The 51,444-nt window shown below is 63.2% G+C and carries 43 protein-coding genes (1 of these 43 running past the window's edge); 25 read left to right on the top strand and 18 right to left on the bottom strand.

Annotation, left to right across the window (positions count from 1 at the left end; genetic code table 11):
- The 6 genes from K3178_RS14255 to K3178_RS14055 all read left to right on the top strand — a co-directional run.
- Positions 1 to 2,606: DUF5801 repeats-in-toxin domain-containing protein (locus K3178_RS14255; RefSeq protein ID WP_247713820.1), on the top strand; the 2,606-nt coding region annotated here is incomplete at its 5' end.
- Positions 2,607 to 2,640: 34 nt separating this feature from the next.
- Positions 2,641 to 3,348 carry an OmpA family protein gene (locus K3178_RS14075; RefSeq protein WP_247713819.1) on the top strand — a complete coding sequence of 236 codons (708 nt, stop codon included), beginning with the start codon at positions 2,641 to 2,643 and terminating at the stop codon, positions 3,346 to 3,348.
- A gap of 15 nt (positions 3,349 to 3,363) precedes the next feature.
- The gene (locus K3178_RS14070; protein WP_221572045.1) at positions 3,364 to 4,767 is read left to right on the top strand and encodes a TolC family protein; all 1,404 of its coding nucleotides are present in this window, start codon (positions 3,364 to 3,366) and stop codon (positions 4,765 to 4,767) included.
- A 30-nt stretch (positions 4,768 to 4,797) separates the two neighbouring features.
- Positions 4,798 to 6,942 (top strand): type I secretion system permease/ATPase, encoded by a 2,145-nt coding sequence (locus tag K3178_RS14065; RefSeq protein WP_247713818.1) that lies wholly within the window; start codon positions 4,798 to 4,800, stop codon positions 6,940 to 6,942.
- A complete protein-coding gene (locus tag K3178_RS14060) occupies positions 6,939 to 7,955 on the top strand; it encodes a cell wall hydrolase (RefSeq protein WP_345719904.1) in 1,017 nt (338 codons plus the stop codon). The genes K3178_RS14065 and K3178_RS14060 overlap by 4 nt, the downstream gene beginning before the upstream one ends.
- A complete protein-coding gene (locus K3178_RS14055) occupies positions 7,952 to 9,217 on the top strand; it encodes an HlyD family type I secretion periplasmic adaptor subunit (protein ID WP_221572044.1) in 1,266 nt (421 codons plus the stop codon). The genes K3178_RS14060 and K3178_RS14055 overlap by 4 nt, the downstream gene beginning before the upstream one ends.
- 62 nt (positions 9,218 to 9,279) lie before the next feature.
- Here K3178_RS14055 and K3178_RS14050 read toward each other — a convergent pair whose 3' ends face one another.
- Positions 9,280 to 10,245 carry a transglutaminase-like cysteine peptidase gene (locus K3178_RS14050; RefSeq protein ID WP_221572043.1) on the bottom strand — a complete coding sequence of 322 codons (966 nt, stop codon included), beginning with the start codon at positions 10,243 to 10,245 and terminating at the stop codon, positions 9,280 to 9,282.
- Between the two features lie 140 nt (positions 10,246 to 10,385).
- Between K3178_RS14050 and K3178_RS14045 the strand changes: the two genes are divergently transcribed.
- A complete protein-coding gene (locus K3178_RS14045; protein ID WP_221572042.1) occupies positions 10,386 to 10,919 on the top strand; it encodes an acyloxyacyl hydrolase in 534 nt (177 codons plus the stop codon).
- A gap of 113 nt (positions 10,920 to 11,032) precedes the next feature.
- Here the strand turns inward: K3178_RS14045 and rplL are convergent, their stop codons facing one another.
- The 6 genes from rplL to K3178_RS14340 all read right to left on the bottom strand — a co-directional run bounded on the left by rplL (position 11,033) and on the right by K3178_RS14340 (position 13,661).
- Positions 11,033 to 11,407, bottom strand: a complete 375-nt coding sequence (gene rplL, locus K3178_RS14040; protein WP_221572041.1) for a 50S ribosomal protein L7/L12 — start codon at positions 11,405 to 11,407, stop codon at positions 11,033 to 11,035.
- An 81-nt stretch (positions 11,408 to 11,488) separates the two neighbouring features.
- Positions 11,489 to 12,004: a 50S ribosomal protein L10 gene (gene rplJ, locus K3178_RS14035; protein ID WP_221572040.1), complete on the bottom strand. Its 516-nt coding sequence runs from the start codon at positions 12,002 to 12,004 to the stop codon at positions 11,489 to 11,491.
- Positions 12,005 to 12,394: 390 nt separating this feature from the next.
- Positions 12,395 to 12,622, bottom strand: a complete 228-nt coding sequence (locus K3178_RS14030) for a hypothetical protein (RefSeq protein WP_221572039.1) — start codon at positions 12,620 to 12,622, stop codon at positions 12,395 to 12,397.
- Positions 12,623 to 12,747: 125 nt separating this feature from the next.
- Positions 12,748 to 12,978 (bottom strand): helix-turn-helix domain-containing protein, encoded by a 231-nt coding sequence (locus K3178_RS14025; RefSeq protein ID WP_221572038.1) that lies wholly within the window; start codon positions 12,976 to 12,978, stop codon positions 12,748 to 12,750.
- Entirely contained in the window at positions 12,978 to 13,514 is a 537-nt protein-coding gene (locus K3178_RS14020) for a DUF2975 domain-containing protein (protein ID WP_221572037.1), read from the bottom strand. The genes K3178_RS14025 and K3178_RS14020 overlap by 1 nt, the downstream gene beginning before the upstream one ends.
- Before the next feature lie 18 nt (positions 13,515 to 13,532).
- Positions 13,533 to 13,661, bottom strand: coding sequence for a hypothetical protein (locus K3178_RS14340; RefSeq protein ID WP_282098881.1), 129 nt, complete (start codon positions 13,659 to 13,661; stop codon positions 13,533 to 13,535).
- Between the two features lie 404 nt (positions 13,662 to 14,065).
- On the opposite strand from K3178_RS14340, the gene rpoB reads away from it, so the two are divergent.
- The 6 genes from rpoB to K3178_RS13990 all read left to right on the top strand — a co-directional run bounded on the left by rpoB (position 14,066) and on the right by K3178_RS13990 (position 28,777).
- Positions 14,066 to 18,247: a DNA-directed RNA polymerase subunit beta gene (gene rpoB / locus K3178_RS14015; protein ID WP_221572036.1), complete on the top strand. Its 4,182-nt coding sequence runs from the start codon at positions 14,066 to 14,068 to the stop codon at positions 18,245 to 18,247.
- 60 nt (positions 18,248 to 18,307) lie between these two features.
- Positions 18,308 to 22,633: a DNA-directed RNA polymerase subunit beta' gene (rpoC, locus tag K3178_RS14010; RefSeq protein ID WP_221572035.1), complete on the top strand. Its 4,326-nt coding sequence runs from the start codon at positions 18,308 to 18,310 to the stop codon at positions 22,631 to 22,633.
- 187 nt (positions 22,634 to 22,820) lie between these two features.
- Positions 22,821 to 25,208, top strand: a complete 2,388-nt coding sequence (locus K3178_RS14005; RefSeq protein WP_221572034.1) for a putative bifunctional diguanylate cyclase/phosphodiesterase — start codon at positions 22,821 to 22,823, stop codon at positions 25,206 to 25,208.
- A complete protein-coding gene (locus tag K3178_RS14000) occupies positions 25,205 to 25,645 on the top strand; it encodes a hypothetical protein (RefSeq protein WP_221572033.1) in 441 nt (146 codons plus the stop codon). Before K3178_RS14005 ends, K3178_RS14000 begins: the two co-directional genes overlap by 4 nt.
- 28 nt (positions 25,646 to 25,673) lie before the next feature.
- Positions 25,674 to 27,023, top strand: coding sequence for a glutamate--tRNA ligase (gene gltX, locus K3178_RS13995; protein ID WP_221572032.1), 1,350 nt, complete (start codon positions 25,674 to 25,676; stop codon positions 27,021 to 27,023).
- A gap of 44 nt (positions 27,024 to 27,067) precedes the next feature.
- Positions 27,068 to 28,777 (top strand): SulP family inorganic anion transporter, encoded by a 1,710-nt coding sequence (locus tag K3178_RS13990; protein WP_221572031.1) that lies wholly within the window; start codon positions 27,068 to 27,070, stop codon positions 28,775 to 28,777.
- Between the two features lie 3 nt (positions 28,778 to 28,780).
- Here K3178_RS13990 and pyk read toward each other — a convergent pair whose 3' ends face one another.
- Positions 28,781 to 30,235, bottom strand: coding sequence for a pyruvate kinase (gene pyk, locus K3178_RS13985; protein ID WP_221572030.1), 1,455 nt, complete (start codon positions 30,233 to 30,235; stop codon positions 28,781 to 28,783).
- Positions 30,236 to 30,284: 49 nt separating this feature from the next.
- On the opposite strand from pyk, the gene K3178_RS13980 reads away from it, so the two are divergent.
- From K3178_RS13980 to K3178_RS13970, 3 genes are all read left to right on the top strand, one after another.
- Complete coding sequence (locus tag K3178_RS13980) at positions 30,285 to 30,596, top strand: DUF1244 domain-containing protein (RefSeq protein WP_221572052.1); 312 nt, start codon at positions 30,285 to 30,287, stop codon at positions 30,594 to 30,596.
- 81 nt (positions 30,597 to 30,677) lie between these two features.
- Positions 30,678 to 30,914, top strand: a complete 237-nt coding sequence (locus K3178_RS13975; RefSeq protein ID WP_221572029.1) for a DUF2312 domain-containing protein — start codon at positions 30,678 to 30,680, stop codon at positions 30,912 to 30,914.
- Between the two features lie 58 nt (positions 30,915 to 30,972).
- Entirely contained in the window at positions 30,973 to 31,320 is a 348-nt protein-coding gene (locus K3178_RS13970) for a heavy metal-binding domain-containing protein (RefSeq protein ID WP_221572028.1), read from the top strand.
- Here the strand turns inward: K3178_RS13970 and trpS are convergent.
- Genes trpS through secB form a run of 3 tightly spaced genes read right to left on the bottom strand, consistent with a single transcriptional unit; the run spans position 31,317 to position 34,504 of the window.
- Positions 31,317 to 32,333, bottom strand: a complete 1,017-nt coding sequence (gene trpS, locus K3178_RS13965; RefSeq protein WP_221572027.1) for a tryptophan--tRNA ligase — start codon at positions 32,331 to 32,333, stop codon at positions 31,317 to 31,319. The genes K3178_RS13970 and trpS overlap by 4 nt on opposite strands.
- Before the next feature lie 6 nt (positions 32,334 to 32,339).
- Positions 32,340 to 33,944, bottom strand: a complete 1,605-nt coding sequence (gene murJ / locus K3178_RS13960) for a murein biosynthesis integral membrane protein MurJ (RefSeq protein ID WP_221572026.1) — start codon at positions 33,942 to 33,944, stop codon at positions 32,340 to 32,342.
- 23 nt (positions 33,945 to 33,967) lie between these two features.
- On the bottom strand, positions 33,968 to 34,504 hold the full coding sequence (secB, locus tag K3178_RS13955) for a protein-export chaperone SecB (RefSeq protein WP_221572025.1): 537 nt from the start codon (positions 34,502 to 34,504) through the stop codon (positions 33,968 to 33,970).
- A gap of 257 nt (positions 34,505 to 34,761) precedes the next feature.
- Here secB and K3178_RS13950 point away from each other — a divergent pair, with 257 nt between their 5' ends.
- Genes K3178_RS13950 through K3178_RS13940 form a run of 3 tightly spaced genes read left to right on the top strand, consistent with a single transcriptional unit; the run spans position 34,762 to position 37,202 of the window.
- A complete protein-coding gene (locus K3178_RS13950; protein ID WP_221572024.1) occupies positions 34,762 to 35,421 on the top strand; it encodes a Tim44/TimA family putative adaptor protein in 660 nt (219 codons plus the stop codon).
- Between the two features lie 25 nt (positions 35,422 to 35,446).
- A complete protein-coding gene (gene mltA / locus K3178_RS13945; protein ID WP_221572023.1) occupies positions 35,447 to 36,631 on the top strand; it encodes a murein transglycosylase A in 1,185 nt (394 codons plus the stop codon).
- Between the two features lie 22 nt (positions 36,632 to 36,653).
- Positions 36,654 to 37,202 (top strand): Smr/MutS family protein, encoded by a 549-nt coding sequence (locus tag K3178_RS13940; RefSeq protein ID WP_221572022.1) that lies wholly within the window; start codon positions 36,654 to 36,656, stop codon positions 37,200 to 37,202.
- On the opposite strand, the gene K3178_RS13935 is transcribed toward K3178_RS13940, so the two are convergent.
- Together K3178_RS13935 and K3178_RS13930 are read right to left on the bottom strand one after the other, a co-directional pair.
- Positions 37,186 to 37,800, bottom strand: a complete 615-nt coding sequence (locus tag K3178_RS13935; RefSeq protein ID WP_221572021.1) for a Pr6Pr family membrane protein — start codon at positions 37,798 to 37,800, stop codon at positions 37,186 to 37,188. The genes K3178_RS13940 and K3178_RS13935 overlap by 17 nt on opposite strands.
- 41 nt (positions 37,801 to 37,841) lie before the next feature.
- A complete protein-coding gene (locus K3178_RS13930) occupies positions 37,842 to 38,303 on the bottom strand; it encodes an Lrp/AsnC family transcriptional regulator (RefSeq protein ID WP_221572020.1) in 462 nt (153 codons plus the stop codon).
- A gap of 113 nt (positions 38,304 to 38,416) precedes the next feature.
- Here K3178_RS13930 and K3178_RS13925 point away from each other — a divergent pair, with 113 nt between their 5' ends.
- Complete coding sequence (locus K3178_RS13925) at positions 38,417 to 39,754, top strand: S41 family peptidase (RefSeq protein ID WP_221572019.1); 1,338 nt, start codon at positions 38,417 to 38,419, stop codon at positions 39,752 to 39,754.
- 71 nt (positions 39,755 to 39,825) lie between these two features.
- Here the strand turns inward: K3178_RS13925 and katG are convergent, their stop codons facing one another.
- The 5 genes from katG to aroC all read right to left on the bottom strand — a co-directional run bounded on the left by katG (position 39,826) and on the right by aroC (position 48,405).
- Positions 39,826 to 42,042: a catalase/peroxidase HPI gene (gene katG, locus K3178_RS13920; protein WP_221572018.1), complete on the bottom strand. Its 2,217-nt coding sequence runs from the start codon at positions 42,040 to 42,042 to the stop codon at positions 39,826 to 39,828.
- Between the two features lie 201 nt (positions 42,043 to 42,243).
- Complete coding sequence (gene ahpF, locus K3178_RS13915) at positions 42,244 to 43,833, bottom strand: alkyl hydroperoxide reductase subunit F (protein ID WP_221572017.1); 1,590 nt, start codon at positions 43,831 to 43,833, stop codon at positions 42,244 to 42,246.
- Between the two features lie 168 nt (positions 43,834 to 44,001).
- Positions 44,002 to 44,568: an alkyl hydroperoxide reductase subunit C gene (gene ahpC / locus K3178_RS13910; protein ID WP_221572016.1), complete on the bottom strand. Its 567-nt coding sequence runs from the start codon at positions 44,566 to 44,568 to the stop codon at positions 44,002 to 44,004.
- Positions 44,569 to 44,803: 235 nt separating this feature from the next.
- Positions 44,804 to 47,101: a calcium-binding protein gene (locus tag K3178_RS13905; protein WP_221572015.1), complete on the bottom strand. Its 2,298-nt coding sequence runs from the start codon at positions 47,099 to 47,101 to the stop codon at positions 44,804 to 44,806.
- Positions 47,102 to 47,331: 230 nt separating this feature from the next.
- Positions 47,332 to 48,405: a chorismate synthase gene (gene aroC, locus K3178_RS13900; RefSeq protein WP_221572014.1), complete on the bottom strand. Its 1,074-nt coding sequence runs from the start codon at positions 48,403 to 48,405 to the stop codon at positions 47,332 to 47,334.
- A gap of 321 nt (positions 48,406 to 48,726) precedes the next feature.
- On the opposite strand from aroC, the gene ruvA reads away from it, so the two are divergent.
- The 5 genes in view from ruvA to ruvB are tightly spaced (at most 23 nt apart) and all read left to right on the top strand, a layout consistent with a single transcriptional unit that may run on beyond the window.
- Positions 48,727 to 49,326, top strand: a complete 600-nt coding sequence (gene ruvA, locus K3178_RS13895) for a Holliday junction branch migration protein RuvA (protein ID WP_221572013.1) — start codon at positions 48,727 to 48,729, stop codon at positions 49,324 to 49,326.
- A complete protein-coding gene (locus K3178_RS13890) occupies positions 49,326 to 49,691 on the top strand; it encodes a hypothetical protein (protein WP_221572012.1) in 366 nt (121 codons plus the stop codon). The genes ruvA and K3178_RS13890 overlap by 1 nt, the downstream gene beginning before the upstream one ends.
- Complete coding sequence (locus K3178_RS13885; RefSeq protein ID WP_221572011.1) at positions 49,688 to 50,230, top strand: DsrE family protein; 543 nt, start codon at positions 49,688 to 49,690, stop codon at positions 50,228 to 50,230. The genes K3178_RS13890 and K3178_RS13885 overlap by 4 nt, the downstream gene beginning before the upstream one ends.
- A 23-nt stretch (positions 50,231 to 50,253) precedes the next feature.
- On the top strand, positions 50,254 to 50,796 hold the full coding sequence (locus K3178_RS13880) for a DsrE family protein (RefSeq protein ID WP_221572010.1): 543 nt from the start codon (positions 50,254 to 50,256) through the stop codon (positions 50,794 to 50,796).
- Positions 50,793 to 51,444, top strand: the 5' portion of a protein-coding gene (ruvB, locus tag K3178_RS13875) for a Holliday junction branch migration DNA helicase RuvB (protein ID WP_221572009.1). 374 nt of this gene lie beyond the right edge of the window; the window shows 652 of its 1,026 coding nt (coding positions 1-652); it begins with the start codon at positions 50,793 to 50,795; its stop codon lies beyond the right edge, outside the window. Before K3178_RS13880 ends, ruvB begins: the two co-directional genes overlap by 4 nt.

Here is a 51,444-nt window from a genome sequence, read left to right as displayed (position 1 = left end):
CCAGCAATGCGGTCGATATCTCGGGCAACATCAGCTTCGAGGACGATGGTCCTGCAGTCGCGATCGTGCTCGATGCCAATGCCGATGTGACGCTCGACGAGAGCGGCGATGGTGCCGGAGCGGTCACGCTCACGGCGGGTTCGTCCTACACGGCGGGCAATGATCCGGATGTGGCGGGTTCGAACGCGCTGTCGATTGCGACCAGCGGTACGGCGATCGTGGACTTTGCGGCCAACAATCCTGCGTATGGTGCTGACGGGCAGGGCGGCGATCCGACCTATGCGCTGCAGCTCGACGCGGTCGGCCCGCTGAGCAACCTGACGCTGACCGACGGCTCGACCATCACGCTGGTGGAAGAGAACGGCGTGATCTACGGCGTGGTCGACAACGGCACCTTCGCCGGCCAGGCGGCCTTCGCGATCGGTATCGATACCGATACGGGCGTGGTGACGGTCGAGCAGTATCTCTCGCTCGAACATCCCAACCCGAACAGCGACGATGAAGCCGTCACTCTCGATACCGGTGCGATCAGCGTGGTCGTGACGGTCGAGGACGGCGACGACGATACCGCGACCAGCAATGCGGTCGATATCTCGGGCAACATCAGCTTCGAGGACGATGGTCCTGCAGCAGTTGCCGCTGATGCACTGACCGGAACGAACGAGGCCGGCTTCTACATCGAGGCCCTCAACGGCGGCTTCGATGTCGATGCCAATTACGGTGCCGACGGCGGACGCGTAATTTTCACACAGGCGTCGATCGATGCTCTTGAAGCGCAGAACCTGACTTCGGGACTGGCCCCGCTTGAATACTCGATCTCCAGCGATGGCACCGTGCTCACGGCTGCGAAGGCCGGTGGCGGATCGACCGTCTTCACGATCACGCTCGACCCCGAGAACTTCGACGATCTGTATGTCTTGCAGATGTACCAGCCGCTCGATGCGGTGACGAATGTCGACTTCAACGACGGCGGGTACAACTTCGTGGGCGGTAACGGTGCGTGGGCCGGCTTCAACCAGCCCGGCACGAACGACAGCTTCGACCTGCTGCTGACGCCGGAAATCGGCGGTGTGAACAACGGCACCGTCAATACCTCCGACATCGCCGGCGGTGTGGGCTCGGGTAACTCGCTCGGCCTGAGCAGCGGCACCAACCTGCCCGAAACGCTCCAGGTCAACTACGTCCAGGATCTCGGCGGCGATCCCGGCGGTTCGGGCGGCTATGGCCAGCCGGGCAACCGCGACCACACCTTCGAGGAAAACCTGACCACCAATGGTGCCAGCGCGCTGTTCACCTCTTCGGCTGGTACGGAAATCAAGATCACCGCCTGGGACGACACCGACAATGACAACGATCTCGACGATGGCGTCCAGGACGACATCACCGGTATCGTGATCAGCAATGGCGGTGAAAGTTCCGAGCTTATTGCCGATCCGGGCAACACGAACCCCATCCCCGTGACTGTTGGCGGCGATAACTACACGGTCACCTTCAACAATGACGGTACCGTCAACGTAACGGGTGTGAACGGTTCGTCGGGTGCGCAGGCCGAAGGCACGCGCATCGCGGTCTTCACCGACCAGCAGGGCGTCGACCAAGGTGAGAATCCGGAAGCTGGATACACCACGCTAGAGTTCACCTATGTCTCGGGTGACACAATCAAGGTCGGCGATTTCGGTGCAACGATCCAGTCGGACGACCCGGTCGGGTTCACGGTGCCGATCTCGGTCATCGACAATGACGACGATGTCGTCAGCTCGGGCGAACTCGACATCACGCTCAACCCGGCAATGAACAATGCCGCGGTTCCGTCGGCCAAGGCGGCGTCGCTCGACATGGCGGTGAACGACAATGACGGTCTCGTCAGCCTGTCGACCGTGTCGACCGACCAGCAGGCGACCCGCATCGACATGCGGCCGCTCGAGATGGCCACGGTCGCTGCCATGGCAGCCGGCTTCTTCATGCCGGAAGTCCGTGCAGACCTGAATCAGACCTTCGGCGATCCCCGTTCGGCGGGTCACGATATGGTTAATTTCGAGTTTGCAGGCGGCTTCGACATGGCGGCGGTGCAGCTGCCGGAAGCTTACGCCATGAACTTCGAAGGCTTCGTCCAGTCCGAGCCCGGCTTTGCCGGCGGTGACATGATGGCGAGCATCCTCGGCACCCAGGTCGATTTCGGCGGCCGCATTGCCGACATGGCGATGCAAGTCCAGTCGGAAGGACCCGACTTCGCGGCGATGGCAATGCAGGCTCCGGAATTCTCCGGCGGTCCGAGCGCCTTCGAAGGCTTCGCCAACATGGATGCCGGCAGCGCGATGGAAGCGCTCCTCATGCTCGAAGCACCGGGCAAGATGGTGGACGTGGCCGCGATGCAGGAACCCGGGTTCGGAGTGGGCGAGGCTGTGGCCGAACTCGCAGCCGCAGCCCAGGTCGATGCGATCGTCGATTACTTCGCCGATGCCCATGACGGCGTGGCGATGGCGATCTCACCGGCTGAAGGATTGCTCGACAGCATGGTGGCCAACGATATGGCGCAGTTCGCCATGGGAATGGCCGCACAAGAACAAAACGACGATGTTGCCGCCCTGGCAGCGGCATCGGCCTAATCGCAGAGAGAAGTTTGCAACAAGGGGCTTTGCAATGAATAAAAAAGCAGCGATTTTCGCGCTTGCCGGAGCCGCGGCGGGATTAACTCCCACCGCGGCCTTCGCGCAGGATGACCTGATGGCTCTGGACGGGGACGAACTGCGCAGCGCGGTTCAGATGCGCTACGATGCCGGGCTTGCCATGACCAACGATCCCGCGATCGTGGCCGCCAACGACCCGCGTTACCTGTGGGCGAGCGAGGCCAAGGCCCAGTGCGGCATCGCGCTCGGCTATCTCAAGTCGAACACCAAGGATCCGGTCAGCCTCGGCCGCTGCGCCCTGGCATACGACATGATGAACCGGGCCCCGCAGCCGCGCGTTGCAGCACCCGAGCCGCAGCCCGCGCCGCGCCCCGAAGTCTGCACAGCGCAGGCACCCGGCCTGATCTTCTTCGAATTCGACAGCGCCACGCCGCAGCAGGATGCGGTCGAAACGGTCGAATACGTCGTCGAGAACGCGCCGGTCTGCAACTGGACCAGCTTCAAGGTCGTCGGCCACACCGACCGTGCAGGCAGCAATGCCTACAACATCGGCCTGTCCGAACGCCGCGCCGATGCCATCGAGAGCCTGATGGTCGCTCGCGGCATTTCCGGTGCGAGCATCACCACGGAGGCGGAGGGCGAGGAAAGCCCACGCGTGCCGACCGCCGACGGCGTGCGCGAGTTGCAGAACCGCCGCGTCGAAATCCTGGTCAACCAGTAAGGGAGGGGACGAGACATGCGTAAGACAACTCTCGCAACCGCCGCAGCGCTCCTGCTTGCAGGTTCGGCTCCGGCAGTCATTGCCCAAGACAACACCGGACAGACGGTAACGATGCAGGAAGCGATCTCGATCGCGATGCAGTCGAACCCCGACATCCTGCAGGCGCAGTACAACAAGGAAGCGATCGAGTTCGAACGTCGCCAGGCGCAGGGGCTGTTCCAGCCGCGCGTCGGCATCGAACTGGGCGCCGGCGTCCGCCACCTTGAAAACAACACGCGCCGCACGCTCGGCATTTCGGATGACGAGCTCTACCCGCGCGAAGCGGCTATCCGCGGCGAGTGGACCCTGCTCGACTTCGGTCGCCGTCGGGGCGAACTGCTGCGCCAGGCCTCGCGCGTGGACGGTGCGTCCAACCGCGTTGCCGAACGTTCGGAATTCATCGCCCTGCAGATCGCACGCCAGTATCTCGACGTGCTGCTGCAGGAACGCGTGGCAGCAGCCGCACGTGACAATGCGATGTTCCACCAGACGCTGGTGGGCGACCTCCAGCGCGGCGTGACCGAAGGTTCGATCTCGATCGCCGACCAGCAGCAGGCGGAAGAGCGCTACCAGTCGGCCCTCGTGCGTAACGAGGAAGCCGATCTGGACCTGCGCAACGCCTATATCTCGCTTCGCCGCCTGACCGGGCTCGACATCAACGTCGGTGCCCTGCCGCCGGATCTTTCGGCTGCCATGCCGGCCGACCTGCCGACGGCAGTGGGCCTCGCACGCATCAGCAACCCGCTGGTGCGCGAAGCGCAGGCGGACGTCGATGCGGCCAATGCCCTGGTGGATTCGGCAGAGGGCGACCTCTACCCGACCATCGGGATCGAGGCGAGCGGCCGTACCGGCAAGGACATCGATGGTTTCAAGGGCGAAACCAACGACATCCAGGCCCGCGTCGTGCTGCGCTGGGACGTGTTCGACGGCGGCATCAATCGCGCCAAGCTGCAGGAAACCATCCGTCAGGCCAGCCTTGCACGCTATGCCCTGCACGATCGCCAGCGCGAAGCGGAAGAAGATGTCCGGATTGCATGGCAGCAGCTGGACACGCAGCGTCGCATCACCCAGCAGCTCGATCGCCAGAGCCAGGTCAGCGACGACTTGCTGCTGAGCTATCGCAGCCAGTTCAACATCGGCCGCCGGTCGCTCTTGGACGTGCTCGATGCACAGAACACGCGCTTCAATACTCAGGTGCGTCTCGAAACGGCACGCTTCTCGCAATTGTTCGCGCAGTACCAGACGCTTGCTGCTACCAACCGCTTCCTCGACGCGCTGAGCATCGCACCGGGAGCCGGCTCCGGCCAGACCGAACGCGATCGCTTCGATTACGGTCCGCCGGTTGAAGCCGAACTGCAAAGGCGCGTCGACGGAGATTGAAGCAACGGAAAGGGGGTTTCCATCTAGGCAATGGAACACGCCAAGGCAGATATGATTGACGGGCGGGTCCTCGACCCGCTCGTCGACTGCATCGCGGAAGCGGCGAGCCGGTATGGCTTGCCGTTTTCGCGCACTACGCTCGTACAATTGCCGCGTAATCCGGATGGCCTCCTGCCGCAGCACCAGGCTCCGGCAGCGCTGGATCTTGCCGGGCTTAATCACGATTTGCTCCGGCAGAAGCGCCTCCCCACAAGCGGTAAGACCCTGCCAGCCATCGCTGCGCTCGAAGAGGGCGGCTTCGTCCTCCTGCTCGAATCGCAGGAAGACGAATTGCTCGTCTGGCGCCCCGAAACGGGGACAGAGACCTGGGAGAAGCGGCTCGACCTGGCCGAAACCTATTGGGGAATCCTCTTTCCCGTTTACGGCGATCCCGACCGGATGCGCGCCGACGAAGCGCCCTGGCATGCCAGGGCGCGCGGTCACTGGTTCTGGGGCGAGTTGCGCCGCGAGCGCAGCGCCTTCATGCCGGTCGTCCTTGCCTCGCTGCTGGTAAACCTGCTGGCGGTCGCGCTGCCGATCTTCACCATGAATGTCTATGACCGCGTCATCCCGAACCAGGCGCAGGAAACGCTGTGGGTCCTGGGTCTTGGCGTCGTGCTTGCCTTTGCGCTCGAATTCGCGCTGCGCCGCGCGCGCACCTCGATCGTCGACGAGATCGCGCAAAGGCTCGACCTCAAGCTGAGCCAGAAGATTTTCTCGCGCCTGCTCGCCATGCCGCTTTCGGAGCGCAAGGGGCACACCGGTTCGATGGCGGCGCGCGTTGCCGAATATGCCATCGTGCGCGACTTCTTCGCCTCGACTTCGGTCGTGCTGGTGGTGGACGTGGCGTTCCTCGTCATCTTCGTGGCCGTCATCGCGATCATCGCAGGCTGGCTCGCGCTGGTCCCGCTGACCATCATCGCCGCCATGGCGATTGCAGGCTTCATCCTGCAGAAGAAGGTCGTGGAGGCATCGCAGGACGCGCAGGCCGATTACGGTCTCCAGCAGACGCTGCTGGTGGAATCGCTGACCGGCGCGGAAACGCTCAAGGCCATGGGCGGGGAGGGCGGCATGCTCTCGCGCTGGCATCGCCTTGCCGATATCGGTGGCCATTCGCAGCTTCGCCTCAGGAACATAAGCTCGGTTGCAGTCAGCCTTGCGCAAGTCTTCCAGCAGATTTCGACCGTCGCGCTGATCATCGGCGGCTATTACCTCTTTGCTGCGGGCGAGATCACCATGGGCGCGATCATCGCGATCGTGATGCTGGCTTCGCGTTCGCTGGCCCCGGCAGGACAGATTGCATTCCTCCTTACCCGCGGCCGTCAGGCCAAGGAAACGCTGGAAAGCATCGAGCGCATGTTCGATGGCGGGGACGAGCGCAAGCAGGGTGCCAGTGTCGCACCTGCAGCGATCAAGCGCCCGACCATCCGCTTCGAGGATGCCGAATTCCGTTATGCTCCCGAAGCGCCCGCCGCGCTTTCGGGCCTCAACCTGGCCATCGAGCCGGGCGAGCGGATCGCGCTCGTCGGACGTGTTGCCTCGGGCAAATCCACTTTCGGGCGCCTGCTCTGCGGCCTTTATGCGCCGAGCGAAGGCGCGATGATGGTCAATGGCATCGACAGCCGCCAATACCGCCCGCAGCAGCTGCGAGAGGCCCTTGGCTTCGTGGGGCAGGATGCGGCGCTGTTCTCCGGTTCGGTGCGCGACAACCTCACGCTGGGTCGCCTCGGCCTGTCCGAAGAGGCCCTGCTGGAAGCCATGCGGGCAACGGGTGCAGACCAGTTCCTCAGCCGCGATGCGGGCGGGTTTGACCGCTCGGTTGGCGAAGACGGTCGCCAGCTTTCGGGCGGCCAGCGCAGCTTCCTTTCGCTTGCCCGCGCCATGGTCGAACCGCGCGAGCTCCTCTTCCTCGACGAGCCGACCGGCGCGATGGACAGCGAGACCGAGAAAATGTTCGTCGAACGCCTTTCGGCCTCGATCAGCCCCGAGCAGACGCTGGTGATTTCCACCCATCGCCCGGCGCTTTTCTCCGTCTGCAACCGTCTCATCGTACTCGACCGCGGCCGCGTGGCTGCGGACGGACCGATCAAGGAAGTGCTGGCCAAGGCCGGTGCGGCGCAGGGAGGCACGCTGTGAGCAAGGCGGGCATCGCACGCGCCAAGCGCGCCTGGGCTTTCTCGGTCCTTGCCGTGGCAAGCGCGCTGATCGGGACATCCGCTATGCTGGTGCCGCAGGAAAAGGCCGAGGCCATGGCACGGCTGGCGCCTCAAATGCAGGCCGACCTCGCCGACATGACGACGTCCGCCGAAGCGGAATCCACTCTCGTGGAAATCGACGAGGGCGATGCGCTGGCGAAGAACCTCGCCATCCCGACACTGGGCGGACGGATCGAGCGGGTGGGCCGCTTTGCGGGCATTCCCATGTCCTCCAACTACTACGGCACCGCGACCGATTGCCTTGCGCAGGCGGTCTATTACGAAGCCGCACTAGAGCCCGAACAGGGCCAGCGCGCGGTGGCGCAGGTCGTGCTCAACCGCGTGCGCCATCCCGCCTATCCCAACACCGTGTGCGGCGTGGTCTATCAGGGCTGGAACCAGCCGGTCTGCCAGTTCAGCTTTACATGCGACGGTGCGCTTATGCGCAAGCCGCAGGCAAATCTGTGGCGCAAGTCGCTCGCCATCGCCCGCGATGCGCTGGGCGGACGCGAGGTCTCCGAAGTCGGCACGGCGACGCATTACCATGCCGATTACGTCGTGCCCTACTGGGCCTTCCGTATGGGCAAGCTTGCGACCATCGGGCGCCATATCTTCTATCGCTTCCCCGGTTCGCCGGGCCGCGCCGCCAGCTTCTACGGCAATTGGGCGGGCCGCGAATTCAAGCCGCAAGTCGATTTTGCGCGTTTTCTCGCCAAGGATGACGAGCGGATCGCGCTTGCCGCCGAAGCCCAGTTTACACCCGGGCTGACAGTAGTGCCCGACGTCACCGACCGCCATGCCAAGGCCGATGTCGGCGGACGTATCGACACCACCAAGACCTGGCGGCTGACCATACCGGATCCGGTCCAGGCAAGCGCCGGCTATCGCGAAACGCTCAGCTCGCAGGGCGCCATCATCGCCGCCCCGGCACCTTCATCGGAGCAAGTGCAATGACTGTCTTCCAGCGTTGGAACACGATGAGCGCGGCGCAGCGCCTGATCGTCACCGCTGCAGTGGGAATGCTGCTGCTGTTCGCCTGGGCTGCTTTTGCGCAGGTCGACCAGATTACCCGCGGCGTCGGCAAGGTGATCCCCTCGAGCAAGGCGCAGCTGGTTCAGCCGGCCGAGCCCTCCGTCGTGTCCGAAATCCTCGTGCGCAGCGGGCAAAGCGTCAAGAAGGGCGACCTGCTGGTCCGCCTCGACGATTCGCAGAGCGCCTCGCAACTGGGCGAGCTCCAGGCCGAAACCGATCGGTTGGCCGCGCGCGCCCAGCGTCTCGATTCGGAAGCTTCCGGCGGGACGATCGGCTGCGAACCCGGCACGGCATGTGCCGAGGAAGCGCGCCTTGCGCAGGCACGCCGCGATACTGCGCGGGCCCGCGAAGCGTCGCTGGCCTCCGCGGTCGAGCAGCGCCGCCGTGACTTGTCCGAGGCGCAGGCAACGGCCTCCAGCCTCCAGAGCAGCCTTCAGCTCGCGCGCGAGCAGGTCGACATGCTGCGGCCGCTGGCGGCCAAGAATATCGTTCCGCAAACCGACCTTCTCCAAGCGCAGCGCGAAGTGGTCGACCTTCAGGGCCGCCTTTCGGCCGCCCGCCAGGCTGCCGGCCGCGCTTCGGCTGCAATCAACCAGGCGCAGGCCGATCTCAGCCAGGCGCGTGCCGACTTTCGCCAGCAAGCGCTTGCGGAGCGCAGCGAGATCACCACGCGTATCGCGGTGAACGAGGAAAGCATTCGCGGGGCCTCGGCCCGCCGCGACCGCAATGAACTGCGCGCGCCTTCCGACGGCATCGTCAACGACGTGCAGGTCACGACCGAAGGCGGCTTCGTGAATGCGGGCGAGAAGATCATGCAGATCGTGCCCGTGGGCGACAAGCTTCTGGTCGAGGCGCGCATTTCACCCAGCGACCGCGCCTTCGTGAAGGTCGGGGACAACGCCAACATCAAGATCACCGCCTATGATTTCTCGATCTACGGCGGGCTGAAGGGTAAGGTCGCGCAGGTCAGCGCAGACAGCATCTTCGACGAGGTCGAACGCGAGGCCTATTATTCGGTGGTTATCGAAACCGACCGGTCTTTCATCGAAAAGGGCGGCGTGCGCCTGCCGATCGTGCCGGGCATGGTCGCCGATGTCGCCATCCTGACCGCACGGCGCAGTGTGCTGTCCTATCTCTTCAAGCCGGTAAACCGCGCCTTCGATCGCGCGCTTACCGAGCGATAAAGGCTTCCCTTAGGGGGGAGAGAGGGGCGCGGGTGGCCTAGCACCTGCGTCCCTCATTTGTTTCAGTAACCGTGAAGCCAGCTCTGCTTTGCGCCGAGGCTCATCACCGGGCGATAGCCATGCGCGAGGCTCGCATCGAGCGGCGCGCTGCCGACATTGTCGAGCATCAGCCAGCCATCCCCTTCCTTCACCAGCAGAACCGCATGGTCGCGGCGGCGGATGAGGTCGCGGGCGAGCGTGAGGATCATGTCTTCGCGCGCCACGCCTGCAGCGGCGAGAAGTTCCATCTTGAGCAGGGCGAAATCTTCGCAGTCGCCCTTGCCGAGGCGCAGCGTGGTTGCGGCATCGGCCCAGTAATCGCTCTTGCCGTAAAGCTCGATGTCTTCGGCATGGCGGATTTCACGGTTCACCCAGCGGTTGACCGACGCGACGATGTCCGCGCGGCCGCGGCCATCGCTGCCGACGCGGCGAAGGGTGGCCGACAGATTGGTGCGGCCCGCACTCACGCGGTTCCACTGCGCATCGAAGCTTGTGCGCGCGATCGGCACCATCCGGCTTCCGAGGACGAGATCGCGCCGCGGCGTTGCGGCTGCGTAAAGAGGTTGCACGCTGCGCGGCACGGCAAAGCCCACCGGTCCCGCAACGGCGAACGGGCTGGCGGAGATCGCGCAGGCCTCGCTGCGACCGGCGAGCGGCGCGGCGGCAGGTTCGAAAGGCTTGGCAGGCGCACTCGAAAGCAGCGGATGCGACGAGGGAGCGCTTGCCTGGCGTGCGCGGATCGCGTCGAGCGCGCTCGCGCCCCCGATGATCTGGGCCGACTTGCTTGGGGCTGGGACGGCGATCGATATCGGGGAGTTGGCTGCCAGCGGTGCCGCTACCGGCGATCCGCAATCTCCGGCCAGCATCTCGGCAGTCTGGACCGCCACCAGCGGGGTTGCTGCCTGCGCGACTTGGGGTGCAAGCGCACACAGCACGGCGCCGGCGAGCGCGGTCCGCATGGTCGAGTGCTTGGAGAGTTTTCCAGCCATGCCTCCCGACTAGGGAAGCAAGTTCAAGGAACGGTTTCGCGTTTAGGTTAACGAGGGGGTAAGACCTTGCTTCAGCCCTCCGAAAGCTGCGCCGGGATAATACCTAACGACCCTTCCACGAAATATATGGAAATCACATCATGCGCTTCGCACGTCCGCTCGCAATGTTCACTGCGGTGGCAGGTCTCTTTCCTGCATCGGCCATGGCACAGGAAATCTATGGCGGGGTCTATGCCCACGCCGTCGACACGCCTTTCACTTTCGCCACCAACGAAGGCGGTGTGGACGTCCAGGCAGGTTTCCGTTTCGCTGAAATCGACGCGCTTGGAGGAATGCAGCCCTATGTCTTCGGCTCTGCAAATCTCTCCGGCGATACGAACTTTGCGGGCGTCGGTGTGGGCTGGAAGGCGGAAATCGGCCAGGTCTACCTGCGCCCCGGCGTAGGCCTCGTTGTGCATGACGCGCCTTCGCTCCGCGTCGATCCGGTGACGGGTTTCCGCACCGACCTCGGCAGCAGGGTTCTGTTCGAGCCGGAGTTGGCTTTGGGCGTCGATCTGTCGGATCGCTGGTCGGTGGAGGCGAGCTGGGTCCACATCAGCAACGCCCGGCTGTTCAACCGCGACCAGAACCCGGGCATCGACACGATGGGGCTGCGGGTGAACTACCGGATGTGAGATGCGGCGGGGGCATCGTGCCTGCTCCGCCCTGCAAAACGAAAAGGGCGGCACCTTGCGGCACCGCCCTTCGCGTGATCTCGCGAAACGAGATCGAAGCGTAAGCGAAAAGCTTACTTGAGCTCGACGGTACCGCCGGCTGCTTCGATCTTGCCCTTGATTTCTTCGGCTTCAGCCTTGTTGACGCCTTCCTTGAGCGCCTTCGGTGCGCCTTCGACAAGAGCCTTGGCTTCGGTGAGGCCCAGGCCGGTGATGGCGCGGACTTCCTTGATGACCTGGATCTTCTTGCCACCGTCGCCGGTGAGGACGACGTCGAATTCGTCCTTTTCTTCAGCTGCGGGGGCATCGCCACCGCCGGCCGGGCCAGCAACAGCAACAGCAGCAGCGGCGCTCACGCCCCACTCTTCTTCAAGTGCCTTGGCAAGCTCAGCGGCTTCCATGACGGTCAGCTTCGACAGTTCTTCAACAAGCTTGGCGATATCAGCCATGATGTTTCACTCCAAATAATAGGCCGGGGTGCCTGATCGGCTCTGCCCCGATGAATATGTGTTCTGCGCGAGAACCAGCTCTTACGCGGCTTCCTTGGCGGCATATGCGCCGAAGACACGTGCGAGCTTGGCCGCGGGTGCGTTGACGACCTGGGCAACCTTGGTTGCCGGGGCGTTGACGAGGCCCACGATCTTGCCGCGAAGTTCGTCGAGGCTCGGCATCGAGGCGAGTGCCTTGACCCCTGCTTCGTCGAGCTTCTGCGCGCCCATCGAACCACCGACGATTTCGATCTTGTCGGTGGTCTTGGCGAACTCCACCACAGCCTTGGCTGCAGCAACCGGATCCTCGGAATAACCAAGGGCGGTCGGACCGGACAGGTACTCGTCGAGACCTGCGTAGTCGGTGTCCTTCAGGGCGAGCTTGGCGAGACGGTTCTTCGCAACCTTGTAGGACGCACCGGCTTCACGCATCTTCGTGCGCAGTTCGGTCGACTGGGCGACCGAAAGGCCCAGGTTGCGGGTCACGACGACCACGCCAGCCTGGTTGAAGACTTCGCTGAGCTGGGCGACCGAATCGGCTTTCTGCGAACGATCCATGCCATACTCCTTCACTATGACCGAACGGGATGGCTCCCGAACGATCGGCTACGTTTGTCCATGCCGAAAAGACGACACGGGCGAGTCCGTTGATGGGGGAAGGAGTGCGCCAAATGGCGCGAAACGGCGGGTTTCAAGACCCACCGGGAATTCTCTTTTCCCCGTCTAGGCTGGAAATTAAGACCGGGCAGATCCCGGTCACCAACTGTCTCGGACGGATGATCGGCTTGCCAGTAGGCTTGCCGGTCGGGCGCGCATCTAGCGGTTCGGGCGCAGGAGTCAAGTTTTCACTGGTGCAGGAACCTGCCGAATGCAAAAGGACCCGGCTCTTTCGAACCGGGTCCCAATGTGCCTATGGCGCCCCGCACGGTGGCGGGATCGACAAAGCGATTATTCGCCAGCCGGAGCTTCTTCAGCAACCGGAGCTTCTTCGGTGCCGGCTTCGACGGTGGCGTCGACAGCAGCTTCGTCGGTGGTGACGGTTTCTTCGACGACCGGAGCTTCAACCGGAGCTTCTACAGCGGTTTCTTCGACCGGAGCTTCTTCGGTCGCGGTTTCGCCGCAAGCTGCGAGCGAGAGAGCAACGGGGAGAGCGGCAACGAGTGCGATCTTCTTCATGTTTATCGTGTTCCTAAGCGCCATGATTGGCGTAGCCATAAAATAGCCACATTCAAGCGAGTCGCAAATATGGAAAATGCATCGAGCCCCTAGCCCGATGCATATTTTTCCGAGTTTTCGCCCGTTCAGATGCCAGGTTGCTCGTAAGCGAGCAGGTCGCCAGGCTGGCAATCCAGTTCGCGGCAGATGGCCTCGAGCGTGGAGAAGCGGATGGCCTTGGCCTTGCCGGTCTTGAGGATCGAGAGGTTGGCAAGCGTCAGGCCGACGCGTTCGGCCAGCTCGGTCAGCGTCATGCGCTTGGCGTGGAGCAGGTCGTCGAGTTTGACCACGATATAGGTTCCTTCTTCTGCCGGCATCACACGGTCCCTTCCAGGTCGGCGCGCATGGCGGCACCATGGCGGAATACGCGGGCAAGGATGAACAGGGTAATGGCGAGGACGATGCCGCCCAGGTCGAGCTCGGCGTCCATGGTCGGGTCGACTTCCTCGAAGGCAAGCTGAACGCGCACGATCAGAGGTACGAGAGCCAGGGCGAGACCCTGCACGGCCACCATCAGCCAGGCCATGTGGGTCAGGCGCTCGGCATTGGCGGGCACGAAGGGATCGCCTTCACCAACGGTGTCGATAATTGCGAGCAGTTTGCGCAGGAAAAGGAAGGTGAGGATGACGGTGGCGAGGAAGACGACCAGCAGGCCTGCCACTTCCCAGTGAGGGAAGACGGCCGCCAGATTGCCCGTTTCTTCGCGCATCTCGCGCTGGATCAGGTCACGCCCGAACAAGACGAAGGGAATGGCGAAGACAAGCGCGGCCGTGGCGATACCGAGCAGGATTTGCAGGATGCGGATGGCAACCCGTGCGACAGTCAGCAGGGGGTCGTTTTTCGTATTTGTCACGAAGTGTCTCCGAAAGGGTCAGGCGATGGCCGGCAGGGTGGCGACGGAGGCCGACGCGTGTGGCACGACGGTAACCGCCTGGACCGAGACGAGAGTGATGATGATGGCCGCAAATGCGGCAGCGAAATTGGGGCTGAAACGAAGCATTTATCGATCTCCTTGATCTTCAATATCGATAATCAATAAGGCGAGTCGCACTTATTGTCAATCGATAATATCGAGAAACGATATGTGACATATCGAAACTCGAAATGCCCGGATTTCCGCCGTTTGTGCGCCAATCTGGCGTTTGACTTTCCTCTGTACGCTTCCTACATGCCCTCCCGACCGCACGCTTCGAGCGAATCCGATTCATGCGCGGGGATCGGGTACAGGATGGAAGCGGCGTTTCCATATCGCGACGCTTTTCATGAGCTGCAGCTGCCGCCGCTATTGGCGCGCATTCGCTGCGGCCTTTTTGCGTCCCGATCATGGTTCTCACGCGCATGAGACACGAATTGCACCCCTGTCCGCGCGGGGGTGACGCACACGAGAAGAGGTAACTACCCCTTATGGCTACCAAGGCGAAGGCGCCCCGCAGCACTGCTTCGGGTACCGCAAAACGGCGTATCCGCAAGATTTTCGGCGACATCCATGAAGTCGTCGACATGCCCAATTTGATCGAAGTCCAGCGCGAGAGCTACGAACAGTTCCTGCGTTCCGACAAGGCCACCGGCCATGTCTCGGGCCTCGAAAAGACGCTGCGCTCGGTCTTCCCGCTCCGCGACTTCGCCGGCACCGCCGAACTCGACTTCGTCCATTACGAACTCGAACCGCCCAAGCACGACATCGTCGAATGCAAGCAGCGCGGCATCACCTATGCCGCGCCGATGAAGGTCACGCTGCGCCTGATCGTCTTCGAAGTCGACCAGGAAACCGAGACCCGCTCCGTGCTCGATATCAAGGAGCAGGACGTGTACATGGGCGACATGCCGCTGATGACGGACAACGGCACCTTCATCATCAACGGTACCGAGCGCGTTATCGTCAGCCAGATGCACCGTTCGCCGGGTGTCCTGTTCGACCACGATCGCGGCAAGACCCACAGCTCGGGCAAGCTCCTCTTCGCTGCCCGCATCATTCCTTATCGCGGCAGCTGGCTCGACTTCGAATTCGACGCCAAGGATGTCGTCAACGTGCGTATCGACCGCAAGCGCAAGCTGCCGGTCACCGCGCTGCTCTACGCGCTCGGCCTCGACAGCGAAGGCATCCTCGACCACTTCTACGACAAGGTCACCTGGAAGCGCGCCAAGGACGGCTGGGAGCTTCCCTTCGTCGCCGAGAACTGGCGCGGCCAGAAGCCGGCCTTCCCGCTGGTGGACGCCAAGACCGGTGAGGAAGTGTTCGCGGCCGGTACCAAGATCAGCCCGCGCGCTGCAAACAAGGCGGCCAAGGACGGTCTCGAAACCCTGCTGCTGCCGACCGAGGAAGTCTTCGGCCGTTATGCCAGCGAAGATCTGATCGACGAGAGCACCGGTCGCATCTACATCGAAGCCGGTGACGAGGTCTCCGCCGAGAACCTCGAAGTGCTCGACGCCGCCGGCGTCGACAGCCTCGACCTGCTCGACATCGACCACGTCAACACGGGTCCGTGGATCCGCAACACGATGAAGGTCGACAAGGCAGAGAACCGCGACGAGGGCCTCGAAGCGATCTACAAGGTCATGCGTCCCGGCGAACCGCCGACCAAGGAAACCGCAGAAGCCCTGTTCGAAGGCCTGTTCTTCGATGGCGAGCGCTATGACCTGTCGGCAGTCGGCCGCGTGAAGCTCAACATGCGCCTCGACCTGGATGCCGAAGACACCGTCACCACGCTGCGCAAGGAAGACATCCTTGCCGTGGTCAAGGAACTGGTCGACCTCAAGGACGGCAAGGGCGAAGTCGACGACATCGACAACCTCGGCAACCGCCGTGTCCGCTCGGTCGGCGAACTGCTCGAAAACCAGTACCGCGTCGGCCTGCTGCGCATGGAACGCGCGGTCAAGGAGCGCATGAGCTCGGTCGACGTGTCGACCGTGATGCCGAACGACCTCATCAACGCCAAGCCCGCCGTGGCTGCCGTGCGCGAGTTCTTCGGTTCTTCGCAGCTCTCGCAGTTCATGGACCAGACCAACCCGCTCTCGGAAGTCACCCACAAGCGCCGCGTTTCGGCGCTTGGCCCGGGCGGCCTCACCCGCGAGCGTGCAGGCTTCGAAGTGCGCGACGTTCACCCGACGCACTATGGCCGCATCTGCCCGATCGAAACGCCGGAAGGCCCGAACATCGGTCTGATCAACTCGCTCTCCACCTTCGCCCGCGTCAACAAGTACGGCTTCATCGAGACGCCGTATCGCAAGGTGAAGGACAACAAGGTTACCGACGAGGTCATCTACCTCTCGGCGATGGAAGAGCAGAAGCACACCGTCGCACAGGCTTCGGCCGACCTCGACGACAAGGGCGGCTTCGTTGAAGAGCTGGTCTCGGCGCGCCAGAACGGCGACAACCTGATGGCGCCGCGCGAGAGCATCACGCTGATGGACGTCTCGCCCAAGCAGCTCGTCTCGGTTGCAGCATCGCTCATTCCTTTCCTGGAAAACGATGACGCCAACCGCGCACTGATGGGCTCGAACATGCAGCGCCAGGCCGTGCCGCTCGTGAAGGCGGAAGCGCCCTGGGTCGGCACCGGCATGGAAGAAACCGTTGCCCGCGATTCGGGTGCGGCGATCACCGCCAAGCGCGGCGGTATCGTCGACCAGGTCGATGCGACGCGTATCGTCATCCGTGCGATCGGCGATGTCGAACCCGGCCAGTCGGGCGTCGACATCTACACTCTGCAGAAGTTCCAGCGTTCGAACCAGGACACCTGCATCAACCAGCGTCCGCTGGTGAAGGTGGGTGAAACGATCGAGGCCGGCGATATCATCGCCGACGGTCCCTCGACCGATCTGGGCGAACTGGCGCTGGGCCGTAACACGCTCGTCGCCTTCATGCCCTGGAACGGCTACAACTACGAGGATAGTATCCTCATCTCCGAGCGTATCGTGAAGGACGACGTCTTCACCTCGATCCATATCGAGGAATTCGAAGTCATGGCGCGCGACACCAAGCTCGGCCCCGAAGACATCACCCGCGACATCCCGAACGTCGGCGAGGAAGCTCTGCGCAACCTCGACGAAGCGGGCATCGTCTACATCGGCGCCGAAGTGCACCCGGGCGATATCCTTGCCGGCAAGATCACGCCGAAGGGCGAAAGCCCGATGACGCCGGAAGAAAAGCTCCTGCGCGCCATCTTCGGTGAAAAGGCCAGCGACGTGCGCGACACATCGCTCCGCCTGCCGCCGGGCGTTGCCGGAACGGTCGTGGAAGTCCGCGTCTTCAACCGTCACGGTATCGAGATCGACGACCGTACGCGTGCGATCCAGAACGAGGAAATCGAACGCCTCCGCAAGGACGCTGCCGACGAACGCGCCATCCTCAACCGTGCGACCTACAACCGCCTCAAGGACATGCTCGAAGGCCAGACCGCCTCGGCTGCTCCGAAGGGCGTGAAGAAGGGCACTGTGATCGACGAGAGCGTGCTCGAAGGTGTCGACAAGCACGAATGGTTCAAGTTCGCAGTTGCGGACGACAACCGTCAGGCCCAGATCGAAGCGGTCAAGTCGCAGTATGACGAGAGCGTGAAGGTCATCGACGACAAGTTCGAGGACCGGAAGGAAAAGCTCGAGCGTGGCGACGAACTCGCTCCGGGCGTGCTCAAGATGGTCAAGGTCTTCGTCGCGGTGAAGCGCAAGCTGCAGCCGGGCGACAAGATGGCCGGCCGTCACGGTAACAAGGGTGTCATTTCGCGCATCCTGCCGGTCGAGGACATGCCGTTCCTCGCCGACGGTACGCCGGTGGACATCGTCCTCAACCCGCTGGGCGTGCCTTCGCGCATGAACGTCGGTCAGATCTTCGAAACGCATCTCGGTATGGCAGCCCGCAATTTGGGCATGCAGATCGGCGAGCAGCTCGAAGAGTGGAAGAAGGCCAACCCGAACGCTGCGGAAGACTATTCCAAGGCGAAGCCGCCCGAAGCCGTGATCGAGCGCTTGAACGACGTTTATGGCGACCGTTATGCCGAAGACCTCAAGGCCCGTTCGACCGAGGAAATCGTCGAACTCGCCGGCAACCTGTCGCGCGGTGTCCCGATGGGTACGCCGGTGTTCGACGGCGCGCGCGAAGGCGACGTGACCGTGGAGCTGGGGCGTGCAGGCCTCGATGCAGACGGCCAGTCGGTCCTCTTCGACGGCCGTACCGGTGAAGCCTTCGACCGCAAGGTGACCGTGGGCATCATCTACATGCTCAAGCTGCACCACCTGGTCGACGACAAGATCCACGCCCGTTCGATCGGCCCGTACTCGCTCGTCACCCAGCAGCCGCTGGGCGGTAAGGCGCAGTTCGGCGGCCAGCGCTTCGGTGAGATGGAGGTCTGGGCACTCCAGGCCTACGGTGCAGCCTACACGCTGCAGGAAATCCTCACCGTGAAGTCGGACGACGTGATCGGCCGTACCAAGGTCTACGAAGCCATCGTCAAGGGCGACGACACCTTCGAGGCCGGCATTCCGGAGAGCTTCAACGTGCTCGTCAAGGAAATGCGCAGCCTGGGTCTCAACGTCGAACTCAAGTCGCTCAGCGACGACGAAGACGACGACGGCCTCGCGATCGCGGCGGAATAAGGGGGCTAACCACCCCCTCCGCTTTCCGCCCATTAGAATTACCCCTTAGGGAATTAAGTCATGAACGAACTGACCAAATTCACCAACCAGCTCGCGAAGCCCGAAACCTTCGACGAGATCCAGATCGGCATCGCCAGCCCCGAGCGCATCCGCTCGTGGTCCTTCGGCGAAATCAAGAAGCCGGAAACGATCAACTACCGTACGTTCAAGCCAGAACGTGACGGCCTGTTCTGTGCGCGCATCTTCGGCCCCGTGAAGGACTACGAGTGCCTTTGCGGCAAGTACAAGCGCATGAAGTACAAGGGCGTCGTCTGCGAAAAGTGCGGCGTCGAAGTCACCGTGACCAAGGTCCGCCGGGAGCGCATGGGCCACATCGAGCTTGCAGCTCCGGTCGCGCACATCTGGTTCCTGAAGTCGCTGCCGAGCCGCATCGGCCTGTTGCTCGACATGCAGCTCAAGCAGCTCGAGCGCGTGCTCTACTTCGAAAGCTACATCGTCACCGAGCCGGGCCTAACCGCTCTGGAAAAGCACCAGCTGCTGACCGAAGATGAAATGCTCGAAGCGCAGGACGAATACGGTGAAGACGCATTCACCGCCGACATCGGTGCGTCCGCAGTCAAGACCATGCTGATGGATCTCGACCTTGAGCAGGAAAAGGAAGACCTGCTGGAAGAGCTGGCGACCACCAAGTCGAAGCTCAAGCCTGCCAAGATCATCAAGCGTTTGAAGGTCGTCGAAAGCTTCATCGAATCGGGCAACCGTCCCGAATGGATGATCCTCGAAGTCGTGCCGGTCATTCCGCCCGAACTGCGCCCGCTCGTCCCGCTGGACGGTGGCCGTTTCGCGACCTCGGATTTGAACGACCTCTACCGTCGTGTGATCAACCGTAACAACCGCCTCAAGCGCCTCATGGAGCTTCGCGCGCCGGACATCATCGTCCGCAACGAAAAGCGCATGCTGCAGGAAGCCGTCGACGCACTGTTCGACAACGGCCGCCGCGGCCGCGTGATCACCGGTGCGAACAAGCGTCCGCTCAAGTCGCTCTCCGACATGCTCAAGGGCAAGCAGGGCCGCTTCCGTCAGAACCTTCTGGGTAAGCGCGTCGACTATTCGGGCCGTTCGGTCATCGTGACCGGTCCGGAACTCAAGCTGCACCAGTGCGGCCTGCCGAAGAAAATGGCGCTCGAACTGTTCAAGCCCTTCATCTACGCCCGTCTCGACGCCAAGGGTCTCTCGATGACCCTCAAGCAGGCGAAGAAGTGGGTCGAGAAGGAGCGCAAGGAAGTCTGGGACATCCTCGACGAAGTCATTCGCGAGCACCCGGTCCTCCTCAACCGCGCACCGACGCTCCACCGTCTCGGCATCCAGGCATTCGAGCCCGTGCTGATCGAGGGCAAGGCCATCCAGCTTCACCCGCTGGTCTGCGCCGCCTTCAACGCCGACTTCGACGGTGACCAGATGGCCGTTCACGTTCCGCTGAGCCTTGAGGCGCAGCTGGAAGCGCGCGTGTTGATGATGTCGACCAACAACATCCTCTCGCCCGCCAACGGCAAGCCGATCATCGTGCCCTCGCAGGACATGGTGCTGGGGCTGTATTACCTGTCGATGGAACGTCAGGAAAAGACGCCCGAGTATATCGAAGGCGACGATGGCGAGAAGCACGAGCAGCTGCCGATGTTCGCCGACATGGCCGAAGTCCATCAGGCTCTGGAAGTGAAGTCGGTTACGCTTCACTCGAAGATCATGGCCCGCGTCCCGCAGGCCGACGAGAACGGCAAGGTCGAAATGAAGCGTTTCGTCACCACGCCGGGCCGCATGCTGATCGGCGAATGCCTGCCGAAGAACCACAAGGTTCCCTTCGACATCGTCAACCGCCTGCTGACGAAGAAGGACATCGCCGACGTGATCGACGAGGTCTATCGTCACACCGGCCAGAAGGACACGGTGCTGTTCGCCGACGCCATCATGGTGCTGGGCTTCCGCCACGCGTTCAAGGCCGGCATCTCCTTCGGCAAGGACGACATGATCATCCCCGACAGCAAGGCGGGTATGGTCGAGGAAACCAAGGCGCTGGTTGCCGATTACGAGCAGCAGTACCAGGACGGCCTGATCACCCAGCAGGAAAAGTACAACAAGGTCATCGACGCGTGGAGCCAGTGCGGCGACCGCGTGGCCGACGCCATGATGGAAGAGATCCGTTCGCAGCCGATCGACAAGGACGGCAAGGAAGCGCAGATCAACTCGATCTACATGATGTCGCACTCCGGTGCGCGTGGTAGCCCGGCGCAGATGAAGCAGCTGGCCGGTATGCGCGGCCTCATGGCCAAGCCATCGGGCGAGATCATCGAGAACCCGATCATCTCGAACTTCAAGGAAGGCCTGAACGTCCTCGAATACTTCAACTCGACCCACGGTGCTCGTAAGGGCCTCGCGGACACCGCGTTGAAGACGGCGAACTCGGGTTACCTGACCCGTCGTCTCGTCGACGTGTCGCAGGACTGCGTCATCGTCGAAGAGGACTGCAAGACCGACAACGCGCTCGAAATGCGCGCCATCGTGCAGGGCGGTAGCGTTATCGCCTCGCTCGGCGAGCGCATCCTCGGCCGTACGGTTGCCGAAGACATCGTCAACGCTTCGACCGACGAAGTGATCGCCAAGGCCGGCACGCTCGTGGACGAGCCGATGGTCAAGGTCATCGAGGAAGCCGAAGTGCAGGTCGCCAAGATCCGCTCGCCGCTGGTCTGCGAAGCCAAGCAGGGCGTTTGCGCCACCTGCTACGGCCGTGACCTGGCTCGCGGTACGCCGGTCAACATTGGTGAAGCTGTCGGCGTCATCGCCGCGCAGTCGATCGGTGAGCCCGGCACGCAGCTGACCATGCGTACCTTCCACATCGGCGGTGCCGCACAGCTCAACGAGACTTCGCATCTCGAAGCCGTGTCGGACGGTAAGGTCGTCTACCGCGACATGCCGACCATCACCGACAAGAAGGGTCGTATCCTGTCGCTCGCCCGCAACGGCGAACTGGCAGTGATCGACGCCGAAGGCCGCGAACGCGAAATCCACAAGGTGCCTTACGGTACCGTGCTGATGCACAAGGATGGCGGCAAGGTGAAGGAAGGCGATCGCCTGGCAGAGTGGGACCCGTTCTCGCTGCCGATCATCACCGAGCAGTCGGGTGTGGTCCGCTTCCAGGACCTCGTCGACACGCAGACGATGGAAGAGCGCGTCGACGATGCCACCGGTATCGCCCAGCGCGTCGTCACCGAAATGCGCGCCACCGGCCGCAAGAAGGACGACCTTCGCCCGCGTCTCACACTGTTCAACGATGCCGGCGACGACAGCGAAGCTGCGCGTTACATGCTGGCGCCGGGCACGGTGCTCTCGGTCGAGGACGGCCAGGAAGTGCAGGCAGGTGACATCCTCGCCCGTGCTTCGCGCGAAGCTGCCAAGACCCGCGACATCACCGGTGGTCTGCCGCGTGTTGCCGAACTGTTCGAGGCCCGCGTGCCGAAGGACAATGCGATCATCGCCAAGATTTCGGGCAAGATCGAATTCGTCCGCGAATACAAGGCGAAGCGCAAGATCGCGATCGTTCCGGAGGAGGGTGATCCGGTAGAGTACCTGATCCCCAAGACCAAGATCATCGACGTCCAGGAAGGCGACTTCGTCAAGAAGGGCGACACGCTGATCTCGGGCTCGCCGAACCCGCACGACATCCTCGATGTCCTCGGGATCGAGGCGCTGGCCGAATATCTCGTGAACGAGATCCAGGAAGTCTACCGACTGCAGGGCGTGAAGATCAACGACAAGCACATCGAGGTGATCGTTCGCCAGATGCTGCAGAAGGTCGAGATCACCGACGGTGGCGACACCGTGCTGCTGCCGGGCGAACAGATCGACCTGGAAGAACTGAACGAGACCAATGCGAAGCTGACCAAGAGCAAGACGCCCGCCACCGGCGTGCCGATCCTGCTCGGCATCACCAAGGCCTCGCTGCAGACGCGTTCGTTCATCTCGGCCGCATCGTTCCAGGAGACCACCCGCGTCCTCACCCAGGCTTCGGTCGAGGGCAAGAAGGACACGCTGGTCGGCCTCAAGGAAAATGTCATCGTGGGCCGTCTCATCCCTGCCGGTACCGGCGCGGGCATGAACCGCATGCGCGTGACCGCCTCCAGCCGCGACGCCGCTCTGCGTGCACAGTGGAAGAAGGCCCAGGAAGCGATCATCGCTGCCAATACCGCCGAGGAAGAGCACGAAGCCGAACTGGCCCAGGGCCCCGAAGCGGCGATCGGCGACGATCCGCTGGCCACGATGGAAGGCGAAACCCACGGCACCGATGCCGATGCGGGCGACTACCTCAACGAGGAGGCGAAGGACGGCGAATAAGCCGCACTTTCATCCGACAGATCAGGCCCCGCCGGAGCGATCCGGCGGGGCTTTTTCGTAATTGCTTGGGCGACCGAAAGATTTTTGCAACGCGGATGTGCTTGACCGTGTGCGTGCAACGTTGCACGCTCGCCCCGCAAGCCGCAGAAATGCGTGGATGCGGGGCAAACGCTAACAGGGGAATGGCGTGTCGCGACCTGAGCCCGTGACCGAGTACCAGGCGAAAAGCGACCACGAAGCGGTGGAGGATCCGCTGCAGCAGCTGCTGCTCTATCGTCGCCTGAAAAGCTTCAGCTCGGGCGCCACCACCTCGCTTCTGCCGGCGCTTGCCTCGATTTTCGCCCTGCTCTGGACCTTCTGGAACAATGCACCGGCGATTATCATGACGATCTGGGCCACGGCGCAGATAACGCAGCTGGGGGTCTTCGTCTGGCTCGACCGACGTCTCGACCTTGAAACCGCCAGCTTCGAGGAAATGCGCGACCAATGGCAGCGCGTCCTCGTGCTCCAGTCGATCGGCAGCACGATCTGGGTGGTCGTCTTCCCTTATCTCGCTTCTTATGCTGCAGGGCTGGAAATTGCCGTGCTGGGCATCATCGGCACGGCCGTGCTTTGCGGAACGCTCCTGGTGCACCGCACCGCTCCGCAGGCGGCGATTTTCCATACGCTCACGATGTCCCCCTCTCTCATCCTGTCCGCCTTCCTGATCGGATCTTGGGGCGCCTGGCCGACCGTCCTCCTGATCTGCAGCTTCGCAATCGCGCTGTTCGTGGCGGCGCGTGCGCAGGAGAGATACTTCGTCGCGGCGGGCGAAGCCGAGATCGAACGGCGCGAGAGCACCGGGACCGTCCGCATGCTCCTCAACGACTACGAGGAGCAATCCTCCGACTGCCTTTGGACGGTCGGACCGCGCGGCAATCTGCGCGATGTCAGCCAGCGCTTTGCTGCGGCAGTCGATAGCGATCCCGAAGTTCTCGAGGGGAGTTCCTTCCTCGACCTGTTCATCGCCGGCGAAGACCGCGATGCGCTTGCCACGCGCCTCGTCGAACGCAGCCCGTTCCGCGATCTTATCGTTCGCCTGAGGGTTTCGGGTGAACTGCAATACTGGCGCCTTGCTGCCCGGCCGCGCGAGGATGGCCGGATGAGCGGTGTCGCCCGCGATGTGACAGCCGATCGCCTTGTCGAAGAGCGCGTCGCCTTCATGGCCCATTACGACAATCTGACGGGCCTCGCGAACCGTTACCTCTTCAACGAACGGCTAAGGTCGCTGACGGGAGAGCACTGCTCGACCGGTTCGAATATCGCGCTGTTCTATCTCGATCTCGACGATTTCAAGGCGGTCAACGACACGCGCGGACACCTCGTGGGCGACCGGCTGCTGCGCGAAGTCGGCACGCGGCTCGAACAGGAGATCCGCAGCGAGGACCTGGTCGCGCGCCTCGGCGGAGACGAATTCGCAGTGCTGATCGAAACGCGTGCGGGTGACGGCCTGCTGATCGAGCGCGCGCACCGCTTCCTCTCGGTCGTCCGCGCGCCCTACGAGATCGAGGGCCACACCTATCGCATCTCGACCAGTGTCGGCGTGGCACGCTGCACCGATGGCGATTGCGATGCCGAAGAACTGATGCGCCGCGCCGACCTTGCCCTTTACGCGGCGAAGGAAAAGGGCCGCGACAATCTCGCCCTGTTCGAACCCGCTCTCGACAAGGCGGCGCGCGAGCGTCGCGAGATCGAGAGGGACCTGCGCGAGGCACTGGGACGCGGCCAGATGCGCATGCATTACCAGTCGATCATCGACCTCGATAGCGGACAGACGACGGGCTACGAGGCGCTGTTGCGGTGGTATCATCCGCAGCGCGGAATGATTGCGCCGACCGATTTCCTTCAGGTCGCGGAAGACACCGGCATGATCCTCCAGCTGGGTGAATGGGTCATACGCCAGTCGCTGGCAGATGCGGTTTCGCTTCCCGGCAATTTCCGGATCGCGATCAACCTGTCGCCGACACAGGTCAGCAATCCGAACCTGGTCGCAACCGTCGCGCAGGCGATCCATGCGACCAATATCGATCCCGAAAGGGTGGAGCTCGAGATTACCGAGCATGTGCTGATGGACCAGGGCGAGACCGGTCACGTGACGCTGCTCCGCCTGCGCGAACTGGGCGTGCGCGTGGCGCTCGACGATTTCGGAACGGGCTATTCCTCGCTCGGCTATTTGCGTCGCTTCCCCTTCGACCGGATCAAGATCGACCGCACCTTCGTCACCGACATCGCCAGCGACATCGGCAGCCAGGCAATCGTGTCGACGATTACGCGCCTTGCCGATGCGCTCGGCATGGACACGACCGCGGAAGGCATCGAGAACCGTGCGCAGCTCGACCTGCTGCGCAAGCTGGGCGTGCAGGAAGCGCAAGGGTTCCTCATTTCGAGGCCGGTCCCGCCCGATGAAATCGGCCAAGCGGGCGATGCCGCGGCCTCCGACGCGGTTCCGGATCCCGATCTGGGCGAGGAATTCCTCGAATATCGCAAGAAGCGCGAAGCCAGCCTGTCGCGCCGGCGTGGCGGAGACGTGGCATGAGGTTTGCAGCATGCATGGCAGCGGTGGCGCTGTGGGGCTGCAACCAGGCCCCACCTGCAGGGCAGCAAGAACCGGCACCGGTCACCGATGCTTCCCCGGTGGTCGAAGAAATCGACCTGGTCGGCCATTGGCGGGTCGCCGGGATCGACGGGAAAGAGGTCGACGAGCCGCGCGCTCTCGCCTTGAGGATCGACGAGGAGCACATCTGGTGGGAACCCAGTTGCGCTGGCGAATTCCGGCTCTACCGGATTTCCGGAACCGGCTTCTCGGCCAGCGCGGAGCCCGGGCCGGGAGGTCCGATCTGTACCATCCCGCGGGCACCCGAACTGCCCCGGCTGTGGTCTGCCTTCGAGGCTTCCGACACGATCGAGCGGACACCCGAGAACGGCGTGAAAATCTCTGGCGGCGGACGCAGCGTAACCCTGTTCTCGCAATAGCGCGATGCATGCGCTATCGGCGCGCACCATGACCACGATCACCCGTTTCGCGCCTTCTCCCACAGGGCGTCTCCATGTCGGCAATATCCGCACCGCGCTGCACAACTGGCTGCTGGCGAGGAAGGCGGACGGCAAGTTCATGCTGCGGATCGACGACACCGATGCGGAGCGTAGCCGCGAGGAATATGTCGAGGCGATCCGCGCCGATCTCGCGTGGCTCGGTCTCGCGCCAGATGGCGAGGAGCGCCAGTCGCAGCGGCTCGAGAAGTACGAAGCGGCTTTCGAGGCACTGAAGGCTGCGGGCCGCGTCTATCCGGCCTACGAGACTGCGCAGGAACTCGAACTCAAGCGCAAGATCCAGCTCGGGCGCGGCTTGCCCCCGATCTACGACCGCGCCTCTCTTCGCCTGAGCGAGGGAGATCGTGCGGCGAAAGAGGCCGAGGGCACTGCCCCGCACTGGCGCTTCAAGCTCGATCACGAAGAGCCGATCCGCTGGGAAGACGGCGTGCGCGGACAGCAGAAATTCGATCCTGCGCAGCTGTCCGATCCGGTGATCCGCCGCGCCGACGGTAGCTGGCTCTATATGCTACCTAGTGCGGTAGACGATCTCGATATGGGCGTGACCGACGTACTGCGCGGCGAGGACCATGTGTCCAACACAGCCGTTCAAATTCAGATGTTTACCGCACTAATTGCTGCAGCATATCGGGCGCAGCAAATTCCTCGTTTCGCGCACGAGGCCTTGCTCGTCGGCAAGGAGGGAAAGCTGTCCAAGCGGCTCGGTTCGCTCGGCTGCGATGCTTTCCGCGAACGCGATATCGAACCCGAAGCGCTGGTCGCGCTGCTGGCCCGCCTCGGCACCTCGCAGCCGGTGGAACCGATCGCCCATCGGGCGAAACTGGTCGAGACATTCGACTTGTCGACCTTCGGCCGCGCTCCGGCGAAATTCGATGACACCGAGCTCGACCGGATCAACGCAGCGATCGTCCACCAGATGGAATTCGATCACGCCAGGGCGCGATTGCCCGATGGTATGGACGAGGCCGGATGGCATGCGGTCCGGCCGAACCTGACGCATGTTTCCGAAGCTGCGGAATGGTGGAAGCTCGTGATCGGACCGATCGCGCAGCCGGAGTTCGGCGAAGAGGACAAGCGTTTCCTCGCCGCTGCGGCAGCCGCTCTGAGCTGTGGCGAAACCCCGTGGCAGGACCTCACTGCCTCGCTTAAGGAAAGCACGGGCCGCAAGGGCAAGGAACTGTTCCTCCCGCTCCGCCAGGCGCTCACCGGGATGGACCACGGGCCGGACATGAAGGAATTGCTCCCGCTTATCGGAGAGGCCGAAGCACGCGCCCGGCTGGAACGCGCAGCCGCCTCCTAGCGTTCATAGGCGAGGGCAACGAGCACAGGGGGTAATTCCGCAAGATGGCAGGCGAGGCACTGGTCCCCACCAAGCACTGGCTTGCCGTTTCCTCCGCGCCGACCGCATTCAAGGATGCGGTTGCCGGCATCGTCCTCTCGATCCTCCTCGTGCCTCAAGCGATGGCATATGCCCAGCTGGCGGGTCTGCCGCCGCAAATGGGCCTGTTCGCCGCGCTTGCCCCGCCGCTGCTCTATCTCTTTTTCGGTACTAGCCCCTTCGTCTCGCTCGGGCCGGTTGCACTCGTGTCTCTGGTCATTGGCGAGGCTGTCGGCGGAAGCGATCTCGCGCCCGAAATCGGGGCCGAGATCATTGCGATCGAAGCTGGGGTGCTGCTGTTGCTACTCGGCGGACTGGGGCTGGGGAGGCTGGTGAATTTCATCAGCGAGCCGGTACTGCTCGGCTTCACCGCGGCCGCGGCGGTCCTGATTGCAGCGAGCCAGCTGCCGACGCTTCTCGGTATCGAAGTGGCGCGGGCAGGGGATCTTCCCGCAGCCTTGCGGGCCTTGTGGGCAGGCGCTGGAGAGCTTCGCCCTGCTACCACGATCATCGGTATAGCGGCGCTTGTCGTCCTGGTTTTTACCGGGCGTTATGCCGCCCCCTTCCTCTGGAAAATCGGGGTGAAACCGCCCTTCCGGCTGGCGCTTGCCAAGTCTTTCCCGCTGGTCGTCATTATCGCTGCCGGCATTGCCGCGACGATGGTGAAGGCGCCCGTGCCGATGGTCGAATCGATCGACGGCGGATTGCCCAAACCTGCATTTCCCTTCGTGCCGTTATCCTATTGGATCGGTTTCCTGCCCGGAGCGCTGGCCGTGGCGATCATCATTTTCGTGACCGCGACGGCGGTTGCGAAGACGCTGGCGGGCGAAGACCGCAGCCATCTCGACAGCAGCCGCGAAGCAGTCGCGCTGGGTGCGGGCAATGTCGCTGCCGCGCTCACCGGGGGCTATGCCGTGGGGGCCAGTCTCAGCCGCTCCGCGCTGGTCCGCGACAGCGGGGGCAAGACGCCGCTCGCCACCGTGTTCGCTTCGGGGGCGGTCATCGCAGTGCTGTTCTTCCTCGCACCCCTGCTCGGCCTGTTGCCCAAGACCGCGCTGGCCGCACTCGTGATGAGCGCCGTGTTCGGTCTCATAAAGCTGCGCGATATCAGGATGGTCTGGAGGCACGACCGGATCGAGGGGCTGATCATTGCCGCCGCCTTCCTCGCCACGCTCGTGTTCGGCGTGCAGCTCGGTCTTGCGATCGGGGCAGGTCTGGGGCTTGCCCACTTCCTGTGGTTCTCCTCGATCCCGCGCGTCACGCGGGTGGGAACCGACGATGGCGGCACGACCTACCGCTCGGTCCGGCGCGACAATGTCGAGGTCAATACGCTGCCCGTGCTCGTGGTGCGGATCGACCGCTCGATCTATTTCGGCAACAGCGAGTATTGCGAGGACCGGATCGTCAAGCTGGTCGCCGAGCACGAGGGCGTCGAGAAACTCGTGATCGACATGCGCGCGGTGAATGCGGTCGATGCCAGCGGCGCGGCGATGCTGCTGCGGCTCGTCCAGAGGATGCGTGACCAGGGTATCATCGTCCACTTTGCAGGGACGCACCAGCCGGTGGCGAAAAGCATCAAGCCCTATGGCGGCGAGCGCAGCGACTTCCACCGCAGCGTGTCAGACGCGCTGGAAGCCTGCGGCATCCACGACGACGGACCGATCGCCTACACCTGAGGTTCAACCCTCGTGCTTGTCCAACTCGTCGCCGGTTACGGTCACGACGTGCAGCAAGTTGGTGGAACCCGGAGTACCGAAGGGAACGCCTGCAAGCGCGACCAGCTTCGATCCTGCACGCCCGAAACCGTGGCGTAGCGCCATGCGCTTGCCCTTGGCGATCATCTCTTCGAAGCTGCCGATGTCCTTGGTCGCCACTGCGTGTGCGCCCCACAAAAGGGCGAGGCGGCGGGCGGTGACCATGCTGGGGGTGAGCACGAGCAGGGGGACGCTGGGCCGTTCGCGCGCGACGCGTCGCGCGGTCGAACCTGAGCCGGTGAAAACGGTGATTGCCTTGATGGCCACCGTGTCGGCCACGCTCATGCAGGCATGGGCCAGCGCGTCGGCCGTCGTGCGGTCGGGCGGGGTGTCGAGGAAGCGCACGCGCTCGAGATAGCTTTCGTCGCCTTCCACCTGCCGCGCGATGCGGTGCATGATGGTGACCGCTTCTTCGGGCCAGTCGCCCGCTGCGGTTTCGGCGGAAAGCATCACCGCATCGGCCCCGTCATAGACTGCATTGGCGACGTCGGAGACTTCGGCACGGGTCGGGGCAGGGCTCTCTATCATGCTTTCGAGCATCTGCGTCGCCACGATCACCGGCTTGCCCGCGGTGCGCGCCTTGTTGACGATCCGCTTCTGGAGCGGCGGGACTTCCTGCGGTTCGAGCTCGACGCCGAGGTCGCCGCGCGCAACCATGATGCCGTCCGACATTTCGATGATCTCGTCGAGACGGCGCACCGCCATCGGTTTTTCGATCTTGGCGCACAGCGCACCCTTGCCGCCCATCAGGCGGCGCGCTTCGGCAAGGTCCTCGGGACGCTGGACGAAGCTGAGGCCGATCCAGTCGACGCCCTGCGACATGGCGAAGGCCAAATCCTTGCGGTCCTTGTCGGTCATCGCCGGAATGGGAATTTCGGCATCGGGGACATTCACGCCCTTGCGGTCCGAGATCACGCCGCCGACTTCGGCCGAACAGAGGATTTCGTCCTCGTCGGCGCGGATCACCTTCAAACGGATCTTGCCGTCGTTGATCAGCAGCCGCTGGCCCTTTTCGAGCAGGCCGAAAAGCTCGGGATGCGGGAGCTGGACACGGGTTTCGTCACCCGGTTCGGGATTGCGGTCGAGCGTGAAATGGCCCGAGTGGCGGATCACCGCCTGTCCATCCTTGAACTTGCCCACGCGCAGCTTCGGCCCTTGCAGGTCGGCGAGGATCGCGATGGGGCGGTGGAAGTCCCTTTCCATCGCGCGGATGGCGCGGATGGTTTTCTCGTGATCCTCGTGCTCACCGTGGCTCATATTGACGCGGAAGGCGTCGACGCCGGCCTTGAACAGGCGGGCAAGCATTTCGGGAGAGCGGCTGGCGGGGCCGACTGTGGCGAGGATCTTGACCTTGCGGCCGCGCGGATCGAGCTTTTGCATGGAAACCGCCTATGGCAGAGCCGTGTGGCAACTCAAGGACTACTATACGATGGATACGAATACAGATGCGCTCGACAACCTCCCCGATGCCGTAGCGGCAGCGGCGTTCCGGCGGCTGGTGCGCCACCTCCAGCACCGCCATGATACGCAGAATATCGACCTGATGGGGCTTTCCGGTTTTTGCCGCAATTGCCTTGCCGACTGGATCATCGATGCCGGTTTCGAAGGCGACAAGCTGGCTGCGCGCGAGCTCATCCACGGCATGCCGCAGGACGAGTGGAAGGCCACCCGCCAGACGCCGGCGACCGAAGAGCAACTGGCGCGGATGGAAGCGAGTGTGGCGAAAAATCGCGTGGACTAGCGAGTCGCCGCCTTCACCTCGTCCGGAGGGGTGGCTATCGAGCCACCAACCGATTCTCATTTCATTGGAGCATTTTTGAAAATGGCCGAAGCCACCGACGACCGCCTGCGCCTGCTGATCGAGCGCATCGAACGCCTCGAAGAAGAAAAGAAGGGCATCGCCGACGACATCCGCGACGTTTATGCCGAAGCCAAGGCCGTTGGTTACGACACCAAGATCATGCGCCAGATCATCAAGCTTCGTAAGATGAAGCCGGACGAGCGCAGCGAGCAGGAAACTATCCTCGACACCTACAAGGCCGCACTCGGAATGAGTTGATCCGGCGCGCCCGCGTCCTATCTAGGCAACACACCTGTAATCATTGGAGGAACTGCACATGCCCGGACCCTGGAAGGACGCACGCGGCGTCATCGTCACGACCACGCCGACCATCGAAGGCCAGCCGATCCAGGAATATCTGGGCATCGTCACCGGCGAAGTCATCGTCGGCGCGAACCTCTTCCGTGACCTGTTTGCCAACATCCGCGACATCGTCGGCGGCCGCTCGGGCAGCTACGAGCGCATCCTGCGCGACGCGCGGGAGCAGGCGATCGAGGAATTGCAGGCCGAAGCCGCCTCGCACGGTGGCAATGCGGTGGTCGGCATCGACCTCGATTACGAGGTGATCGGCGACACGGGCTCGATGCTGATGGTCTCGGCCAGCGGGACCGCGGTCAAGGTCTAACCCCGAACGAGGCCCAGCGCTTCGTAGGTTTTCGTAAGCGTCGGTACCGCAATCTCGCGCGCTTGGGCAGCGCCGCGCGCGAGGATGGCGTCCAATGCCTCGCGGTCTTCGAGAAGGCTGGTGAAGCGTTCGGAAATCGGACGTAGCGTTTCGACCAGCAGCTCGCCCAGCGCAGGCTTGAATTTGCCGAAGCCCTCGCCGCCGAAGTCCCTCAGCACATTCGCCACGCTGCCATCGGTCAGCGCGGCGTAGATCGTGACGAGGTTCAGCGCCTCGGGACGCCCGGCCAATCCACCTTCTTCGCTCGGCAGCGGCTCGGGGTCGGTCTTGGCCTTCTTGACCTTTTTCATCACCGTATCGGCATCGTCGGCGAGGTTGACCCGGCTCATCTCGCTGGGGTCGGATTTGCTCATTTTCGCCATGCCGTCACGCAGGCTCATGATCCGCGCGGCCTGCGGCGGCACGATCGGATCGGGCAAGGTGAAGACCGGCGCATCTTCCGATGCGAAGTCGTTATTGAATTTCTGCGCGATGTCGCGCGCCAGCTCGAGATGCTGCTTCTGGTCCTCGCCCACCGGCACATGCGTCGCCTGGTAGAGCAGCACGTCGGCGGCCTGCAGTACCGGATAGGTGAACAGCGCGACCGACTGGCCCTCGCGGTTCTTGCCCGCCTTGTCCTTCCACTGCGTCATGCGGTTGAGCCAGCCCATACGGGCCGTGCCGCCGAGCAGCCATTGCAGCTCGGCATGCTGCGGGACCTGCGCCTGGTTGAACAGCACCGAGCGCGACGGGTCGATCCCGCAAGCGACCAGCGCGGCGGCCATTTCGAGCGTGCCCTTGTGCAGCTCGGCCGGATCGTGCGGCATGGAGATTGCGTGGAGGTCGGCCAAGAAGAAGAGGCATTGCTCGCCATCGCCCAAATCGTCCTGCATCCGCACCCAATTGCGGATCGCCCCGAGGTAATTACCGAGGTGGAGATTGCCGGTGGGCTGGATGCCGGAAACTACGCGCATGAGGACTTAAGGCTCTTTTCTCTTGGTCAGGGCAGCGATGCGCTGCCGGTCGATGGCGCCGACTGCAAAGGCAACGCCGAAATACACTACCGCCGAGCACAGCACGAGCAGGATCAATGCCCCAAGGCGCTCGAACAGTCCGGCGGAATACCAGCCGGTTAGCAAATCGCGCGCGAACCACAAGGCGGCGCCCATCGCGGCGGCAGCAACAAGCTGGCGGGCAACGCGGGCAAGCAGCGCGAGCGGCACGGTGTAATAGCCGCGCTTCACGAGGACGGCGTAGAGATAGCCGACATTGATCCAGGCGCCGATCACGCTGGCGGCCGCAATGCCGGGCACGCCGTAGCCCAGCGGCTCGATGGTAAGGCCCGGAAGCGACAGGCCGATATTCCAGAGGCAGCTGACTACGAAGACGAAAAGCGAGATGAAGGCGGCATAGACCGGTGTGCGCGTGTCGGCGCGTGCATAGAAATTCGGCACCAGCACCTTCACGAGGACATAGGCGGGAAGGCCGAGAACCAGCACGCCCAGCACTGCCCCGGCAGCGTTCGCATCCTCGGCGGTAAAGCGGCCACCCTGGAAAAGCATGGTGATGAAGGGCGTTGCGCAAATGGCGAGCGCTACTGCCGCCGGGATCGTCAGCAGCATGGAAAGCTCGATCGCATCGGACTGGATGCGGTCTGCGCCTTCCTTGTTCTTGCCCCCGACGAACTTGGACAGCGTCGGCAGGATCGCGGTCGAGAGCGCGATCCCGATGATGCCCAGCGGCAGCTGGTTGAGCCGGTCGGCATAATTCATGTGGCTGACCGAGCCGGTCGCCAGCTGGTTGAGGAAGTAGAGCTGGACCAGCGTGTTGATCTGGTAGGCGCCGCCGCCGATCGCCGCGGGCAGGGCGATGATCGACAGGCGCTTCACCTCCGGCGTGATGCGCGGCCACAGGATCCGCGGACGGAAGCCTTCAACGCGGGTCCAGATGTACAGCCAGACCAGCTGCAGCAAACCTGCTACCGGAACCGCCCAGGCGATGACGAAACCGACGCGCTCGACGCTCCAGCCGAGCGTGGATGCGGCATATTCGCCGCCTAGCAGCGCCACGATCAAGACCAGGTTGAGGATAATCGGGAAGCTCGCGCCCGGCGCAAAGCGGCTCACCGAATTAAGCATTCCCGTGAACAGCGTGACGAGGCTGACCAGCAGGATGTAGGGGAACATGATCCGCGCAAAGGCGACGGCGATGTCGAAGCCCGCCGGATCGACCGGCTTTTCCGATAGCAGCCAGATAATTGCGGGCATGGCGATCATCATCACTGCGCAAAGCAGGATGAGGACCGGCAGGAATACGCTCAGCACGTCGTCGGAAAAGCTGCGGGCATCGTCCAGCCCGCCTTCGCCGTGGAGGCGCTTGGAAAACATCGGCACGAATGCGGCCGAAAATGCACCTTCCGCGAACAGGCGGCGGAAGACGTTGGGGATGATGAAGGCCTGGAACCACGCATCGGTCACCGCATTGGCGCCGAGCACGCGGCTGAAGATCATCTCGCGCGCCATGCCGGCGACGCGGCTCACCATGGTAAGCGAGCCGATCGTCCCGACGTTCTTGAGCAGGCTCATGGCCTAGCTTCTAGCTGTGTAGTTCAGGCGTTGCCAGTGGGCGCGTCAGGAGCGCCTTCGCCCTGCTGCTGCGCCGCGCGGGCCTGGAGCTGCTGCTGATAGAGCGAACCGAAATCCATCGGGTCGAGCAGCAGCGGCGGGAAGCCCGCATCGCGAACGGCGTCCGAAATGATCGCGCGTGCAAAGGGGAACAGCAGGCGCGGAGCCTCGGCGAACAGGAAGGCGTGCGCATGTTCTTCGGGCAGGTTGCGAATGCCGACGAGGCCGCAATAGGCGAGCTCGATCAGGTAGACATTGCCCTTGTCGCTATCGGCACGGGCGGTCATCTTCAGTTCGACTTCGTGAACCTCGTCGCTCACCTGGTTGGCGGCAATGTTGACCTGCACGTCGACACGCGGCTGTTCGGTCCACTGGTAGCTGGCCGGAGCGTTGGGATTCTCGACCGAGAAATCCTTGATGTACTGGTTGAGCATCCCGACCGTGGGAAGGTTGTCCGCGCCGTTCGCGCCGGCTGCGGGATCCATGTTGAGGTCGGTCAGTACGTCGTTTTCATCGGCCATCGGTCAATCGCTTCTTCAAGATAGTTCGAATCGGAGGTCCGGCAGGGCGTCGAGCCCGCTTCCGGAAGGTTCGGCGCGCGCCTAGCACCCCCGTGGGCGCGGGGCAATGCGGCTTGGCCCTCGCCGCGCGGGCAGGGCGGACCATCACCACTGGTTCATTGTCGGTTTGTAATTGATACCTATCTAGTGCAGGTAAGTATGGAACTGCCCGGCCATCTGGCACGTAGGCAGAGTGAACACTGATTGGACAAGCATTCGTGATCTACGAGATCGTCATCCTCGCCGCCATCGCCGCCTTCCTGGGGCTCCGCCTCTATTCCGTGCTGGGCGAACGGTCGGAGCATGAGGAAGGCCCGGCCGCGCACCGTTACGATGCGCCCGACGGCCAGATTCCGACCGCCAACGATCGCCCGGTCGCACCCGTGCGCCAGCCGGTGCGCCTGCGCAGCGTCGACAATGCCTCTTCCGCGAATGAAAGCGCGATCCGCGCGATCGCCAGCGCCGACCCGCGCTTCGACCTGCTCGCCTTCCTCGAAGGCAGCAAGGCGGCCTATGGCATGATCCTCGAAGCTTTCTGGGAAGGCGACAAGGACACGCTGCGCGATTTGACCGACGATGATGTCTATGCCGGTTTCTCCGGTGCGATCGACGCGCGCGAGGCTGCCGGTGAAACGCTCGAAAACCGGTTGATCCGGATCGAGGATGCAACCGTACATGCCGCCGAGATGGATGGCCGCACGGCGCGTATTTCGGTGCTGTTCGTATCCGACATCGCCTCGCTCACGCGCGACAAGGACGGCAATATCGTCGCCGGTTCGCTCGATGATGCGGTGGAGAGCCGCGATATCTGGACCTTCAGCCGCAATGTCGGCTCGAGCGACCCGAACTGGGTGCTCGACGAGACCGACCAGGGCTGACCCTCACCTGATCGCCGGAGGTCACATGCGTTATCTCGCCGGGCTGGTCGCAGCCTTTGCCATAGCGGGATGCACCGCGATCCCCGATGCCCGCCCGCCGCAGGATATCGGCGTGGTCGAGCCGCCCGAGCCAGTTCCTGCCGATACGGCACTTGCCGCGACGCTGACGGCAGGTCCGCCGATCGAGACCATGCCCTTTCCCGCCTTCGATGCAGGTCCGGCGCTCGCGGCGTTCAAGCGGTCCTGCGACAAGATCCTTTTCCGCGACGATACGAGCGGCCTCACCCGCCGCGTCGACTGGCAGGCGCCCTGCGGTGCCGCAGCCAATTGGGCGAGCGATCCGGCCGCCTTCTTCACCAGCCAGTTCGAAACGGTCGTGGTAGGCGACGGCAGTGCCTTCGCCACCGGCTACTACGAGCCCGAAATTCTCGGGAGCAGGGTCAAGGCTCCGGGCTATGAAGTGCCGGTCTACGGTTTGCCCGAAGACCTCGTGCGCGCATGGCCTGCGGACATGGCGGAAGCCGAGCGCACCGGACGCCCTCCGCTCGGTCGCTACGACGAGAATGGCGATTTCGTGCAGTATTTCGAGCGCTCGGAAATCGTCGCGGGCGCGCTCGAAGGCAAGGTGCCTGTCATCGCCTGGGCTGCCGATCCGGTCGAATTCTTTTTCCTCCAGATACAGGGAAGCGGTTTGCTGCGGCTTCCCGATGGCGATGTCATGCGCATCGGCTATGCGGGGCAGAACGGGCGCGAATATGTCGCCATCGGGCGCCCCATGCGCGAGCAGGGACTGATCGGCGACGGGACCGATTATCCCACTTCGATGCAGGGCCTAATGGGTTGGCTGCGCGACAATCCGGAGCGCGCCGATGAAATTATGAACCTCAACAAGAGCTGGATTTTTTTCCGCGAGCTGGACACCGAAGGGCCGCTCGGTTCGCTCGAAGTGCCGGTATTCGCGCGCGACAGCGTGGCCGTGGACCCCAAGTTCGTGCCCTATGGCGCACCCGTTTGGCTCGATATGGAGGCCGACGTCGCCGACGGCGTCTGGATTGCGCAGGACACGGGCGGCGCGATCAAGGGCGCCAACCGCTTCGACACTTTCTGGGGCAACGGCGCAGATGCTCGCGAGATCGCAGGTGGGATGAGCAGTCGGGGCAAGGCCTACCTGCTCCTCCCCAAGGGGACGCTCGCGCGCCTCAAGCAATGACTGCGCGATTTCGGTGGGCGCGATGAGCGCGCCGCGCGGTCTGACGGCGGACGAAGCGGAGGCGTGGGATAAGCTCGCAGCGACCGTCGAGCCGCTGCACGTGGGCAGGGTAAAGCCCAAGCCGGTGGCCGCGCCCGAAACCGTCCTGCCCAAGAAGCTAAAGGTCCAGCCGCAGCGTGTCGTGCCAGCGCCGAAACCCGCTCCGCAGCCCTCCAAGAAGCCCCAGAACACGCTCGATTCCCGGTGGGACAGGCAGCTGAAATCGGGAGCGGTCCAGCCGGATTTCACGCTCGATTTGCACGGCCACAACCTCGATGCGGCCTACGACCGGCTGATGAGCGGAGTGACTCAGGCCCGAGCCATGGGCGCGCGTACGATCCTGCTCATTACCGGCAAGCCGCGCCCCGTCGATCCGGCGGATCGCGGAACCCGGCGCGGCGCCATCCGCGCCAAGGTGCTCGACTGGCTTGCCGCCTCGAGCCACCACTCGGCCATCGCCGCCGTCCGCCGCGCGCATATCCGCCACGGAGGCGAGGGCGCGCTCTACATCGTACTCAGGCGCGAGCGGTAACGAAGCTGCGGATCGCCAGCAGCACGGCGGCCACCGCCATGAACAGCAGCGCCAGCCCGACCATGTTCACCAGCAGCATCGGCCAGCCGAGCGAAGGCAGATCGAGGAAGAAATAGGGATAGAAGCCCGTCACCGCGCCGTTCGCCAGAGCAAACGCGCCATAGGCCAGCGGAACCAGCACGACGACCGGCAGCGACTTCCAGCTCACCAGCTGCTCGCGCGAATGGGCGAGCCACCACAGCACTCCGCCGAGCGGCACCAGCGTGTGGTGCGCGATATTGGTCCACCAGTCCACGCCCTCCGGATGATGCGCATCGGCCAGCAGCACATGGTAGACCACCGCGATAATCACCAGCGCCGCAGATAGGGCAAAGGGCACGCGCGGCTCGATCGTGCCGCGCCACGCGATCCACGCGAAGATCACACCCGCCGCAAAATTTCCCCAGATGGTGAAGAACTGGAACATCCAGCCGAGCGTGGAGGAAAACTCCTCGCCATCGGCCATATTGGCGCCGACCTGCGCGATCAGCGATCCGATCGCGAGCAGCGAGAGAAAAAGGGCAAATGTGCGGGCCTGATGGGACAACTGCGGGATCATGCGCGCCTTCTAGCGACAGGACAGACCTTTTCCAGTCGCAATCACAAGGGAAGGGCGAGCGTCGCCTTGTGGCGTTTCTTGACGATATGGCTTTCGAAGCGCCGAACGGCCGGCGAGCCTTCGAGAATGCTATCGGCAAACTCGTCGAAAGCCTCGAAATCGCGCGTCACCACCAGCAGGACCATGTCGAGTTCGCCTGCCGTATCGAGCACCCATTGGACCTGCGGGCTTGCGACCAGTTCTTCGCGCAATGCCTTTGCCTGCGAAGTTTCGTGCCGCTCAAGATAGACGCGTACGAGGGTGGAGATCTGGTTTCCGGACACCTGTGGGGAAAGGACTGCGACCTCGCGCTGGATGGCGCCATTGGCCTTTAGCCCGCGCAACCGCCGCGCGATGACGGAGGGAGATCGCCCGATCGCTTCGGCAAGCTGGTCGGCGGTGCGGCTTGAATCACGCTGCATTTCGGCGAGCAACTGCCTGTCGATGTCATCCAGCTCGATCATGCAGTTTCACTGCGCTCCTTGCCAGAAATTGGCAAGAACGGGATAAATTTTGCCCGCAATGGGCATGGCACGCGCCTATGATCGCGACCGTAACTGATACGGAGACGAAATTAGTGAAATCGGGTCTATTCGGCGTGCTGGGCCTTGCCTTTAGCGCCTGCTTCCTCGCGCAGGCTTCGACGGCCGTGTCAGCACAAGAGGCCGGGCATCAGCAACAGCCGGTGGACCCCGCGAGGGTCGTCGGGGCAGTGCGGGAAAGCATATCGCAGCGCTATGTCCTTCCCGAAATGCGTCCCGTACTCGATGCGGCATTGGCGCAAGGACTGGCCACGGGGCGCTATTCGGTGTCCGATCCCGTCGATCTCGCTCAGCGCATCAATGAGGACCTGGCGCGCGTTGGCAAGGATCGGCATCTCAACTTCCGCTACGATCCGGAACGCGTTGAAGTGATGCGGTCGGCCATGGGAGGGGGCGGGTTCGACGAAGATCTCTATTCGAAAAAGGTGCGCGAGCAGAACCACGGAATTTCCCAGCTGCGTATCCTGCCGGGAAATGTGCGCTATCTCGAATATACCGGCTTCGAATGGATCGGGGAGGAAAGCGAGCAGGCGATCGACGATGCCATGCGCTTCCTGGGCGGCGGCGAGGCGGTGATCATCGATATCCGGCGCAATGGCGGGGGAAGCCCGCGAGCGGTGCAGCAGATCGCAAGCTATTTTCTTCCCGCCGGACAGCCTCTCGTCACGTTTTACATGGAAGGTGACGCATCGCCCGAACAACCCGAGGCGCTGGCTGAACTAGGCGCTGCCCGATTGATCGGCAAACCGCTCTATGTCCTCGCATCGGGCCGGACGGCTTCGGCGGCGGAAGAGTTCGCCGGTCACGTGGCGGGGTTCGGCTTCGGCGAACTGGTCGGTGCCAATACGCGTGGAGCCGGTTTTCGCAGCAGTTACGAGGTTATCGATCAAGGCTTCCTTCTCAGCATCTCGGTCGGCAGGGCGGTGCTGGTCTCGACGGGCAAGGATTGGGAGCGAACAGGCATCGCGCCGACGGTGAAGGCCGATGTCGACAATGCCTTGCCGATAGCCCATTCGCTGGCCCTGAAGCGCATCGCCAGCCAGTCCGACGGCGAGGAGGCAGCGCGCTATGCTGCATTTGCAGGCGTCCTCGAGGCTGCCGCGCAAGACCGGCAGGCGAAACGCGCCTCTGGCGATTATGCTGCCGCTTTCGGCGAGCGCCTCGTGACGGCAAGGAACGAGGGCAAGCTCTTCTATTCCCGCTCGGGCGCGCCGCATGAGGAGTTGGTCGCGCTGGGTGGCGACCGCTTTGCCTTCCGCGACAATCCCGACGTCCAGCTGGAATTTTTCTTCGAAGGCGGGAAGCTGTCGGCGCTCGAAATCTCCGATGCCTTGGGAGAGATCAAGGGACGCTACCCGGTGACGGGGGTTTAGCGCGCGCAAGAAAAAGCCCCCGGCGTTTCCACCGGGGGCTCCTTGCTTACCCGAAGGGTCCTTGGCGGCCCTTACTTGTGGTATTTCGCGTAGGTGAGATCGAAGCGATCTGCGTCCATGACCTTGGTCCAGGCCTTGACGAAGTCGCGCACGAACTTCTCCTCGTTTCCGTTCTCGGCATAGACCTCGGCCACGGCGCGCAGGCGCGAGTTCGAGCCGAACACGAGGTCGGTGCGCGTGGCGCGCCACAGCTCCTTGCCGGTCTTGCGGCAGGTGCCGACGAATTCCTCGTCGCCGCTCTCGTCGACCACTTCCCAGATCACGCCCATGCCGAGCAGGTTCCTGAAGAAGCTGTTGTCGAGCTTGCCCGGGGTCTCGGTGAGGACGCCGATGCTGTTGCCGTGCGTGGTGTGCTTGGTGACAGCACCCATGGCTCGCAAGCCTCCAACCAGCACGGTCATCTCGGGGATCGAAAGGCCGAGCAGATGCGCCCGGTCGATCAGCATGTCCTCGGTTTTCACCGATGCCTTGGTCTTGAGATAGTTGCGGAAACCGTCGGCAAACGGTTCCAGCGGTTCCCAGCTCTCGGCATCGAAGTCCTCGCGTTTCGCATCGCCGCGGCCCGTGGTGACTGGCACGGAGATATCGAAACCGGCATCCCTGGCTGCCTTTTCGACGGCTGCCGAACCGGCAATGACGATGGCGTCGGCCATCGAGATGGACCCGCGGATCTCGTCGAGCTTGGCGAGGACCTTGCCCAGTTCCTCGGGGTCGTTGACCTTCCAGTTCTTCAGCTCGTCGAAGCGGATGTGTGCACCGTTGGCGCCGCCGCGATGGTCCGAATTGCGATAGGTGGAGGCCGAGGCCCAGGCCGCTTTCACCAGTTCGGAGACGGTGAGGCCGCTATCGAGCACCTTCGACTTGAAGGAGGACAGATCGCCGTCCGATACCTGCGTTCCGGCGGGAACCGGATCCTGCCAAATCAGGTCTTCGCTAGGCACTTCGGGGCCGAGGTAACGGACCTTGGGGCCCATGTCGCGGTGGCACAGCTTGAACCACGCGCGGGCGAAGGCATCGTCGAGCGCGGCCTGGTCGTCGCGGAAGCGTTCGGAAATCTTGCGATATTCCGGGTCACGCTTGAGCGCCATGTCCGCGGTGGTCATCATGGTCGGGACCTTCTTGGACGGGTCGCGCGCGTCGGGCGCCATGTCCTCGGGGTCCGGATTGACCGGCTGCCACTGGTTTGCACCCGCAGGCGACTGGACCAGCTCGTAGTCATATTTGAACAGCAGGCGGAAATAGTCGCCGCCCCACTGCGTCGGGTTCGGCGTCCACGCGCCTTCAATGCCCGAAGTCGTGATGTGGCCCTTGCCGATCTCGTCGGGGTCGGTCAGCCAGCCAAAGCCCATGCGATGAAGGTTCTCTCCTTCGGGCGCGCCGGAGAAGGTGTCGATCGGCTTGGCGCCATGCGCCTTGCCGAATGCGTGACCGCCTGCAGTGAGAGCGACGGTCTCCTCGTCGTTCATCGCCATGCGGCTGAAGGTTTCGCGCATGTCGCGGGCCATGCCCTCGGCGTCGTGCGGATTGCCGCCCGGGCCTTCGGGATTGACGTAGATGAGGCCCATCTGGATCGCGGCGAGCGGGTTTTCGAGCGCGCGGCCTTCATCCGGGTGGATGCGGGTTTCAGCGCCCGTATCGACCCATTTTTCTTCCGTGCCCCAATAGACGGTTTCGGGATCGAACACGTCGGCACGGCCGCCGCCGAAGCCGAACACGGGGCCGCCCATGCTCTCGATCGCGACATTGCCTGTAAGGATGAAGAGGTCGGCCCAGCTGATGTGCTTGCCGTATTTCTGCTTGATCGGCCACAGCAGGCGGCGCGCCTTGTCGAGGTTGCCGTTGTCGGGCCAGCTGTTGAGCGGTGCGAAGCGCTGCTGGCCGCTGCCACCGCCGCCGCGCCCGTCGCCGGTGCGATAGGTGCCTGCCGCGTGCCATGCCATGCGAATGAAGAAGGGGCCGTAATGGCCATAATCTGCCGGCCACCATTCCTGGCTGTCGGTCATCAGCGCGGTGAGGTCGGCCTTCAGTGCATTGTAGTCGAGCGCGTTGAACGCCTCGCAATAGTCGAAATCATCGTCCATCGGATCGGCCGCGCGGCCGCCTTCGGTGAGGATTTCGAGGTCGAGCTGGTCGGGCCACCAATCGCGGTTGCGGCGGCCGAAGAGGCCGCGCGTACCGCTGTCTCCGGTGAAGGGGCAGCCGCTTATGTCTCCGGTTTTGGCGTCCATGAAGTCACTCTCCTCGTAAAAAGACTCGGGTCTCCCGCCCGACAATGCAGGCACAGTGAACCTTGCCCTCTAATCCGTCCAATCGATTAAACGGTTCAAATAGATTGGAATAAGCGATTGAGCGACGAAGCGTGGCGCACAAAGGAAAAACGCCGCCATCCCATTGGAATGACGGCGCTTCATCTACGGATCGAGACCGGGTCATGCGGCCTCGGCGATGTCTCCGGCAGGCTCGGTGCGGATCAGGTAATCGAAGGCGGAGAGACCCGCTTTAGAGCCTTCGCCCATGGCCACGACGATCTGCTTGTAGGGAACATCGGTCACGTCGCCTGCGCCGAAGATACCGGGCAGATTGGTCCGCCCTTCCTCGTCGGTGACGATCTCGGCGAATGGGCTGAGTTCAAGGCCGCTGCCCTGAAGCCATTCGGTATTGGGCACGAGGCCGATCTGGACGAAGACACCTTCAAGGTCGATCCGGCGTTCGTCGCCCGATTTGCGGTCTTTCACGACCAGGCCATCGACCTTGCCGTCCTTGCCGGTGATCTCGGTGGTCTGGCCGCTGGTCACGATCTCGACATTGGGCAAGCTGCGCAGCTTGGCCTGCAGCACCTCGTCGGCGCGCAAGCTCTCGTCATATTCGATCAGCGTCACATGGCCGACGATCTTGGCGAGGTCGATCGCCGCCTCGACGCCCGAATTGCCGCCGCCGATCACCGCGATGCGCTTGCCCTTGAACAGCGGGCCGTCGCAGTGCGGGCAGTATGCCACGCCCTTGTTGCGATATTCGGCCTCGCCGGGCACGCCGAGGTTTCGCCAGCGCGCGCCGGTCGCAAGGATCAGGCTGCGCGCCTTGAGCGATGCGCCATTGCCGAGCTCGACCGTGTGGAGGCCGCCTTCTTCCTTGGCCGGCACCAGCTTCACCGCCTTGGCAAGGTTCATCAGGTCGATCTCGTATTCGCTAACGTGGCGCTCGAGCTCGCCTGCCAGCTTCGGACCTTCGGTATAGGGTGTGCCGGGCAGGTTCTCGATACCGAGCGTATCGTGCAATTGCCCGCCGAAGCGTTCGGCCGCGATGCCGGTGCGAAAGCCCTTGCGCGCGGTATAGATGGCCGAGGCCGCGCCAGCAGGTCCGCCGCCGACGATGAGGACTTCGAACGGGTCCTTGGCAGCCAGCTTTTCGGCAGCCTTGGCATCCGCGCCGCTGTCGATCTTCGCCAGGATCTCGGCCAGTTCCATCTTGCCGTTGTAGAAGGGCTCGCCATTGAGGAAGGTCGCGGGCACGGCCATGACGTCGCGCTTCTCGACCTCGTCCTTGTATGTGCCGCCCTCGATCAGCGTCGCGGTGATGCGCGGATTTTCGAGTGCCATGAGCGTCAGCGCCTGCACCACTTCGGGGCAATTGTGGCAGGAGAGCGAGAAGTACATCTCGAAGTGGAAGTCGCCCTGCAACCCTCGGACCTGTTCGAGCAAATCGGCATTGACCTTGGGCGGATGGCCGCCCGCCCATAGCAGCGCGAGCACCAGCGAGGTGAACTCGTGCCCCATCGGCAGTCCTGCAAAGCGGACCCACTTTTCCGCGTCGCTTGCGCGGCGGATCACGAAGCTGGGCTTGCGCTCGTCCGTGCCGTCGAAGCTGGCCGAGACCATGTCGTGCAGCGCAGCAATCTCTTCGAGCAGTTCGCGGGTTTGGCGCGACTTGTCGTCATCGCCAAGCGAGGCGACGAGTTCGACCGGCTCGCGCAGATTGGCGAGATAGGTCTTCAGCTGCTGGGTCAGGTTCGCATCGAGCATGGACGGACTCCGGGCGTGGTTCGCGGATGGGACGAAAATTTCGGGGAGGGGAAAAGGCCCGGGGCGGGGGGGAGGAATTGCCCCGGGCCTTCCAGCGACCCGAGTTCTATGCTCGGGCTCTTGGGTGGGCGCGACTAGGAACGCCCACCTTAACGGATGCTGTCAGCCTTAGATCTTGCCGACGAGATCGAGCGAGGGAGCCAGCGTTTCGCTGCCTTCTTCCCACGCAGCCGGGCAGACCTGGCCGGGGTTGGCGCGCACATACTGGGCGGCCTTGATCTTGCGTGCGAGTTCGTTGGCGTTGCGGCCGACGCCTTCGCAGGTCTGTTCCATGATCTGGATCACGCCGTCGGGATCGACCACGAAGGTCGCACGGTCGGCAAGGCCAGCGCCTTCACGCAGCACGTCGAAATTGCGCGCCAGAACGTGGTTCTGGTCGCCGAGGAAGGGGAAGTTCAGCTTGCCGATCTTCTCCGAAGTGTCGTGCCACGCCTTGTGGCTGAAGTGCGTGTCGGTCGACACGGCATAGACTTCGACGTCCATCTTCTGGAGCATGGCGTACTGTTCGCCGAGGTCTTCCAGTTCGGTCGGGCAGACGAAGGTGAAGTCGGCCGGATAGAAGAAGAAGACGGCCCACTTGCCGCGCGTGTCTTCGTCGGTGACCTGGAAAAAGTCCTTGCCGGCCTGGAAGGCGGTGGCGTTGAACGGCTTGATGGTGCTTCCGATGATACCCATGGGTTATTCTCCGTTGTTCGGGTGTGAAACTCGGAGATGCAGATAGGGAGTGCTGCGATGCACAAAAGCGATTTTGTGCGATTGCGAGCATCGGAATTTTCAATCAGTAGCCTGGAACTTTCGGAAAGCTCAACTAACTGCGCGTTTCCTTGCATTTATGGCAAGCGAGTAGGCGGAAATTGCCAGCCGGGTTCGGGTGAGAGGCGGATTTCCGCCTCCCACCCATGCCACGGGGTCAGAGGATGAAATCGCCCGCGCTGAGATCCATCTGCCCGTCGAGGCGGATGTAGAGATCGCCGACGCCGTCGCCGTCCACGTCCATTTCCACGATGGTGCTGGTGCTGGTCTGGAAATAGCGCAGTTCGCCTGCCGTCTGGCTGAAAGCCGAGGTGCCGATGAAGGCGAAGTTCTGGTCGCCTTCGACGTAAATACTGGCATCGACGTTGCGCAGGTTGATCCGGTCGCCGTCCGACTGGCTGAAGTCGGTGATGATATCGGCGATCGCGAGGCGCGCGCCCATCTCTTCTGCACTCATGAAAATAAAGCTGTCGGCGCCCGCGCCGCCGGTCATCGTGTCGCTGCCGTTCTCGCCATAGAGCCGGTCGTTGCCATCGCCGCCGTCGAGCGTGTCGTTGCCCGTGCCGCCATAGATGCTGTCATCACCGCCCATGCCGTGGAGCACGTTGACCCCGCCGACACCGCGCACGATGTTGTCGAGCCCGTTGCCGGTCCCGTCGAAATCGCCGGTGCGCATGCGCAGGATCTCGACATTGTCGCCCAGCACATAGTCGAGCCCGGCGATCACGCCGTCATTGCCCTCGCCTGCCAGCTCGAGCACGCTGTCGCCTGCATCGTCGACGAAATAGATGTCGTTGCCGGTGCCGCCGACCATCTCGTCATTGCCCGCCCCGCCGATCAGCGTGTCGTCATCTGCCTGGCCGTAGAGACGGTCATCGCCATTGTCGCCATAGATGCGGTCGTTGCCGTCCTGGCCGTAGATGCGGTCATCATCTGCGCCGGCCCAAGCGCGGTCGTTGCCCGTGTCGAGAACGATGACATCGTTGCCCCCATGGCCATAGACTCGGTCGTCGCCTCCCAAGCCTTCGAGCCGGTTACCCGTCGCATCACCTTCCAAGCGGTCGCGGAACTGCGTGCCTGTAAGGTTTTCGATCGATACCAGGGTGTCGATGCCGGCCCCCAGGGTGTCCTGCTGGACGCCCGAAAGGCTAAGCCTGACGAACACTCCTTCCGTTGCTCCCTTGTAGCTGACCGTGTCCTTGCCGCTGCCGCCATCGATGAAGTCGTTGCCGAGATTGCCGTAAATGAGGTCCGCTCCGCCCAGCGCGGAAATGGTTTCATTCCCCGTTCCGCTGAAATAGGTATCGGCATCGGAGGTCAGGACGGTTTCCCGATCGGCAGAGCCAAAGACGAGATGGCCGAGCACCGTGACCCCGTCCTGCAACTCGGTAGCCAGGTCGAGATGGTAATATCCACCTGCAAGGATCAGGACCTGATCGGCACTACCGTTGCCATTGGCGTCATAGGCGATCTCGGTATAGCCATCATGCCAGCTATAGGCCATGTCGCCGACTTCACCGGTCAGCGCGCCATAGTGCATCGAGCCATTGGAGATGAGGCCCTCAATATAGGGGTGGTAGAAGCTGACTGTATCGTCATGGTCGAAATCATGGATCCATACCCCTACAAACTGACCTTGCGAGAAGTCGTACAGATCCGCGCCGCCCATGCCCCAGACATGATCTTCAAAAGTTCCATAGGGTGATTGATTCCAGGCGCTCAGGGCGAAATGATCGCCCGATGTCGATCCGATCAGGACGTCGCCCAGCTCCGTGTTAATGAAATAAACCTCTACGCCGTCCAGTTCGGAAGCATCCACCTGCATCCCGTGAGACGGGACATTGCCGTAACGATAGTCACTGAAAATCTCGACCATCTCGACATTGGTTGCAGTGAGCAGGGTATTATTGCCTTGGAGGACCGTGAATTCCTGCGAGTCGCCTATCGCGTAAACCCACTCACCGGAAGTCGCACTTTCCAGCGCGGCAATATCGAAGCCGCCAGCGCCATCCATGTAGTTTTCGCCGGCACCGAGTGAAACGGTGTCGTTATAGTTGCTGCCGAAAAATACGTCATCGCCAAGCCCCAGGAAGAAGACGGTAAAGCCGTTCGGCACCGGGGATTCGAAGGCACTGGCGTCTACTGTCACATCGTAGACCAGGTCGCGATCCAGGTAGAAGCGGACCGCTTCGATGTTGGTGAAGCTGGTGTCGATGGAGCCATCGCTGCTGGTCAGGCTGTTTGCGCCAAGAGTATAGGTGACCGGCCCGGCAGGCATCGGGAAAAGGTCTGAAAGCCAATTGGTGAAATAGAGCTGGTCCAAGCCATCCCCGCCATCGATCGTGTCGGTGCCGATACTGCCGTATATCCGGTCATTTCCTCCCAGGGCGTCGATCGTATCGTCGCCTGAAGTCCCGTAAATATTCTCGCCGTTATCAGTCCCTGCAATTTCCATTTTTCGACCCCCTTGGTGAAATAAGGGCCGACCGGAACCACAAGCCTAGCGTCGTCGTCGAAAATTTTCGGCGGCGTTAGATGTGAGAGAGCAGACCCTTTCCGCGACAATTATCGCGGGAAATCGGAGGGTCAAGTTCAGTGGCGAGCCCGAAACTATTCGCCCGTAACTGTTGTATGTAACGCACAGTATTGGGGCGCGGGATATCCACACCGAGCGCGCATTTCTTGCTACCGCTGCGCTATTTGGGCGCGGTGCAACATCATGTGATCCGCCAGGACCAGCGCCATCATAGCTTCGACCACCGGCGTACCGCGGATACCGACGCAGGGGTCGTGGCGGCCCTTGGTGCGGACCTCGGTCGCCTTGCCTTCGCGGTCCACGCTGGCGACGGGGGTGAGGATCGAGCTGGTAGGCTTGAAAGCCACGCGGCAGACCACCGGCTGGCCGGTCGAGATGCCGCCAGCAATGCCGCCTGCGTGATTGGCGGCGAATTCGGGTCCGTCCGCTCCCGGTGACATGGCATCGGCGTTCTGCTCGCCGGTCAGGCGCGCGGCGTCGAAGCCGTCGCCGATCTCCACGCCCTTGACCGCATTGATGCTCATCATGCCCGCCGCAAGGTCGCCGTCGAGCTTGGCATAGATCGGTGCGCCCCAGCCTGCGGGTACGCCCTCGGCCACGCATTCGACCACCGCGCCGAGCGATGATCCGGCCTTTCGCGCATCGTCGACCAGCTTTTCCCAACGCTTGGCGGCCTCTGCATCGGGACACCAGAAGGGATTGCGGGCGATTTCCTCTCGATCGAAATTCGCCGGGTCGACCCGGTCGCCGCCGATTTCCGCGACATAGGCGAGGATGGTGACATCGCCGATCACCAGCCTCGCCACCGCGCCCGCCGCCACGCGCATCGCCGTCTCGCGCGCGCTCGACCGTCCGCCGCCGCGATAATCGCGGAAACCGTATTTCGCGTCATAGGCATAGTCGGCATGGCCGGGCCGGTAGGTATTGGCGATCTCCGAATAATCTTTCGATCGCTGGTCGGTGTTTTCGATCAGCAGACTGATCGGCGTGCCGGTGGTCTTGCCCTCGAACACGCCGGAGAGGATGCGGACCTCGTCGGGTTCCTTGCGCTGGGTGGTGAACTTGTTCTGCCCCGGTTTGCGCGCATCGAGGAAGGGCTGGATGTCGGCTTCGGTGAGCGCGATCCCCGGCGGGCATCCGTCGAGCACCGCGCCGATGGCAGGCCCGTGGCTCTCGCCCCAGGTGGTAAAGCGCAAGACGCGTCCGAATGTGTTCCAGCTCATATGCTTCGTCTTGTCCCAAGCAACCCTACGTGTCCACTTTGCCTTTTCTGAACATGGATGAAGCAGGATTTTCCTACAGCAATGAAAACTGCGACAAGCGTTCGAGACTGGCGATGCGCGCATCGTCTTTTCGCCATGTGTCAACTTTCGAAATCTGACATAAAGTGTATATCAAACAAAGGGCTAGGAGGAGTTGGATTGCTTGGCGCGGTGTCAACTTCGTCAACCGGTCGGCAAATCGTCCCCGCCCGGCGAGCGCGTTGGCGATAAACGAGGGGGAAGCACTGGCAAAAGCAGCAGGGGTAGCGCAGAAGGAATAATATGATTGCGAAGCTCAAAGGCCTGCTCGACGAAACCGGCGCGGACTGGGCGGTGATCGATGTCTCGGGCGTCGGCTACCTCGTCCATTGCTCGACCAAGACGCTCGCTGCGCTGGGTGAAAAGGGCGAGGCCTGCACGATCTACACCGATCTTCAGGTGAGCGAGAACGACATGCGCCTGTTGGGCTTTGCCGAGGCGGCAGAGCGCGACTGGTTCCGCCTGCTCACGCAGGTGCAGGGCGTGGGCAGCAAGGTTGGCCTCGCCATCCTCTCGGCGCTGTCGACCGGCGAGGTGCAGCAGGCCTGCTCGCAAGGCGATGCGGCGACCATTGCGCGGGCGCAGGGCGTCGGGCCGAAGCTTGCCGGACGCATCGTCAACGAGCTCAAGGACAAGGCCGGCGCGCTTCCCGGCGGCGCGGGCGTGGCGGCGGTCGCATCACCGGTCGGCGGGGCGAGCGCCGATGCGGTCAGCGCGCTCGAGAACCTGGGCTTCAAGCCAGCCGTGGCCGCGCGCGCGGTGGCGGCGGCACAGGGCGAACTGGGCGAAGGCGCGAGCGAGGGCGATCTCATCCGCGTGGCATTGAAGAGGGCGGCGGGATAATGGCACGCGACTGGCGCCTCGGCATCCTGGCGATCTACGCGCTGGCAACGCTCGGCCTGATGATGGATGCGGGCGAACCGGACCAGCTGTGGTGGTGGCCACTCGCCCTCCTGTTTCTCCTATGGGCGGTGGCTCCAATCGCGCTCTTGTGCATTACGCAAGGCCATGTGACGGCAAAGGGGATCGCAGCTCTCGCAATCGCGGCCTTCGGGCTCTGGGCCTTTGTCCAGACGATGTATATCGCGGCTCCCGATGCACAGGGAGGCTTGATTTTCCTGTTTGCGCCGCTGCTGCAGCTGGGAGCAGCACTGGCCTGCCTGGGAGTTATCAAGGCCGGGGCTTGGGTTAAGGAGAGAAACGGATGAGAGGGGCAATTCTGTCATTCGCACTGGCAGCATTCTGTGCGCCAGTATCCGCGCAGGACATGAGCGCTTTCCAAACCGGTCCCGTGTTTGCCGACTTCGGACCGCATGCTTCTGTCGACGGGCTCGAGTCCTTCGCGGCAGACACCGAGTTCGCGCACAGCTTCGACGTAGCCAAGGCCGCCAAGGATGGCGCGCGCAATCGCGGCTTTGAGAGCGCCGCGCGGTTCATCAACATGCATGTCGCAAACGGCGTGGCGGAGGAGAATATCCGCGTTGCCGTGGTGGTACACGGACCCGCGGTGCTCGACTTGCTTTCGGCCTCGGGCTGGGCGGCGCATGGCAAGGAGGGCGAGAACGGCAGCGCCGCAATGGTGCGCGCGATCCTTGACCAGGGGTCACGCTTCATAGTCTGCGGCCAGAGCGCCACCGCGCAGGGCGTAACCGCCGACCAGCTGATCGAGGGCGTCGAGATGGACCTCTCCGCCATGACCGCCCACGCCAAGCTCCAGCAGCGCGGTTACACGGTGAACCCGTTTTGAATTTCAGGGAGGGAAGAATGATCATGCGAAAATTGATCTCTGCGCTGTGTGCCGCTGTGCTTGGCTTCGCACTTCCAGCCAGCGCCCACGAAGCCGAAACCCGCAGCGGACCGGTATTCTCCGAATTCGGCGATTGGACAGTCGTGGACAATGAGCAACCCGCACCGATCGAACAAACCTACAAGGTGATCTTCGACGCGACGGAAGGCGCTGAAGACGGCGAAGTGAACTGGCGCTTCGACAGCGCGGCCCGCTTCATCAACCTGTTGGTCGAAAACGGCGTGCCGCGGGAGAGTATCGAAGTGGCGATCATCGTCCACGGCCCCTCGGGCTACGATATCACCACGCGCGAACGCTACGAGCGGCAATATCCGGGGCGGACGCATGGCAGCCACGATGTCGTCAAGGCTATGATCGCCGACGGCGTGCGCTTCTACATCTGCGGCCAGTCCGCCAACGGGCGCGGCATCACCAACGACGACCTTATCCCGGGCGCAGTGATGACCCTGTCACAAACCGTCGCCACAGCCATCCTGCACAACGAGGGGTTCACGAATATCCCGTGACCGAGCCTGTTCCCCTTCATTCGCCTGACCGCCAGCCGGAAGATCCCGATGCTGCGCTTCGGCCAAAATCGCTCGCCGAATTCGTCGGACAGAAGGCGGCGCGCGAGAATTTGCGCGTGTTTATCGAAGCGGCGAAGAACCGCGGCGAGGCGATGGACCATGTGCTGTTCTTCGGGCCTCCCGGCCTCGGCAAGACCACGCTGGCGCAGATCGTCTCGAAGGAATTGGGCGTCGGTTTCCGCGCTACCAGCGGGCCGGTGATCGCCAAGGCGGGCGACCTTGCCGCCCTGCTCACCAATCTCGAGCCCAACGACGTGCTTTTCATCGACGAGATCCACCGGCTCAATCCTGTGGTCGAGGAAGTGCTCTATCCGGCGATGGAGGACCGCGCGCTCGACATCATCATCGGCGAGGGGCCGTCTGCGCGCAGTGTGCGGATCGATCTGCCGCCCTTCACGCTGGTCGGCGCGACCACGCGGCAGGGGCTGCTGACCACGCCCTTGCGCGATCGGTTCGGCATCCCGGTGCGATTAAACTTCTATACCGAGGACGAATTGCTCAAGGTCGTCACCCGCGGCGCAGGGCTGCTCGGCATGGGGATCGACGAGGGCGGCGCACGCGAGATCGCCCGCCGTTCGCGCGGGACGC

The organism is Qipengyuania sphaerica, assembly GCF_019711595.1.
GTDB classification, from domain to species: domain Bacteria; phylum Pseudomonadota; class Alphaproteobacteria; order Sphingomonadales; family Sphingomonadaceae; genus Qipengyuania; species Qipengyuania sphaerica.
The sequence above is the reverse complement of the archived record's forward strand: the minus strand, read 5'-3'. Positions and strand labels throughout refer to the sequence as shown.

What these genes read in the sequence shown, in the direction of transcription:
- K3178_RS14075 (WP_247713819.1), top strand. Translation starts at nt 2,641, where the DNA reads ATGAATAAAAAAGCAGCGATTTTCGCGCTTGCCGGAGCCGCGGCGGGA.
- K3178_RS14070 (WP_221572045.1), top strand. Translation starts at nt 3,364, where the DNA reads ATGCGTAAGACAACTCTCGCAACCGCCGCAGCGCTCCTGCTTGCAGGT.
- K3178_RS14065 (WP_247713818.1), top strand. Translation starts at nt 4,798, where the DNA reads ATGGAACACGCCAAGGCAGATATGATTGACGGGCGGGTCCTCGACCCG.
- K3178_RS14055 (WP_221572044.1), top strand. Translation starts at nt 7,952, where the DNA reads ATGACTGTCTTCCAGCGTTGGAACACGATGAGCGCGGCGCAGCGCCTG.
- K3178_RS14050 (WP_221572043.1), bottom strand. Translation starts at nt 10,245, where the DNA reads ATGGCTGGAAAACTCTCCAAGCACTCGACCATGCGGACCGCGCTCGCC.
- K3178_RS14045 (WP_221572042.1), top strand. Translation starts at nt 10,386, where the DNA reads ATGCGCTTCGCACGTCCGCTCGCAATGTTCACTGCGGTGGCAGGTCTC.
- rplL (WP_221572041.1), bottom strand. Translation starts at nt 11,407, where the DNA reads ATGGCTGATATCGCCAAGCTTGTTGAAGAACTGTCGAAGCTGACCGTC.
- rplJ (WP_221572040.1), bottom strand. Translation starts at nt 12,004, where the DNA reads ATGGATCGTTCGCAGAAAGCCGATTCGGTCGCCCAGCTCAGCGAAGTC.
- K3178_RS14030 (WP_221572039.1), bottom strand. Translation starts at nt 12,622, where the DNA reads ATGAAGAAGATCGCACTCGTTGCCGCTCTCCCCGTTGCTCTCTCGCTC.
- K3178_RS14025 (WP_221572038.1), bottom strand. Translation starts at nt 12,978, where the DNA reads ATGCCGGCAGAAGAAGGAACCTATATCGTGGTCAAACTCGACGACCTG.
- K3178_RS14340 (WP_282098881.1), bottom strand. Translation starts at nt 13,661, where the DNA reads ATGCTTCGTTTCAGCCCCAATTTCGCTGCCGCATTTGCGGCCATCATC.
- rpoB (WP_221572036.1), top strand. Translation starts at nt 14,066, where the DNA reads ATGGCTACCAAGGCGAAGGCGCCCCGCAGCACTGCTTCGGGTACCGCA.
- rpoC (WP_221572035.1), top strand. Translation starts at nt 18,308, where the DNA reads ATGAACGAACTGACCAAATTCACCAACCAGCTCGCGAAGCCCGAAACC.
- K3178_RS14000 (WP_221572033.1), top strand. Translation starts at nt 25,205, where the DNA reads ATGAGGTTTGCAGCATGCATGGCAGCGGTGGCGCTGTGGGGCTGCAAC.
- gltX (WP_221572032.1), top strand. Translation starts at nt 25,674, where the DNA reads ATGACCACGATCACCCGTTTCGCGCCTTCTCCCACAGGGCGTCTCCAT.
- K3178_RS13990 (WP_221572031.1), top strand. Translation starts at nt 27,068, where the DNA reads ATGGCAGGCGAGGCACTGGTCCCCACCAAGCACTGGCTTGCCGTTTCC.
- pyk (WP_221572030.1), bottom strand. Translation starts at nt 30,235, where the DNA reads ATGCAAAAGCTCGATCCGCGCGGCCGCAAGGTCAAGATCCTCGCCACA.
- K3178_RS13980 (WP_221572052.1), top strand. Translation starts at nt 30,285, where the DNA reads ATGGATACGAATACAGATGCGCTCGACAACCTCCCCGATGCCGTAGCG.
- K3178_RS13975 (WP_221572029.1), top strand. Translation starts at nt 30,678, where the DNA reads ATGGCCGAAGCCACCGACGACCGCCTGCGCCTGCTGATCGAGCGCATC.
- K3178_RS13970 (WP_221572028.1), top strand. Translation starts at nt 30,973, where the DNA reads ATGCCCGGACCCTGGAAGGACGCACGCGGCGTCATCGTCACGACCACG.
- trpS (WP_221572027.1), bottom strand. Translation starts at nt 32,333, where the DNA reads ATGCGCGTAGTTTCCGGCATCCAGCCCACCGGCAATCTCCACCTCGGT.
- murJ (WP_221572026.1), bottom strand. Translation starts at nt 33,944, where the DNA reads ATGAGCCTGCTCAAGAACGTCGGGACGATCGGCTCGCTTACCATGGTG.
- secB (WP_221572025.1), bottom strand. Translation starts at nt 34,504, where the DNA reads ATGGCCGATGAAAACGACGTACTGACCGACCTCAACATGGATCCCGCA.
- mltA (WP_221572023.1), top strand. Translation starts at nt 35,447, where the DNA reads ATGCGTTATCTCGCCGGGCTGGTCGCAGCCTTTGCCATAGCGGGATGC.
- K3178_RS13940 (WP_221572022.1), top strand. Translation starts at nt 36,654, where the DNA reads ATGAGCGCGCCGCGCGGTCTGACGGCGGACGAAGCGGAGGCGTGGGAT.
- K3178_RS13935 (WP_221572021.1), bottom strand. Translation starts at nt 37,800, where the DNA reads ATGATCCCGCAGTTGTCCCATCAGGCCCGCACATTTGCCCTTTTTCTC.
- K3178_RS13930 (WP_221572020.1), bottom strand. Translation starts at nt 38,303, where the DNA reads ATGATCGAGCTGGATGACATCGACAGGCAGTTGCTCGCCGAAATGCAG.
- katG (WP_221572018.1), bottom strand. Translation starts at nt 42,042, where the DNA reads ATGGACGCCAAAACCGGAGACATAAGCGGCTGCCCCTTCACCGGAGAC.
- ahpF (WP_221572017.1), bottom strand. Translation starts at nt 43,833, where the DNA reads ATGCTCGATGCGAACCTGACCCAGCAGCTGAAGACCTATCTCGCCAAT.
- ahpC (WP_221572016.1), bottom strand. Translation starts at nt 44,568, where the DNA reads ATGGGTATCATCGGAAGCACCATCAAGCCGTTCAACGCCACCGCCTTC.
- K3178_RS13905 (WP_221572015.1), bottom strand. Translation starts at nt 47,101, where the DNA reads ATGGAAATTGCAGGGACTGATAACGGCGAGAATATTTACGGGACTTCA.
- aroC (WP_221572014.1), bottom strand. Translation starts at nt 48,405, where the DNA reads ATGAGCTGGAACACATTCGGACGCGTCTTGCGCTTTACCACCTGGGGC.
- ruvA (WP_221572013.1), top strand. Translation starts at nt 48,727, where the DNA reads ATGATTGCGAAGCTCAAAGGCCTGCTCGACGAAACCGGCGCGGACTGG.
- K3178_RS13890 (WP_221572012.1), top strand. Translation starts at nt 49,326, where the DNA reads ATGGCACGCGACTGGCGCCTCGGCATCCTGGCGATCTACGCGCTGGCA.
- K3178_RS13885 (WP_221572011.1), top strand. Translation starts at nt 49,688, where the DNA reads ATGAGAGGGGCAATTCTGTCATTCGCACTGGCAGCATTCTGTGCGCCA.
- K3178_RS13880 (WP_221572010.1), top strand. Translation starts at nt 50,254, where the DNA reads ATGCGAAAATTGATCTCTGCGCTGTGTGCCGCTGTGCTTGGCTTCGCA.